The following is a 56,532-nucleotide window of genomic DNA, read 5'->3' as shown; positions in this document are numbered from 1 at the left end:
GTACCAGACGGCCAGGTCGATGTCGTGGACGCCGGACTCCCAGACCGGATGGACGCGCATCCCGAACGCCGGGAACCACGACCGGCTGAAGTCCCGGCGGAAGCGCAGGTTGACCGGGCGGCCCAGCTCCCCGCGGTCCAGGACGTCGCGCAGGTGCTGGTAACCGGCGCCGAAGCGGCTGATCTGGCCGGTGACCACCTGGACGCCGCGTGCGCGGGCGCGGTCCCGGATGCCTTCGGCCTCGGCGGCGTCCATGCACAGCGGCTTCTCGACGAAGACGTGGCAGCCGGCCTCGACGGCCTTCAGCGCCAGCTCGCCGTGGGTGGACTCGTCCGAAACGATGTCGACGAGATCCACGCGCTCCCGTTCCAGAAGCTCGTCGAGCCCGGCGTAGCCCGCCGGGATCCCGAACTCCTCCTGGACGGCCGCGCGCCGTTCGGCGTCCGGCTCGCAGACCGCCGCGACCTCGACGGGCAGCGACCGGAACGCGTGCAGGTGCAGCGCTCCGAACCGTCCGGCGCCCACCAGCGCCACTTTCATCACCATGGTCATCCTTGTGTCGGGTGGTCCGGTTCCTTGGCCCCGTGTTCCTTGGCCCCGTGTTCCTTGACCCCGTGTTCCTTGGCCCCGTGGCCGGTGGCCAGCAGGGCGACCCGGGCGTCCGGCGGGATCGTGCCGGACGCCACCAGGTCCGCGAGGGCGGCGAGGGGGGCGGCGGCCGCGGGTTCCACGAGCAGGCCCTCCAGGCGGGACAGGTCGTGCACGGCGTCCAGGACGGCGTCGTCGGGGACGGAGACGGCCAGCCCGCCCGATTCCCGTATCGCCGCCAGTGTGAGCAGGCCCTCGTCCTCGTAGCCGCGCATCGGGTCGGCGATGGCCCCGGCCACGGTGGGGCGCGGATCGGCCGCGGTCACGGCCCGCGCGCCGCCGCGCCACGCGGCCACCAGGGGCGCGCATGCGTCGGACTGGACGGCGACCATGCGCGGCGGCCGGGCGATCCGGCCCGAGGCGGCGAGCGCGCGGAAGCCGTTGTGGGCTCCGACGAGCAGCGGCCCGGCCCCCACTGGAACGAGCACCCATCCGGGCACGTCACCGCCGGTCTGCTCGCACAGCTCCAGGGCGACGGTCCGGTGGGCCTCGGCGAGGTAGGGGTTGCGGAACGTCGTGGTGAGCGGGAACCAGCCGTCCGCTTCGAGGGCCGCCGCCGCGGCGTGCGCCGAGCTGAAGTCGCCGTCCACGGGCTCCACGTGCGCGCCGTAGGCCGCCGCCGTCCGCGGCTTCGCGGTCCCGGCGGCGCCGGCCGCGCAGTAGAGGCGGCAGGGCAGCCCGGCACGGGCGGCGTACGCGGCGGCCGACACGGCGGTGTTGCCGGTGGACGCGGCCACCACCCCGGGCGCGCCCGCGTCGCGCGCCAGGCTCACGCCGAGGGCCATCGCCCGGTCCTTGAACGACAGCGTCGGGTTGACGGTCTCGTTCTTGACCAGCACCTCCGCCACTCCGGCGCGTGCGGCGAGCCGCTCGCACCGCACGAGTGGCGTACCGCCCTCGCCCAAGGTGATCTCGTCCCGTACCGGGGGAAGCGCGGCGCGGAATCGCCACAGCCCCTCACCCCCTTCCAGTGACGGCGGGGCGGGCGGGGGCGCCAGTTCCTGGACGCCGCCGCACCGAGGGCACCGGGACCAGGTACCCGGATTGCGTTGACCGCAGGACCGGCAGACCGGGATCCACTCCATGGCGCTCACCTCCCGTCTTCCGCGCGGATCGTCCCCAGCAGGTCCGCCAGCCGGCCGGCGGCAGCCTCGAACAACCGCCGTCCCGCCTCCGGCGTGGCCAGGGACGGGGTTCCGACCACGCCCGTGGGATTGATGTCCTCGAACCTCCGGTACACCGCGACGCGGTCGCCGCTGAACAGGTGGGGGTCGGGCCAGCCCGGCGGCGTGCCTCCTTCCGGAATGCGGTCCGTGGCCACCGTTTCCGGCCACAGATGCATGACCAGTGAGGTCTCCAGTGCGCAGGCGTGACCGACATGGCGGTGACCGTCCGGGAACACGTCTTCGACGACGTCGGCCAGCAGCTCGAAGTAGGAGACGGCCCACGCGGTGTGCCCCCGCTCGCCCAGTTCGGCCACCGCCACCTGGAGCGCCCCGCGATTGCCGCCGTGCCCGTTCACGATGACCGGGACGCGTCCGTCCGCCTCCAGCGAGACGCACACGTCGACGACGAGGTCGATGAACGTGCGGGTCCGCAGGGTCACCGTCCCGGGGAAGCCCCGGTGGTGCGGGGAGATCCCGTACGGGACGGCGCCCGCGACGTCCGCGCCCGGTACGCGCTTCGCCGCCTCCAGCGCCACCGCCTCGGCCAGCCACCAGTCCGTGCCGAGGGGGAGGTGCGGCCCGTGCTGTTCGGTGGCGCCGACCGGGAGCAGGGTGATGCCCCGCTCCACGTCCGCGGAGGTCTGCGCGTGGTGCGCGCCGGTCCGGGCCGTCATCCCGGGGCCTCGGTCACCCGCCGGTGCAGCCGCCGCATGGCGACGTCCACCACGAGCGCGGTGATGATGATCAGCCCCTTGAACAGGTCGATCGCCGAGGGGTCCACGCCGAAAACCTGGAGCGCGTTGGTCAGCAGCGCGATGATGACGGCGCCGACCAGGACCCCGCCGACCGTGCCGCGGCCGCCGAAGATGCTGGTGCCGCCGATGACCGCCGCCGCGATCGCGTCCAGCAGCAGCGTGATCCCGCCGAGGTTCGGCTGGACGAGCGGCACCTGCGCGATCACCATCACCGTGGTGAGGAACACGAGCACGGCGGCGACCGCGTACACGCCGAGCAGCTGCGGTGCGCGCCGGACGCCCGCCAGGGTGCTCGCGTGCTCGTCCGACCCGTAGGCGTAGGTGCGGATGCCGAACGTGGTCCTGCGCATCAGGAACCACAGCCCGGCCGCCACGGCGGCGACGACCAGGAGCGGCACGGGGACGCCGAGCACCGAGCCCTGCCCGAGGGCCTCCAGGAACCCGTGCTCGACCAGGACCATGCCCTGCGGGGCCGCCAGGAGCGTCAGTCCCTGGACGATGGTCATCATGCCGAGCGTCGCGATGAACGGCGGCAGCCGCGTCACGCCGACCAGGAAGCCGTTGCCGAGGCCGACGGCGAGCACCGCGCCCAGCCCGAGGAGGCCTGCGGCGGCCAGCCCTCCGCCGCCGCTCAGATGTCCCGCCGTCACCACGCCGCAGAGCCCGACGGCGTACCCGGCGGACAGGTCGATGCCCGCCGTGAGGAGCACGACGTGCGCGCTCAGCGCGAGCAGCGCGATCGGGACGGCCTGCAGCAGGATGTTGCGCAGGTTGAGCGGGGCCGCGATGCGCGGATCGACCACCGCGAACACCGCGAGCAGCAGGATCAGCAGCAGGACGGGCACCAGGGCGACCGCCCAGCCGGCCAGCCGGGGCGGGATCGCCGGGAGCGGCCGGCGAGCGGATGCGGAGGCCGCCATCTCACGACTCCAGCGGGGCGGTGCGGATGACGATCGCCTGCTGCTCGGTCATCTCCTCGACCGACCAGGGGCCGCCGGTGCGGCCGTACCCGCTGCCGGTGCCCGCCGCGCCGCCCGCCGGGATGTTCGGCTCCCAGTAGCTGCTGGCCTCGTTGAGGTTGACGATGCCGCAGGGCAGCTCCTCGGCCAGCGCGAACGCCCGCCCGACGTCCCGGCTGAAGATCGCGCCGGACAGCCCGAACTCGCTGGCGGCGACCAGCGCGTGCAGCTCCTCCACGGTGTCCCAGTGCACGACCGGCGTCACCGGCCCGAACGTCTCGGCGACGTCCAGGTCGCAGCCGTGGGGAACCCCGTCGACCACGGTGGCCTCGACGTAGTGCTCGGTGGGCGCGCCGGCCTGGCGTCCGCCTCCCGCCAGGATCCGCCCGCCGCCGGCGGCCGCCTCGTCGATCTGGGCGCACACCCGCTTGGCGAGGTCGGCGGCGTGCACGGGCCCCATCGTGGTGGTGCCGGAGAAGGGGTCGCCGAGCACGATGTCGCGTGCGTGCGCGGCGACGCGTTCGGCCAGCTCGGTGGCGACGCTCGCGTGCGCCAGCACCCGCTCGGTGGAGGTGCAGATCTGGCCCGCGTTGGAGAACGATCCGCCCGCGATCGCGGCTGCGGCGAGGTCGAGGTCGGCGTCCGGGAGCACGATGCTCGGGCCGTTGCCGCCCAGTTCGAGCTGGACCGGCTTGCGGCCCCCGGCGGCCTCGGCGATCAGGTACCCGGTGGCGGTGCTGCCGGTGAAGCCGACCGCGTTCACCCCGGGGTGCGTGATCGCCGCGTTCCCGACGACCGGTCCCTCGCCGGTGACGAGGTTGAGCACGCCGTCGGGCAGGCCCGCCTCGTGCAGGACGGCGGTGAGTCGCGAGGCGATGCCCGCGACGCTCGGCGCGGGCGTCCACACCAGCGTGTTGCCGGTGGCGATGCCCGGCCCCAGGTAGTAGATGGAGGCGACCCCGATCGGGAAGTTCCACGGGGTGATCACCGAGTAGACGCCGCGCGGGCGGCGCTGGACGAGCACCCGCTTGGCCGGGTCGCGCACGGCGATCGACTCCGAGCGCACGGAGACGACGTGGTCGGCGGCGTCGCGGAAGGCGGTGACGACCGCGTCGATCTCGCCGCGGGCCTCGGTGTGGAAGGGCTTGCCGTGCTCGGCCGTCAGCCGGGCCGCCAGGTCCTCCTTCTCGGCGGCGATGGCGTCGGCGAGCCGGCGGCACAGCTCGGCGCGTTCGAACACCGGCGTGCGGCGGTGCGCGGGCGCGGCGGCGCGTGCGGCGGTGACGGCGCGGTCCACGTCCTCGGCCGTGCCCATCAGGACGTGCCCGACGACGGCGCCGTCACCCGGGCCGCGCACCTCGCGGGTGGGGCGGTCCGGCGTGTACGCCGCGCCGCCGACGTACATGGGGAAGGTCTCTGCGGTCATGTCGTGCTCCCTGTCGTGGATGGCCCGGTGATGCGGAGTGCGCTGCGAGGCGGCGCGCGGAGGCCGTCGATCGCGCGGTCGGCGTCACGGTCGGTGTTGTAGAGGTGGAAGGCGAAGCGGACGGCGCCGGTCCGGGCGGCGGCCCGCACACCGCGGTCCCGCAGCCGCGCCACGGCCCCGGAAGGGTCGGGGTGGGACACGGCCACGATGGGCGAGGGCGACTCGGCCGGGGCGGTCGCGAACCCCAGGTCGCGGACGGCCGCCGCGAACCGCCCGGCCAGGCCCGTGGCGTGCCGTTCCAGATCGGACTGGTCGTAGCGGGACAGGTGGCGCAGCGAGGCCGCGGTGGCGACCCACGCCGGCCATGCCAGCGGCTGGTCGAACCGGCGCGCGTCGTCCCACAGCCTGTACCCCGCGCCGTAGACGACGCCTCCGGCGTAGTCGCGGGACGACTCGGGCCCGGGGGAGACCGGCGCGAACGCGCGCTGGCGCTCCCGACGCACCGCGAGGAACGCGGTGCCACGCGCGCCGAGCAGGAACTTGTACGCGACGGCGCCGATGAAGTCGGCGCCGCAGCGGGCCAGGGCGGTGTCCACCCCGAGGGACTGGCTCGCGTCGACGTACACCAGCGCCCCGCGGCCGTGCGCGTGCTCGACCAGGCGGGGCAGGTCGACGCGCAGCCCGTCGGCGGACTGGACGCTGGACACCGCCACCAGGCCGGCGCCCTCGTCCACGGCCGCGCACAGCCGGTCCGTGGTGGCGGGCGACGGCACGAGGCGCACCCTGTCCGGATCCCGGCCGGCGATCCAGGGCAGCAGGTTGGCGCGGAACTCCGCCTCGGGGACGGCGACGCGGGCGTCCGGCCACGCCCGCGCCACCGTGGACGCGGCCGCGACGTGCGAGGGCAGCAGCGCCACGTCGTGCGGCGCCGCGCCGACCAGGTGGGCCGCGTACGCCCGCGCGTCCTCTGCCGCCTCCTCCCACGCGCCGTGGTCGGCCCAGCCGCCGGCCCACCGCGCCGTCATCTCGCGCAGCGCGCCGACGGCCGGGGAAGGCGCGACCCCCATCGTGGCCGTGTCCAGGTAGGCCAGATCCCCCAGCTCCGCGAACGCGGCGTCCCGCGCCGCCGCCCCGGGACGGTTCATCGCACGGCACCCGCCCCGGCGGCGGCGGACTCGGCCCGGTCGACGACCTCGACGTCCTCCGGGACGCCGCTCTCGACCGAGCGCAGGATCGCGTCGTTGACCGCCACGTTCCGCATGGCCGCGGCCGTCGGCACCGGGAACTCGGCGCCGTCGCGGACGCCCGCGACGAACGCGCGCACCTCGGCCGCCAGGTCGCCGCGGATCCGCGCGTTGACCTCGGGCCAGTGCAGGGCGTCCGGGGTGGCGAGACCGGAGTCGCCGTAGACCCGCAGCCCGTGGTCGCGCACGTCGACCGCGACCGTGCCCTCGGTGCCCACGACCTCCAGGCGGCCGTCGATGGAGACGGGGTCGTCCGAACGGCGGGTCCAGCCGTTGAACAGCTCCCCGATGGTGCCGTCCTCCAGTTCGGCGACGGTGAAGATGGCGTCCTCCGACCGGACGCCGTTCGAGGGCATCAGCTTCGACACGGCCCGTGAGTACACGCGGGTGATGCGCTTGCCGGTGACCCACTGCATCGCGTCCACGTCGTGGACGCCCAGGTAGAACAGCACCGAACTGCTTCCGTCCATGCGCAGGCCGATGTCGCGCGCCGCGATCCGCCCGGCGGTCGCGGGCAGCGGCTCGCCGATGTCCCCCGCCGCGACGGCGGCCGCCGCGCCCGCGTAGCGCGGGTCGAACCGCAGGATCTGCCCCACCGCCACGTGGGTCCCGCCCTCGGCGGCGGCCTTGTCGATGGCCCGCGCCCCCTCCAGCGTGTCGGCCATCGGCTTCTCCACGAGGACGGGCCGTCCCGCGCGCAGGGCGGTGGTCGCCGGGCCGACGTGCGCCCGGTCGGGGACGGCGACGATGAAGGCGTCGACGTCCTCGTTCAGCGCGTCCTCGACCTCCGGAAGGTGCCGGGTGCCGAGCTCGTCCGCGGCGGCGCGACCGGCGGCCGGGTCGCGGTCGACGACCGCCGCCAGCTCGGCCTCGGCGGACTCGGCGACGGTCCGGGCGTGCAGCCGCCCCATGAAGCCGCCTCCGACGACTGCGATCTTGATGCTCATGGTGAATGCCTCCCTGTGGCTGTGCTGGCTCGTGGCTGTGCTGATTCGTTCGCGGGCGGGTGCGGCCCGCCCGCCGGGCGCTATCCGGGGGCGGCCGCCGGGCTGTGGCCGAAGGCCAGCGCCATGACCTCCTCCTCGGTCGCCCCGCGCGGCAGCTCACCGGCGACCGTGCCGCCGCGCATGACATGGATCCGGTCGGCCACGCCCAGCAGCTCGGGCAGCTCGCTGGAGACCATGAGGACGGCGAGCCCGCGCTCCTTCAGGTCCGCGATGAGGGCGTGGATCTCGGCCTTGGACCCCACGTCCACGCCGTTCGTCGGCTCGTCCAGCAGCAGCACCCGCGGCTCGGTGGCCAGCCAGCGGGCCAGGACGACCTTCTGCTGGTTGCCGCCGGACAGGACTCCCGTGGCCCGGTCGGGATGCGGCGGCCTGATGCCCAGCCGTTCGATGGACTCCTCCACGAGTCGGCCGACGCCGCGCGGCACCACCCCGAACCGCGAGTTGCGGCGCAGCCAGGCGAGCACGATGTTGTCGCGTACCGACATGCTCGGCACCACGCCCTCGCGCAACCGGTCCTCCGGCACGTAGACGACGCCGCGCCCGCTGGCCGCCGGAAGGTCGCCGGAGGGCAGCTCGCGGCCGTCCACCAGCACGCGCCCCGCCGCCCGGCGGGACAGGCCCGCCGCGCAGCGCAGCACCTCGCTGCGGCCCGACCCCAGCAGGCCGGCCAGCCCGACGATCTCCCCGGCCCGCACGGTCAGCGACGCCTCGGCCAGCCGCCCGCCGTCGGAGACGCCCTCGATCCGCAGCAGCGGCTCGCCCGGCTCGGTCTCCCGGTGCGCGAACACCGTCCCGATCCGGCGGCCCACCATCATGGAGATCAGCGCGGACTCGTCGACCTCGGACAGGTCGGCCTCGCCGACGAACTCACCGTCGCGCAGGACCACCGCGCGGCCGGCCAGCCGGTAGATCTCCTCCATCCGGTGTGAGATGTACAGGACGGCCACGTCGCGTTCGAGCAGCCGGCCGACCAGCTCGTACAGGCGCTCGCGCTCACGGTTGGACAGTGCGGAGGTGGGCTCGTCCATGATGACGAGCCAGGCGTCGTCCAGCATCGCCTTGGCGACCTCGACCATCTGGCGCTCGCCGACCGGCAGCCCGGCCAGCCCGGCGTCCAGGTCGACGTCGAGTTCCAGTTCCTCCAGCACCCGCCTGGCCCGCGTGCGCATCCAGCGCCGCCGCAGCACCCCGAACCGGGTCGGCTCGCGGCCGAGGAAGAGGTTCTCCAGGACGGTCAGGTCGGGCAGCAGGCTGAAGTGCTGATGGATCACGCTCACGCCCGCCGTGCGGGAGTCCTCGGCCGAGGCCAGCCGCACCGGTTCGCCGTCGATGAGCAGCCGCCCGGTGTCCGGCTCGTGCGCCCCGGCGAGCACCTTCACCAGCGTGGACTTCCCGGCGCCGTTCTCGCCGACCAGGGCGACGACCTCGCCGGAGCCGAGCGTGAACGACACGTCGTGCAGGGCCCGGACGCCCGGGAAGCTCTTGCCGATCCCCGCGAGCTCCATCCGGCGTTCGCGCGTCCCTTCCGCCGCCTCTTGGACACGGGTGGCGGTGCCTCTGCCGGAGAACGCACGGCGCGCTCCGTCCAGCAGTTCCTTCAGCTCCTGGCGCTGCGTGGCCAGCACGGCGACGATGACCAGCGCGCCCGTCACGACGTAGATGGTCTGCTGCGGGACGGCCATGAACGACAGGCCCGAGTTGACGACGCCGATGAAGACGGCGCCGAGCATCGTGCCGCCGACCGACCCCGAGCCGCCCGACAGCTTCGCGCCGCCCACGACGGCCGCGGTGATCGCGGCGAACTCCAGCCCCTGCCCGGCCAGCGGCTGCGCGGAACCGACCCGGCCGATCATGATCACCGCGCCCAGCCCGGCCGACGCGCCCGCCAGCACGAACGTCGACAGCTGCACCGTCCGGGCGGGCACGAGCGAGGCGCGGGCGGCGTCGGCGTTCCCGCCCACCGCGTAGATCCACCGCCCGTACAGGGTGTGGCCGAGCACGAGCATCCAGCCGATCATGAGCACGACGGCGATCACCACGGACGCGGGGACCGGCCCCACGTAGCCGCCGCCGGCCATCAGGACGGCCGTGTCCTCGACCGGGATCGAGGACGCTCCGGACAGTGCCAGCGCGGCGCCGGAGCCGAACGCCATCGTGCCCAGCGTCGCGATCAGCGGGCTCACCCGGAGCACGCCGATGAGCACGCCGTTCAGCGCGCCGATCGCGGCGCCGGTCAGGACGCACGCGGCGATCGCCAGCGGCGCGGGGAGCCCGGACGTCAGCAGTTGCGCGCCGGCCACACCCGACACCGACAGCGTCGAGCCCACCGAGATGTCGATGCCGCGCGCGATGATCACGGCGGTCAGCGCGAACGCCAGGATCGCGGTGACGGCGATCTGCTGCCCGATGTCGAGGAAGCCGTTGACGCTGATGAAGCCGGGCCGCAGCGCGCCGAACACGGCGACGGTGACGACGATGAAGACGAGCAGGGGACTGCGTCTCAAGATCGCGGACATGGCGGTCCTCAGGAGATGTCGGGGGTTGCGGGAGCGGGGGGCGTCGCGGGGCGCCTCATCGGGCGGCCGTCATCTTCGTGCCGGGCAGTGACGGGCCGAACTCCGACCGGTAGGCGCCGCCGATCCGCTCGGCGCGGGCGGGCGTCACGTAGGGGAAGCTCAGCCCGTGCCGCTTCAGGCGCGCCGCGGTGGCGTCGGTGGTGACGAAGTGCGAGGGCATGTACAGGTCCCGTGGCAGCTTCGCCCCCTTGGCGAGCCGGGCGCCGACCGCCACGTTCCAGTAGCCGACCCGTCCGGGCCCCGTCAGGACGTCGATGATCATGGATTGGTTCTCCAGAAGCGGCTGCAGGTCGAGTTCGCCGTCGTGCCCGGCGACCTTCAGGTCCGGTTTGCCGAGCGACGACGCCGTGGCCTTGGCCGACAGGCAGAGCGGACCGCTGATGCAGGCGATCACGTCCAGCCCCGGCTCGGTGGTCATCCAGGTCACCGTGGTGTTGGACGCCTGGCGGGCGTCGAAGGCGGTGGGCTGGACCGACACCAGCCGCACCCCCGGGTACTCGCGGGCGAGCGTGTCCCGGAAGGCCTTCTCCCGGGTGTCGGAGACGTAGTTGCCGCGCGCCCCGGTCAGCAGCGCCACCTCCCCCTTGCCGCCCAGTTGGGCGCCGGTGGCGCGGGCCACCATCGCCATGTTCTCGGCGTCGCGGTAGAGCGTGCTGTGGTTGGCCTCCGCCTCGACCTTGTTACCCATCGTCACGACCGGGATGCCGGCCCGGGTGGCGCGGGAGATGGCCGGACGCAGCGCGTTCTTGTCGAGCGGGTCGATGAGGATCGCGCTGACCCGCTGGTTGACGAAGTTCTGGATCGTGGAGACCTGGCGCTCGACGCTGCCCTCCGCGCTCTGCCAGACCGTGGAGACGCCGTAGTCGCGGGCCGCCTTGTCGCCCGCCTCCCGCATGCCGACGAAGAACGACGAGGTCAGGTCGATCGCCGACACCCCGATCACCGGCTTTCCTCCGCGCTCGGGCGCGACGTCGGCGTCCGTGGTGCGGGCACCGCCCGGCGGTGTCATCGAGCAGGCGGATCCGGCGATCACCACGGCCAGCGGCAGCGCGATCGCCGCGCGCCACCGCCTGCGTGCACGGTGGTGGCGTGCACGGTGGTGGCCTGCACGGTGGTGGCCTGCACGGTGCCGCGGTCTTCCATGTTCCGCACGGCCCACGACGGCTCCTCACGGCTCGGGCCCGCACCGAGGTACTCACCGGCGGGCAAGGGGCAGGTTTTGGAAGGTGATTCCAAACACTAGACAAAAAATGGAAGACTGTGTCAAGACTTGTTCAGCACGATGTTTCCTGGCATCCCCCGAAGAGGAGCGTGGATGGGACCACCACCCGTGCCGGTTCCCCCGGTACTCGAGTTGGCCACCGAACTCGTGGCGATCGACTCGCAGAACCCCGGTGTCGGCGAGGCGCGGATCGCCGCGTTCGCCGCGGCCCACGCCCGGGAGCGGGGGCTGGCCGCCAAGGTCGTCGAGACCGCGCCGGGCCGCTGCAACGTCCTGGTCACCGCGGACGCGGGGACCGGGCCGCACCTGGCGCTGTCCGGGCACCTCGACACCAAGCCCATCGGCGACCTGTCCGCCTGGAGCACGCCGCCGCTGGAGCTGACGCTGGACGGCGACCTCGCCTACGGCCTCGGCTCCTCCGACATGAAGGGCGCGGTCGCCGCGATGCTCCTCGCCGTGGAGTCGTGGGCGCGCACGGCCGAGCGGGGGCGGCTCTCGCTCATCCTCACCGCCGACGAGGAGGCCGGCAGCGACCACGGCGCCAAGGCGCTGTCGCACCAGGGACTCGTCAGCGCCGACGCGATCGTCATCGGCGAACCCTCGGGCATCACCGACCCGTGGGAGGCCATCTACCTGATCTCCCGGGGAATCTGCTGCTTCGAGGTGGCCGTCCGAGGGAGGCAGGGCCACAGCGGCCTGTCCGATCGGCTCCCCACCAGCGCCACCGTCGCCGCCGCCCGCGCGGCCACCGCCATCGCGGGCTTCCGGCCCAGCGTCCCGCGCGCCCCGTCCATCCCCTGCCGGCCCACCGTGAACGCGGCCGTGCGGATGTCGGGCGGGGTCTTCTACGGGGTCCATCCGGGCGAGGCCGTGGTCGCCTCCGACATCCGCCTCGTCCCCGGCATGGACCGCGAGACCCTCGACCGCGAACTGTGCGAGCTTCTCGGAGCGGCCCTGCCGTCCGACGTCGACTGGGAGATCCGCTACGCGGACGGCTCCCTCGGCTGGATGGACTCCGCCGAGATCGCACCGGACCACCCCGTGGTGACCGCCGCGCAGGCCGCCTGCGCCGAGGTGCTCGGCTCCGAGGTGCCGCTCGGCGCCTACCCCGGCGGCACGGACGCCACCCACTTCGCCAACATCGGCCGCACCCCCGCCGTGGCCGCCCTCGGCCCCGGCTGGCTGTCGGTCGCCCACGGCCCCGACGAGCACGTCGGGGTGTCACAGCTCGTCCAGGCCGAGCGCCTGTACGAGCGGCTCGCGCACATCTACCTCGGAAGGAACTGACCATCATGGCCAAGCAGCCGATCACCACCGACCGCGCACCGTCCCCCGCCGGCGGCTACAGCCAGGGCATCGTCGCGGGCGGCATGGTCTACACGGCCGGCCTCGGCCCGCAGGACCCCGCGACCGGCAAGATCCAGGGGGACACCGTCGAGGAGCAGACCGCCCAGGTCCTGCGCAACCTCCAGGCCGTCCTGGCCGAGGCCGGGGCCGGGTTCGAGGACGTGGTCAAGGTGACCGTCCACCTGGAACGGCTCGACCGCGACTTCAAGGGCTTCGACACGGCGTACCGCTCGATGATGCCCGAGCCCCGTCCCGTCCGGACCACGGTCGGCTCCACACTCGCCGGGATCTTGGTCGAAATCGACGTCGTCGCGGTGCTCCCGCAGGCATGATCGCGGCATCGACACAGCCAAGGAACAGGGGGGCCGACACGGTGACCACCGAAGCGGCCAAGCCGGCGCACGCGCGCAACCTCGTCCGCGCGTTCACACTGCTCGACATCCTCGCCGAGGCGACGGAGGGGCTCACGCTGGCCGAGGTCGCCGTCGCGGCCTCCCTTCCGGAGGCCACCGCCCATCGCCTCCTCAACGTGCTGGAGGACCTCAAGGTCGTCCGCGTCGGCGAGGGCAACCGCTGGCGGGTCGGCCGCCACCTGCTGGAACTCGGCGCGGCCTACCTCGACTCGGTCGAGATCCGCTCCGAGGCGCGAGACCTGATGGCGCACCTCACCGAGGCCACCGGAGAGACCTGCGCCCTCGGCGTCCTGGACGAGGACCGCGTCGTGTACATCGAGAAGACCGACAGCCCGCATCCGGTGCGCATGCACTCGGGGATCGGCCGCAGCAACCCCGCGGTGACCAGCTCGCTCGGCCGCGCCATCCTGGCGTTCTCGCCGGACTGGGTGGTCGAGAGCGCCATGGCCGGTGGACTGCCCCGCCGCACCGACCGGACGGTCACCGACGAGCAGGCCCTGCTCGCCGAACTCCACCGCTGCCGTGAGCGCGGCTACAGCGTGGACGACGCCGAGAACGAGCCCGGGATCCGCGCCGTCGGCGCCCCCGTCCTGGACTACCGCGGCCGCCCCGTCGCAGCGCTCTCGGTGGCGGGCCCCGAGCAGCGCATTCCCGCCGCGCATCTCGACGAACTGGGCCGAGCCACCGCCGAAGCGGCCCGGGAGCTTTCCTCCCGCCTCGGCTACTCTCCCCACCGCTCCGACCCGCAACGGTAGATGGCGCGTACGGGCCGGCGCGGACGGCGGGCACGCACTCGGCAGGAGTGGCGTCCCCGCTGGAAGGCGGCTCGTCAGGCGGCCGGTGCCAGCCTGGCGACTCCGGGACCGTCAAGCTCGTCGAGCGCGGCTCGTCGTCCGCAGGTGGCCAGGAGCAGTGAAAGCGCGGTTCCGCTCACTTCCGGACCGTCCCCGATCGACAGGTCGGCGTCCGTCGCCGTCAGCCGGATACCGACCATCAGCTCCTTGGCGCCGCCGAACGCCGCCGGGGTACGCGACTGCAAGCGGAGCGATCTGACAACGGCCTCCTGCGGGTATGAACGGGTGAGCCCCACGGGCCGGCGGATGTCCTCACCGTGGACGACCTCCTCGACGAGCCGGCTGTCGAGGGGCGCCGGAGGGGTCGACCTCCGCGACGCCACCTGGCGGAGCCGCTCCAACGTCTCTCGCGGTGAGGCACCGCGCTCCCGCTCCACACCGCGTGCGTTCTGACGGTCGAAGTCGAACCGCGCCCGGACGAGGCCGGCCACGAAACCGACGCGCGTCGTTCGAGCTGTGTCGACCAGGTGGGCGGCCACGTCGTGCACGGTCCACCCTTCGCAAAGCGACGGCTTCCCCCACTGCTCGTCGTCCAGGTGCACAAGGTCATCGATCAGCGCCGCACGCTCCGCATGCACCATCGGCCAGACAACGTCCTTCACGGCATCCCCCGTCGCTCGACTCCAACGTCCGCCAGATCAGACCGGCGACACGACGAGAACTCATCGCCCGCGGCCCTGGAAGCCCGAACGGACGCCGTCCTCCTCTGGGCGGCGGCAGCGGGCATCGGTTGCGGGCCGACGTTTACCCGGCGGCGGGGCTGCCGGTCAGGGAAGCGAGGCGGGCAGGTTGAAGGGGGCGAAGTGGTCGGGGTCGGCGAATGAGGTGATCTCGGCGATCTTGTTGCCGCGTAGGGTGAGTACGGTGATCGACCAGCCGTGGTGCGGGCCGGCGTCGTCCTGGCCGAGGTAGAACGCCACGGCGGGCTGCCCGTTTGCGCTGGTCGCCAGGTGCCGCCAGCTCGGGCATCTGGTCATGGGGACCTGGACGGCGAAGTCGATGACCGCCTCGATTCCGCGGTACCAGTGCGGCATGGGCGGCATCGACCAGGTGACGTCCTGGGTGAGCAGCGCGACCAGCGCATCGGCGTCGCCGCGTTCCAGTGCCTCGGCGAATCCGGCGACGACCTCGCGCATTCGTGCGTCGCCGACCGCCCGCAGCGTCTGCTGTTGGGTGGCAGAGGGCGTCTTGTCGGCGATCATCCGGCGGGCCCGTGCCAGAGCGGAGTTCACCGATGTGGTCGAGGTGTCCATCATGGTGGCGATGTCGGTTACGGAGTAGCCGAGGACCTCGAACAGCAGCAGCGCGGCCCGCTGGTTTCCCGACAGGTGCTGCAGCGCGGCGACAAAGGCCAGCTCGACGGCTTCGCGCTGCTCGTAGCGTGCGTCCGGGCCGATTGTGCCCGGTGCGAGGCCTGCGTCGGGATAGGGGCCCAGCCAGGCGACATCGGTGAACGGGGCGGTGTCGATCACGGCGCGGTCGCTGGAGGGCCCGAGATCGACCGGCATCGCCCGCCTGCCGCGGGACTTCACGGTGTCCAGGCAGGTGCGGGTGGCCACGGTGTACAGCCAGGTACGCAGCGAGCTGCGGCCCTCGAAGCGCGCCAGCCCGCGCCAGGCTCGCAGCAGAGCGTCCTGCAGGGCGTCGTCGGCGTCGTGGACCGAGCCGAGCATGCGGTAGCAGTGGGCGTGCAGCTCCCGGCGCAGCGGCGCCACCAGGCGAGTGAACGCAGCGCCGTCCCCGTCGCACGCCAACGCCAGGTCGCCGCCCTCTGACGCGGAGCCCGCAGCCTGCCCGGAAACAAATTCGCTCACAAGAGACGATTCTGCCGCACGGCGAAAGTCTCCCCTGGCGATGTCAAGGCCGCACGACGCCCGGCACCCACGACAGGAGAGCATCCGACATGACCGAGACAGCACCGGAAACAGACCCCCGCCGCGGAACCGGCGTCTGGCCGCTGATCCACACCGAGCGGGCGGCCCTGGCGGCCGACCTGGCGAACCTGACCGACGAGCAGTGGGCGACGCCGTCGCTGTGCACCGGGTTGACGGTGCGTCAGGTACTGGCGCACCTCACCGCGGCGGCGAGCCTGACCCCCGTGCGCTGGCTGGCTGGCGTGATCCGCTGCCGGTTCGACTTCGACAAGCAGGTGGCCATGCGACTGACCGAGCAGATGGGCGCCACTCCGGCAGACACACTCGAAAGGTTCCGCCGCGTCGTGACCAGCACCACCAAACCACCCCTCCCGACCACGGCGATGTTCGGCGAGACGATCGTGCACGGCGAGGACATACGGCGGCCACTGGGCATCCGCCGCGCCTACCCGATCGAAACGCTCACCCGAGTGGCCGAGTACTACCAGAGCTCCGACCTCGTCGTCCTCGCCAAGGGCCGCATCCGCGGCCTGCGACTCGTCGCCGCGGACGGACCATTCACCGCGGGCTCCGGGCCACTGGTGTCCGGCACCACCCTCGCCCTGACCATGGCGATGACCGGACGCACGACCTACTGCGACGAACTCGAGGGCGACGGCGTCGCGATCCTACGCGACCGCTGCCGACCAGCGTGACCGCGCCGCAAGTGCCCCGAATGCCGCACTCTGCAAACCGTCGAACCGACATGGCCCGAACACCGACGGCCCACACCGAACGGCGCCCACCAAGTTCCGTGCAGGATCTCAAGTCAGCGACGCGGTCGCGCATGAGCTCCGCCTAGCGTGCAGCGCCTCGTGGCGATTGTGACTCTCTTCGCAGTCTGCTGTGGCCGGCAGGGGGTACCTCTTGGTCGGCCGCCGTGGCGGGACGAACACATGCGGAGGGGTGAAATGGCCGAGGCCACTGCAGGATCGCAACGTACGCAAGCGGCGTCCCTGGGGCGGATGGCCCGCGTCAGGCAGTGGTTCGGCCGGGCGGCTCGGGACGGGCACGAGCGGAACACCCTCGCCCTCATCGCCAAGAGCACTCTCGCGGCCACCGCGTCGTGGGCGGTCGCCCACGACGTCATGGCCGCGCAGTCGCCGGCCTTCGCGCCGTTCTCGGCGATACTGATCATGCAGGTCACCGTTTACCAGTCGGTGACCCAAGCCCTGCGCTACGTCGGCGCGGTCGTCCTGGGGGTGGGGCTCCAGGGCTTTCTGGGCGCTCTCGTCGGCCCGCGCCTGCTCACGTTCGCGCTGGTGGCACTGGCGGCGCTGGCCATCGGACGATGGCGACCACTGGGTTCCCAGGGCTCCCAGGTCGCCACGGCCGCCCTCTTCGCCTTCTCCACCTATGTCGCGGCCACCAGCGTTTCCGAGCGGTGGACCGGGATCGGGGAGATCATCGTGCTCGTGCTCATCGGCTGCGGCATCGGCGTCCTGGTGAACCTGATCTTTCCGCCCATGCGCTACCGCAGCGCTGAGCACGGCATCCATACCCTGGCGGACTCGCTGTACCGGCTGATCGGTGACATCTATCCGGCACTGCGGGAAGGGAAGCTGGAGGAGGAACGCACCCGGCGGTGGTGGCAGCGCGCCTCCCAGCTGAAACCGGTCGCGCAGCAGGCCCAGTCGTCGGTGTACACCGCTTGGGAGAGCATCCTCTACAACCCGCGCCGGCTGCGTCATCGCCACCGGAACCGATCCCCTTTCCAGAACTACCAGGCGCTCGTCGACGCCCTCGAACGCGTCTGCGACCAGGTGGCCTCCATGGCCCGCAGCCTCGACCGGTGGCGCGACGCCGAAGGAAGCCGAGGCCACCTCGACTTCCTCCGCGCCTACGGCGATTTCATGGCCTCCCTCGCCCGTATGGCCGAACTGCTCAGCCGGATCGACGAAGACCGTCTGCAGGACCAGGCTCAGGAACTGTCCGAGGCGACCGCAGAAGCCCAAAGGTGCTATGACCGGCTGCGGGAGGACGCACAGGCCGACTCCGTACCGCTCGGCGACCCCGCCCAGCCGTACGGCATCCTCATGGCCGAAGCGGTCCGGCTGATGGAGGAATTCCAATACACCAGCGACGTCCTCAATTACGGCGTCGACGAAGCCCAATCAGGACCCGGTGGAGTCCACCGCGTCCGGTGAAGTCCGGTCGCGGGTCAGCGGGACGCGTCGGTGATGAGCCGCCAGAGGTCGTCGTCCGCTGCTACGGCCGTTGTCATCAGGCGTTCGTTCCAGTCGTGCGCCGAACCGAACTCCGACCCCCAGGCTGTAAGGGCCAGCGTGAAGGCGTGCAGGGGATGCTCGATGGTCGTGCCGATGGCTCCGTGCACCTGATGGGCATTGCGTACGATCGTCGCCGCCGCGTTGGCCGCGGCGGACTTCGCCACCGCGACGTCGAAGAGCGCGGGACGGCCGCGGACGGCCGCGTCCGCTGCCGCCGTCGCCAGCGCGGCCTCGGCCGCGATGTCGGCGACGAGGTGCTGGACGGCCTGGAAGCGGGCGAGGGGGCGGCCGAACTGCGTGCGCGTCTTCGCGTGGTCGACGCTGAGTCGCAGGGTTCGCTCCATCGCACCGGTCATCTGCAGGGAGCGGGCCAAAGCGCCGCGCAGCATGAAGTCCTCGACCACGTGCGCGCCCACCGGCGTCGCTTGCGCGGAGTCCAGGGAAACGCGGACGTCGTCGCGCGGTTCACCGGCCAGGTTCGTCCCGTGGGCGATGCGCACGGATGAGCTGGGAACGTCCAGCACATGCCAGGCGCCGTCGGCCGGGAGGAGCGCGGTGACACGGTCCGCGGCCCGTGCCCAGGGCACCGCGTGGGCCGTGCCCTCGCCGTCCAGGACGCAGGCGGTGCGGAGGGCGTCGTCCGTGGGGAGATCCGCCTCCTGAAGGAGCCGTCCGGCGAGCAGGTCGTTCTCGGCCAGGGGGAGGGGCACCCCGTGGAACGCGGCGGTCCGCAGCAGTGCGGCGGCCTCGGGCCAGCCGGCTCCGCTGCCCCCGCGTTCGACCGGCGTGGTGAGCCGGTCGAGCCCCACCGAACGCAGCGTGTCCCACAAGGGACGGACGGGGGTCGACGGGCCGTGGCCGGCGAGCACCGACGTCATCATCTCCCGGAGTCCGGGGTCGACCGTCATCAGCGCATTCCCAACCCCCGCGCGATCACGCCGCGCAGGATCTCGTTCGTGCCGCCGCGCAGCGTGAAACCGGCACGGCGCAGCAGGGCCGTGGCGAGCAGCGGAGACGGCGCGCCCAGCCGGTCTGCGAGTTCGACGACCTCGCCCTCCAGGGACGTGCCGAGGACCTTGGTCAGCGCGGCGTCGTGGTCGGCGGGTTCGCCCGCCTGGAGCCGCGCTGCGACACCCCGCGACAGGTGCCGGAGGGCGGCGGTCCGCGCGAGGAGGTGTCCGAGGCCCGGGTGGCTGGGCACGCCGCCTCGCCGGGTGGCCGCGAACACGTCGGCGAGCAGTGGGAAAGTCGACAGATACCGTTCGGGGCCGCTGCGTTCGTATCCCAGTTCGGACGTCACTTGCGGCCAGCCGTCCCCGACGCGGCCCAGCACCCGGTCGTCGGGAACGAAGGTCCCGGTCAGCGCGACCTCGTTGAAGTGGTGCTCGCCGCCCATCGTGACGATCGGCCGTACCGTGATCCCCGGTGCCCGCAGGTCGACGATGAACTGGCCGAGCCCGGCGTGCCGGTCGGACGGGACCCGCGGCGTCGTGCGGGCGAGGACGAGGAACGCGTGGGCGCGGTGCGCCCCGGTCGTCCACACCTTGGTGCCGGTCAGCAGCCACCCGCCGTCCGTCCGCTCGGCGCGGGTGCGGACGCTCGCCAGGTCGGAGCCGGTGTCCGGCTCGCTCATGCCGATGGCGAAGAAGCATTCGCCTCGTGCGATCGCGGGCAGGAACGCGTGCTTCTGCTCCTCGGTGCCGTGCGCCAGCAGGGAGGGGGCGATCTGCCGATCGGCGATCCAGTGGGCGGCGACCGGGGCCCCGGCGGCGAGCAGTTCCTCCGTTACGGTGAAACGTTCCAGAAATGTTCGCTCCGAGCCCCCGTATTGCTTCGGAATGGTCATTCCGACCCAGCCGCGGGAGGCCAGGGCGCGGGTGAATTCCTCGTTCCAGCCGGCATGCCAGGCGTCGACGGCCGGAGTGAAGTCGCGGGATCGCAGGAATGCGCGGACGGACGCGCGCAGGTCGTCCATCAGCGCATCCTCTCCGCGAACGAGGCGACGGCCGCGCGGTGCCCGTCGGTGTGGTGCGCCACGGCCTGCATCGCGGCCGACAGTTCCAGCAGGCTGTCCAAGCCCTGCCGGTCGGACTCGCGGAGCAGCCGTTTCGCCATGCGGGTGGCCTGCGGCGGATGATCGGCGATGCGTCCCGCCAGGGCCCGCGCCTCCGTGAGCAGGTCGGCGGGCGGCGCGATCCGCGACACCAGGCCCCATTCCAGGGCGGTCACCGCGTCGATCCGGTCGCCGGTGAGCACCATCTCGGCGGCCCGCGCCGCGCCGACCGCGCGCGGCAGCAGCCATGCGCCGCCGTCCCCCGGGACGAGGCCGAGCGCGACGAAGCTCGCGGCGAAGACCGCCGTTTCGGAGGCGATCCGCAGGTCGCAGAGCAGTGACAGGTCGCAGCCGGCGCCGATCGCGGGTCCGTTCACCGCCGCGACGAGCGGGACCTCGCAGTTGTAGAGGGCTCGGGTGAGGCGCTGTACGCCGTGCCGGTACCCGTCACGCTGGCGGTGCGGCGGCCCGCCGAAGCAGCCCTCGCCGGCGGCCATGGCGGCGATGTCCCCGCCGCTGGAGAAGGCGGTGCCCGCGCCGGTGAGGACGACCGCGTGTACGCCGTGGTCGGAGTTCACCTCGTCGGTGAGCCGGACGAAGGCGTCCACCATCGCGTCCCCCGAGATCGGGTTGCGTTTCCGGGGGAGGTTCAGCGTCCAGGTCGCGACGGGACCGGAGCGCTCCACCAGGATCGGATCTCCCACAACACCTCCATCGTCGGGTCGTCCCGCCAATTCACCACAAGAGGGCCGTCCCGGGCCAAGACATGTCGCCAATCCATCCGATAGCCGGCTCCTATGCCATAGGAATCGCCTATTCGTTCGTTCACGGAACGGGCTTTGACCGGCGCCGGGCGCCCTCGTTCACTGGTGCGGGAACGAGGAGGAGCCAATGAGGGACGCCGTCATCGTGGATGCGGTGCGCACGCCGATCGGGAAACGCAATGGTGCACTCGCCGGAATCCATCCCGCGGATCTGTCCGCCCATGTACTGACCGCGCTGGCCGAGCGGAACGCGCTCGACCCGGGAACGGTCGACGATGTGATCTGGGGGTGCGTCGGCCAGGTCGGCGACCAGACCGGTGACATCGCGCGGACCGCCGTGCTCGCGGCGGGCTGGCCGGTCTCGGTTCCGGGGACCACGGTCGACCGCCGCTGCGGATCGAGCCAGCAGGCCGTGCACTTCGCCGCCGCCGGGGTGGTGGCCGGCCACTACGACGTGGTGGTCGCCGGTGGCGTCGAGTCCATGAGCCGTGTGCCGATGGGCTCGGCGGCACGGGACGGGCGCCCGCACCCGGACAGCGTCCTGCGCCGTTTCGGCGTCGAGGGGTTCGGCCAGGGCACCGGCGCGGAGTCGATGGCGGAACGCTGGAAGCTGTCCCGGTCGGACCTGGACGAGTACGCCTCCCGTTCACACGCCCGTGCCGCCGAGGCCGTCGACGCCGGAGCGTTCGACGGCCAGCTCGCCCCCATCGGCGGGCTGCGCGCGGACGAGGGCGTCCGCCGCGGCACCACGCCGGAGACGCTGGCGGGCCTGCGGACGGCGTTCCGCCCGGACGGTGTCGTCACCGCCGGCAACGCCTCGCAGATCTCCGACGGCGCGGCCGCCCTGCTGATCACGTCGGGGGAGACCGCCGCGGCGTGCGGGATGAGGCCGCTCGCCCGCGTCCACACCGTCGCGCTCGCCGGCGACGACCCGGTCGTCATGCTCACCGCGCCGATCGCCGCGACCGCGAAGGCGCTGCGCAGGTCCGGACTCGGCATCGACGACCTCGGCGCCTACGAGGTGAACGAGGCGTTCGCGCCGGTCCCGCTGGCGTGGCAGGCCGAGACGGGTGCGCGCGGCGACCGGCTCAACCCGCTGGGCGGCGCCATCGCGACCGGCCATCCCCTGGGCGGGACGGGGGCCGCGCTCATGACGCGCCTCGTGCACCACATGCGGGACCGGGGCGTCCGGTACGGGCTGCAGACCATGTGCGAGGGCGGCGGGATGGCCAACGCGACCGTGCTCGAACTTCTGGAGGGGACCCGATGAGGCGAACGATCTTCACCGCGGAGCACGACGACTTCCGCGCGACCGCCCGCGGCTTTCTCGCCGAGTGCGTCGTTCCGCACTTCCCGGAGTGGGAGGAGGCCGGGCTCGTCCCGAAGGAGGTCTTCCCTCGTATCGGTGAGCTCGGCGTCCTCGGGGTGCAGGTCCCGGAGCGGTTCGGCGGCGGCGGAGACGGCGGCTTCCTGTATCCGGCGATCTGGGCGGAGGAGTCGGCCCGCGCGGGTGTGAACCTGGGCGGGCTCGGCGTCCACCTGAACGTCGTGGTCCCGTACTTCGTGTCGTACTGCACGGAGGAGCAGGGCGAACGGTGGCTGCCGGGGCTCGCCGCCGGCGAGCTGATGGCGTCGATCGCGATGACCGAGCCCGGCACCGGGTCCGACCTCGCCGGAATGTCGACCACGGCCGTGCGGGACGGGGACGACTGGGTGCTGAACGGCGCGAAGACGTTCATCACCGGAGGGATCAACGCCGACCTCGTCATCGTCGTCGCCCGGACGGGACGCGGCGGCGATCGCCGGGACGGCCTGTCGCTGTTCGTCGTCGAGGACGGGACACCCGGATTCACCCGCGGCCGCAACCTGGACAAGCTCGGCCTGCGCACCCAGGACACCGCCGAACTGTTCTTCGCGGACGTGCGCGTCCCCGCAGGGAACCTGCTCGGCGAGGAGGGGAAGGCGTTCGCCTACCTGGCCGGGAACCTGCCGCAGGAGCGGCTCGCGATCGCGGTCGGTGCGCAGGCCGCGGCGGAGGCTGCGGTCGAGGCGACGCTGGAGTACGTCCGGAACCGGCGCGCCTTCGGCACCAGCGTCGCGTCCTTCCAGAACACCAAGTTCGAGCTGGCCGCGTGCGCCACCCGCCTGGAGGCGGGCCGCGCCCTGGTGGACGGGGCGCTCGCCGCGCACGACGCGGGGGAGCTGTCGGCGGCCGACGCCGCCAAGACGAAGATCTTCTGCACCGAGTCGCAGGGGGAGGTCGTGGACCGCTGCCTGCAGTTGCACGGCGGTTACGGCTACATGCGCGAGTACCCGATCGCGCGGCTGTACGCGGACGCGCGCGTCAGCCGCATCTACGGCGGCACCACCGAGGTACTGAAAACGATCATCGCGAAGTCGCTCGGTCTCTGAGCGGCCTGGACGAAGGGCAGCACATGCGTTTGGAAGGCGCCTCCATCGCCGTCTCCGGAGGGGCCCGCGGTCTCGGGCTCGCCACGGCCCGGGAGCTGGCCGCGGCCGGCGGCACGGTGACGATCATCGATCTGCCGGACTCGGGCGGCACGGCCGCGGCCGCGGAGCTGGGCGAGGGGGCCCGGTTCGTCCCCGCCGACGTCACCGACGCCGAGCAGTTCGCGGCGGCGCTCGACGTCGCCGAGGAGCGCGGCGGGCTCCGCGGTCTCGTGCACTGCGCGGGGGCCGGTCGCAAGATCCGGCTGCTCGACCGGGACGGCGAGCCCGGGTCGCTGGAGGACTTCGAATGGACGGTCCGGCTCAATCTGATCGGCTCGTTCAACGCGCTGCGGCTCGGCGCGGCCCGCATCGCGCGCCGGGAGGAGGCGGACGGCGAGCGCGGCGCCATCGTGCTGACCGCGTCGGTGGCCGCCTACGAGGGGCAGATCGGGCAGCTCGGCTACACGGCGGGCAAGGCGGGGGTGGTGGGGATGACGCTCACCGCGGCGCGGGATCTCGCGAGCCGCTCCATCCGGGTCTGCACCATCGCCCCCGGCGTCATGGACACCCGGCTGCTGGCGCGGATGCGCGAGGACGTGCGGGCCGCGCTGCACGCGAGCGTCCCGCAGCCGTCCCGGCTGGGGCACGGCGAGGAGTTCGCGTCGCTGGCGCTGCAGATTCTGGAGAACGGCTACCTCAACGGCGAGACGATCCGGCTGGACGGGGCGCTGCGCATGGCGCCCCGCTGATCACACCGGCCGGTGGCGACCCGGGCGAACCGGCCCGGCTAGCGTTCCGGCATGGACCTGCACCAGATCGACTACTTCCTCGCGGTCGTCGACAACAAGGGAGTGAACGCGGCCGCGGCCGCACTGGGGGTCGCCCAGCCGACGATCTCGCAGGCCCTTGGCAAGCTTGAACGCGAACTCGACGCCGTGCTGTTCCACCGCATCGGCAGGGGGGTCGTGCTCACGTCCGCCGGGCACGCGCTCGTCGGACCGGCTCGCCGCATCCTGCGGGACGTCGTCACCGCGGAAGGCGTGTTCGCGGACGCCACGGGCCGTCCCCGCGGGCGGCTGGACATCGCCGCGACTCCCGTGTTCTCCGCCGACCCGCTGCCCCGGTTCGTCGCGGCATTCCGCCGCGCCTACCCGGGGGTGTCGGTCCGGATCGGGGACCTGCCCGACGAGTCGGCGGTCGCATCGCTGCTGCGCGACGGGCATTGCGAGATCGTCGTCTGCCACCTGCCGCTGCCGGACGCCCCCGGCCTCCTGGGCGCCGACGGGCTGGACGTCCTGGAGTTGGGCGTCCAGGAGTGGTGGCTGGCGTTCCCGCCCGGCTGGCCGGTGCCGCCGGACGACCCGTTGCCGCTGTCCGCGCTGCCCGACCTGCCGATGGTGATCGTGCCGCGCGGAGGGTCGCAGGTGGGGGAGATCGAGCAGGCGATCACGGCGGCCGGGCGGAGCGCACGGGTGGCGGCGGTGGTGCAGAGCCGGGAGGCGCGGCTGCCGTTCGTCCTGGCCGGCGTCGGCGGTACCTTCCTGGAACGCTCCCTGGCGGAGGCGTCCCGGGCGCGCGGGGCGGTGGTGCGCGCGGTGGAGCCCCGGATCAGCCGCCCCTACGGGCTCGTCTACGACGGCGCCGCGCTGTCCCCCGCGGGCAGGGCGTTCGTGGCGCTGGCCGGGGCCTGACGGGCGAGGTCGAGGAAGGCCCGCGCGGCGGGGGAGCGGGGTCCGGCACGATGCAGGAGCCCGATCCGGCGATGCAGCGGAGGGGCCGTGCTGCGGACCACGACGCCGTCGAGGCACTCCTCGGCGAAGGCCCGGGGAAGGAACGCGACGCCCGCGCCGTGCTTGACCAGCTCCCAGACGGCGTGCCGGTGCGCGCACTGCACCGCGACGCGTCCGGCCGGCGGCGTGCCGGACTCCACGACCACCGGCAGGTCCGCGACGACGTGCATCGGCACAGGGTCGGGCAGTTCGGTGGCCAGGTCCGCGGGCAGGACGAGCACGGTCTCCTGCGTCCACAACTCGACGGTGCGGAGGGTCCCGACGTCCACGGGGAGTTCGGTGAGGCCGAGTTCGGCGCTTCCGTTGCGGACCCGCGCCGTGACGTCCGCGGGGCCGTCGCAGTCCAGGACGGTGACCAGCAGGGCCGGGTGCCGCGTGCGCAGTGCGGCGGTCAGCCCCGGGAGCGGATCGACGGCGAGGGCCGCGAGTGCCGCTATCTCCAGGCGTCCCGCGCGGAGGTCGCCGACGTCCCGGACCGCGGCACCGGCGCGGGCCAGATCGGCCAGGACCTGCCGGGCCGGGACGGCGAAGGCCGTGCCGTCAGGGGTCAGGACGAGACCGCGGGGGGTGCGCTCGAACAGGTCGACGCCGAGTTGCCGTTCCAGCGTGCGGATCGCCTGGGAGAGCGACGGCTGCGCGACGTAGAGCGCCTGTGCCGCCCGGGTGATGCCGCCGTGGTCGACGACGGCGACGAAGTACTCGATCAGGCGCAGGTCCACGGTCCTCACCGTAGCGGCCGTGGCCTGCGGCCATAGGTTCCGCCGATCGGTTCGGAGGCGCCCTCACGGGTTCCATTCTTCGCGGAGGGCCGTCTTGAGGACCTTGCCGCTGGGGTTGCGCGGCAGGGCGTCCACGATCCGCAGGTGGCGCGGCCGCTTGTAGGCGGCCAGACGGGTGCGGGCGAAGGCGTCGACGTCGGCCTCGGCGGGCGGGTTCGCCGGATCGGCGGGCACCACCACGGCGAGTGGCGTCTCCCCCCACTTCGGGTGGGGGACGCCGACGACCGCGACCTCGGAGATCCGCGGATGGGCGGCGAGGGCGTTCTCGACCTCGGCGCAGTAGATGTTCTCCCCGCCTGAGATGATCATGTCTTTCTTGCGGTCCACGACGTAGAAGTAGCCGTCCTCGTCCTGGCGGACGAGGTCGCCCGAGTGGAACCAGCCGCCCTGGAACGCCTCGGCCGTCTCGGCGGGCTTGTTCCAGTACTCCTTCATCACCATGGGGCTGCGGTAGACGATCTCGCCGACGTCGCCGCGCGGCACGTCGTTCATCGCGTCGTCCACCACCCGGACCTCCACGTTGAGGATGGGGGTGCCGACCGAGCCGATCTTGCGGAGGGCGTCCTCGCCGCGCAGCAGCGTCGTGACCGGGCTGCATTCCGTCTGGCCGAAAGCGCTGCACACGTCCGCCCCCGGAAACGTGTCGATCATGGTTTGCAGCAGCGTGGTGGACGCCGGCGCCGCGCCCCAGGACAGCCGCCGCAGCCGCGACAGGTCGAACCCGCCCAAGCCGGGGACGGCGCACACCGCCCGCCACTGCGCCGGCACCATGAAGCAGGAGGTGACGCCCTCCTCGGCGAGTGTCCGCACGGTCGCCGCCGGGTCGAACCCCCCGGACGGAGGGATGATCGACTTCCCGCCGGTGATGAGCACGGGTAGCAGCCCCGACAGGCCCGCGATGTGGAACAGCGGCGCGGCCGACATCCACACCCGGTACGGGTCGGCCTCGCCCTGCGTGACGATCGAGCTGAAGGCGTGCAGCAGCAGGTTGCGGTGCGTCAGCACCGCGCCCTTCGGCGCGCCCGTCGTGCCGGACGTGTACATGATGAACGCGGGCGCGGTGTCCGGCACCGCGTGCTCGACGGGACGGGGCGGCGCCGCCGCGAGCACGCTCTCGTAGTCCCCGCCGATCGTGATCACGGAGGTCACCGACGGCGCGGCGCCGCACGCCTCCCGCACCGCGCCGGTGAACGCCTCGCCGGCGATCACGGTCTTCGCGCCGCTGTCGCGCAGCACGTACGCGATCTCGCCGGCCACCAGCCGGAAGTTCACCGGTACCGCGATCGCGCCCGACCGCAGGGTCGCCAGCCATGACTCCACCACCTCGGTGCCGTTCAGCCCGAGCACCGCCACCCGGTCGCCGGGCGACACGCCGCGGGCGGTGAGCGCGGTCGCCAGGCGGTTCACGCGCTCGTCCAGTTCTCGGTAGGTGCGGCGGGACCGGGCGTCGATCAGCGCCTCCGCGTCCGGGCTCGTCCGCGCGTGCCGCGCCACCAGGTCGCTCATCGTCATGCCGTGACCGGGCAGGGTCATCCTCGTTCTCCTCTCGGTGCGTCCAGGACAGCGGCGGCCATCAGCTTCCGGTGGGTCCCGGGGGAGCCGAGGAACGCGCCGCCGGATACGGCACGCCGCAGATGAAGGTGGGCGTCGTGTTCCCATGTGAAGCCGATCCCTCCGTGCACCTGGACGTTCGTCTTCGCCGCCGCGGTGTAGGCGTCGGAGGCGAACGCCTTGCACAGGCTCGCCAGCGCGGGAACCTCGTCCGGCGCGTTGTCCACCGCCCAGGCCGCGTAGGACGCGGCGGCGGAGGCGGACTCGTTGTCCACCAGGACGTCCGCCAGCATGTGCTTGACGGCCTGGAACGAGCCGATCGGCCGGTCGAACTGCTCCCGGACGCGCGCATACCCGGCGGCCATGTCCAGGCACCGGCTCGCGCCGCCCGCCTGCTCGCAGGCGAGCGCGATCGCCGCCGCCCGCAGGGCCCGGTCCAGCACGGCGAGGGCCCCGCCGAGCGGCCCGACCGGTTCGCCCGGCGACCCGCGAAGGACCACGAGGCCGAGCGGGCGTGTGGCGTCAACGGCGTCCTGGGGGACGTGTTCGGTCACGTCCCCCGCACGGACGGCGAAGAGGGTGGGCCCCTCCGGCGCCTGTGCCAGCACGAGGAACAGGTCGGCCGCGGGCGCGTCGGTGACGAAGTGCTTCGCCCCGGCCAGGGACCAGCCGTCGTCCACCCGCCGCGCGGTGGTGGCGAGCGTGGCGAACGACCATTCGCCCGTTCCCTCCACGAGAGCCGCTGTCGCGATGCTCTCGCCGCGCACCATCGCGGGCAGCCATGCCCCGGCGTCACCCGACTCCAGGAGAATCCGGGTGGCCAGCACCGCCGAGGAGAAGAACGGCACGGGCGCGAGGGCCCGCCCGAGTTCCTCCGCGACCACGGCCACGTCGGTGAAGGTGGCGCCCGTCCCGCCGTACTCCTCGGGGACGCCGACGGCCGTCAGTTCCAGTTCGCGCACCATCCTGTCCCAGAGCCGGCGGCCGTCCCCGTGGTCGCCCTCGTAGGCACCGCGCGCCGCGCGTGGGTACTCGCTCAGCAGGCCGCGGACGGCGTCGCGCAGGGCGAGCTGGTCCTCGCCGGGTCCGAACCTCATGCCTTCCCGCCTCCCGGTCGGGGTTCCCGGGGCAACCCGAGAACGCGCTCTCCCAGGGTGGTGCGCTGGATCTGGCTGGAGCCGCCGTAGATCGTCCCGGCGCGGGCGGTGAGGAACGCGTGCTGCCAGGCGGCGGGGCTGTTCGGAGAGCCGAGCGGATCGGCCCCGACGGTCGAGACGCCGGGCGGTCCCGAACGGACCATGGCGTCCGTGCCGAGGACGTCCATCGCCAGTTCGGTCACCCGGGCGTGGTACTCGGCCGAGTAGAGCTTGAGGATGGACGACTCCGGTCCCGGCGCGGCGCCGGAGTCGGCGACGGCGAGGGTCTTCAGGCCGAGGACGCGCAGGATCTCGACCTTCGACCAGCACCAGGCGAACCGCTCCCGGATCTGAGGATCGGCGTCCAGTCCCCGCTCCCGGATCAGCTCGGCGAGCCGCTCCAGTTCGATGCGGTATCCGGCGTAGAGCGCGCCCGACGCCGCGCCGCGCTCGTAGCCCAGCAGGGTCAGCGCCACCTTGGCGCCGCCGCCGCGCGGCCCGACGATATGGGAGGCGTCGGTCCGCGCGCCGGTGAAGAACACCTCGCAGAACTCCGCCTCGCCCGTCATCGTGCGGATGGGACGCACGTCCACGCCCGGCTGGTCGATGGGGACCAGGAGAAGGGAGAGCCCTCGGCTCCTGGAGGCGTCCGGTTCGGTGCGGGCCAGCACGAAGATCCAGTTCGCGGAGTCGCCCGCGGTCTGCCAGACCTTCTGCCCGTTGACGGCCCAGGAGCCGTCCACGAGCGACGCCGAGGTCCGCAGCGCGAACAGGTCGCTGCCCGCGCCGGGTTCGGAGTAGCCCTGGGCCCAGCGGTGCTCACCGGACAGGATCCGGGGGATGAAGTGGCGTTTCTGCTCCTCGGTGCCCCAGCGCAGGATCGTCGGGCCGATCAGCGAGAACCCGAACGGGTCGCTCGCCAGCGGCAGCAGCGGCGCCCCCGCGACGGCGAACTCCTCCTGGAGCGCGTACTGCTCGGTCATCGGCAGGCCGGCGCCGCCGTACTCCTTCGGCCAGGCGATCCCGAGAAAGCCGTGCTCGCGCAGCGTCTCCCGCCAGCGCGGCCGGAACTCGGCGCGCTCGGCCGCGCTGAGAGCGCCGATTCCGCGCCAGCCCGGCGGGAGCCGCTCGGCGAGGAACCGGCGGACGTCCCGCCGGAACGCCTCGGTCCGCGGTGCGCTCGCCAGATCCATCAGGCACCGTCCTTGTCCATCAGGCACCGTCCTTGCGGGCCGGGCGGGGCGGTCCGGCGTCGCGCCAAGCGGGCAGCCCCGCGGCCTCGGTGCCGAGCGGAAGCCCGTCGGGGTTCACCTCGGCCCAGTGCGCGTGGTTGAGGGAGTGGAGGCTGAAGCAGGCGGCGAGCGCGTTGCCGAAGCCCTGCTGGTCGAGGGTCTGGTTCACCGACTCCTTGATCAGCAGCGCGGTGACGGTGGGGACGGCCGCGAGCCGGCGCGCGAACGCCAGCGTGTCGGCCTCCAGGCGGTCGGGCTCGAACACCTTGCTGACCATGCCGGCGCGGTGGGCCTCGTCGGCGTCGATCGAGTCGCCGGTCAGGAGCAGTTCCTTGGTCCTGCGGGCGCCGAGTTCCCAGGGGTGCGCGAAGTACTCCATCCCGCACATGCCGAGCCGCGCCCCGACCACGTCGGCGAACGTGGTGCCGCGCGCCGCGACGATCAGGTCGCAGGCCCACATCAGCATGAGCCCGCCCGAGATCACCGGTCCATGCACCGAGGCGATCGTGATCTTCCGGAGGTCGCGCCAGCGCCTGGTGTTCTGGAAGTAGTAGTGCCACTCCTGGAGCATCCGGCGTTCGGCGGCCGCGCGCGTGCCGCCGTCCTGGTCGTAGGTGGGATGCCGGCCGGGGCCGGGGGCGCGTTCCGCGCGGTCGTCGGCGGACCCGAGATCGTGGCCGGACGAGAACGCCTCGCCCTCTCCGCGGAGCACCACGACCCGGACGGCGTCGTCGGCTTCGGCGCGCCGGAACGCCTCGTCCAGTTCGACCAGCAGCCCCCGGTTCTGCGCGTTGCGCCGGCGCGGACGGTTCAGCGAGATGACGGCGATCCCGCCGTCGTCCTCGGTGGTGTAGGTCAGGAAACGGCTCATCACGTACTCCTCGTTGGCGCCAGGGAGGCGAGGACCTGCGCGGCGGCCCGCTCACCGGACCGGACGGCGCCCTCCATGTAGTTCATCCAGACCGCCGAGGTCTCGGCGCCCGCCCAGTGCACGCGCCCGCAGGGCTCGCGCAGCGCCGCGCCGTACTGCGTCCAGGCGCCGGGAGGAAGGTTCGACCCGTAGCACCCGCGCGTCCACTCCTCGGCGGACCAGTTGACTTCGGTGTACTCGCGGGGTTCGGCGGCCTGCGGCCCGAAGGACGCGGTGAAGCAGTCCAGGACGGCCTGGCGCCGGGCATCCTCGTCGAACTCGCCGAGCCGGCGGGCCTCGTTGCCCTCGACGAACCCGACGAGTATTCCGGGCGTTCCGGACGGCGGCGAGTTGTCGAACGTGACCGAGACCGGCCCGTCGTCGGTGAGCGAGCGTCCGTTCGAACCGTGTTCCCGCCAGAACGGGCGGTCGTAGACGGCGTGCGCCTTGATCGTGGCTCCGGGCGCGACGCGCTGGTGGAGCTGGGCGCGGGGGACGGGCAGCGGCGGGGAGAAGGCGATGCGATCGGTGATCGCGATCGGTACCGCCACGATGACGCACCGCGCCGTCACTCCGCCGCCGATCCCGTTGTGGCCGGTCCGGACGGCGGCGCCGTGCAGGCTCTGGTCGATCGCCAGGACCGGCCGGCCGAGCCGCACCGTCTCGGGGCCGAGTTCCGCGGCGATCCTCTCCGAGACGGTCTGCGCGCCGCCGGCGAACCGCTGCTCCTGGGCGTCCTGGACCAGGGCGGTGAGGGAACCGGCGGAGCGGATGTAGGCCAGCACGTGCAGCAGCGAGAGCTCGTCGGGCTCCACCGTGAAGATCCCGGTGGTCAGCAGCCGGAGAAGCGCCCGCGATGCGGGGTCGGTGACCCGGGACGACAGCCAGCTCTGGAGGGTCTGCGCGTCCCACCCGGCGGCATCGGGGGCGGTCCAGGGCTCCTCGGCGGGCAGCGACGCGGCCAGCCGGTCGAGTTCCTGGAGGGCGGCGTCCGCTTCGGGCATCTCGGTGCGGTCGCGCCCGGCGATGGAGTACCGGGTCTCGCCCTCCGCGTAGGTGGGGAACGTCGCGATGCCGAGGTCCGCGGCGAGTGCGGCGATCCGTTCCTGGCCGGGGCCGATCCACTGGCCACCGAGGTCGAGGAACGCTCCGTGGTCGGGGAAGCCTCCGTCCCCGAGGGGGCGGGTCCAGGTGCGGCCTCCGACGCGGTCGCGCGCCTCGAACACGACCACGCTGCGTCCGGCGGCGCGCAGCTCCCGGGCGGCGGTCAGACCCGCCAGGCCGGCGCCGACGACGGCGACATCGACATCAGGGAACACGGGCCTCTCCCAATTTGGTCATGTGACTTGGACTGTTGACCTATTATTCTCGCCGCGCCTCGCCTGTCAACCGCCCACGGGGGTGCGCCGGGTGCCGGGGTCCGCTGCAAACGCCCACTTCAGGCCCTTGACAGCCCCCATCGCCATCGTGAGACTGGGCACACTTGAACGCATGACCAGGTCTGTTGACCTACTGGTCGGGGGAAGGGAAGGAAGCCTCATGGGACGGCTGGACGGCAAGGTCGCCTTCATCACCGGCGCGGCGCGCGGGCAGGGCCGCGCCCACGCCGCGCGGCTGGCACGGGAGGGCGCCGACATCATCGCCGTGGACGTCGGTGCGTCCGGCGAGATCGGCGACGCGGTCGGCAGCGTGCCCTACTCGCTCGGCACCACCGCCGATCTGGCCGAGACCGCCCGCCTGGTCGAGGCCGCCGGCCGACGCGCCGTGCACGGCGCCGCCGACGTCCGCGACCTCACGGCGCTGGCCGCGGTGGCCGACCGGGGCGTCAAGGAATTCGGCCGGCTCGACATCGTCGTCGCCAACGCCGGGATCTCCAGCCCCGCGCCCACCCTGGACATGAGCGAGCGGGTCTGGCAGGAGATGATCGACGTCAACCTGACCGGGGTCTGGAAGACCCTCAAGGTGACGGTCCCGCACATCATCGGCGGCGGGCGCGGCGGCGCGGTGGTCATCACCAGCTCGTCCGCGACCGACGGGGTGTACGAGGGGCTCGGCCACTACAGCGCCGCCAAGGCCGGGCTCGTGCCGCTGATGCGCGTCCTGGCGAAGGAACTGGCGCCGCACGGCGTCCGCGTCAACACCGTCCACACCGGGACGGTCGTCACCCCGATGATCCTCAACGACGCCACCTACCGCGCCTTCCGCCCCGACCTGGAGAACCCGACCCGCGAGGACTTTGACGAGGCGGTGCGCGCGGCCAGCAAGCTCCCGTTCGGGGCGCTGGAGGCCGACGACATCGCCAACGCCGTCCTCTACCTGGTGTCCGACGACGGCCGGGGCGTGACCGGCGCCAAGCACTTCGTGGACGCCGGCGTCAACCTCTGACAGGACCGCTGCACAAGGAGAACACCATGACCGACCCCTATATGGACGCGACCGGCGCGGCGGAACTGGTCCGCACCGGCCAGGCGACGCCCACCGAGCTGGTCGAGCAGGCGATCGAGCGGATCGAGGCGGTGAACCCCGAGCTCAACGCCGTGATCGTCCCGCTGTACGAGAAGGCGAGGGCGGAGGCCGCGCGAGTGCCCGAGGACGCCCCGTTCGCGGGGGTGCCCTACGTGCTCAAGGACCTCACCGTGCACTCCGAGGGCGACCCGTACGCGGCGGGCTGCGCCGGGGTGAAGGCGGCCGGATACCGGTCCGACCACGACTCCCACTTCGTGACGGCGATGCGCGACGCCGGTTTCGTGCTGATCGGCAAGGCCAGCACGTCCGAAATGGGCATGTACGAGTCGACCGAGCCGCTCGCCTGGGGACCGACCCGCAACCCGTGGAACACCGGGCGCTCGGCGGGCGGGTCGAGCGGCGGATCGGCCGCGGCGGTCGCGGCGGGGATGGTGCCCGTCGCGCACGGCAACGACGGAGGCGGCTCGGTGCGCAGCCCCTCCAGCCAGTGCGGCGTGGTCGGGCTGAAGCCGACCCGCGGCCGGATCTCGTCCGGCCCGATGGTGGTCGAGTCCGACACCGTCTGCGGCATGGCCACCGAGGGCGTGATCAGCCGCTCGGTCCGCGACGCGGCGGGGATGCTCGACGCCGTCAGCGGGCACCGGCCGGGCGACGGCTACTACGCGCCGCCGCCGTCCCGCCCCTTCACCGCCGAGGTGGGCGCCGACCCCGGACGGCTGCGCATCGGCATCCTCGACATCGACCCCACCGGCCAGATCGCGATCGACCCCGAATCGGTCGCCGCCACCCGCGCCGTCGCGGACGCGCTCGCGGGGCTCGGCCACGACGTGTCGGACGGCTACCCCGACACTCTGCGCCAGGGGATGTGGCCCCTGGAGTGGTTCGGCTGCGTCGGCGTCGTGATCGCCCGCGAGTTCGACTGGCTCGGCGAGCAGATCGGCCGGCCGATCACCGAGGCCGATGTCGAGCCCGCCACCTGGGCCTACATCGAGCAGGGCCGCAAGGTCGACGCCATCACCTACGCCGCGGGGGTCGACGCGCTGCGCGTCCAGGCCCGCGAGATCGAGCGCTGGTGGGAGGAGGACGGCTGGGACCTGCTGCTGGCGCCGACGATCCCGGCCGCCACCCCGAAGATCGGGGAACTCGGCGCCACCGCGGACGACCCGTCGGCCTCGGTCGCGATGGCGATCATGCAGAACACGGTCCTGTTCAACGTGTCCGGCCAGCCGGCGATCTCGCTGCCGGTGTACGAGCGGTCCGACGGGATGCCGCAGGGCGTGCAGCTCGCCGCCGCCTACGGCCGCGAGGACGTCCTGCTGCGGGTCGGTGCCCAACTCGAGGCGGCGATGCCGTGGGCGGACCGCCGCCCGCCGCACGGGGTGCGGTGACCCGGCAGTGAGCGCGCCCGGAGCCGCGCGCCGGCCGAGCCGGTCATCGCGCGGCCCCGGGCGTGGTCTCCGGAAGGGCCAGCAGCACCATCGCGTCGGCCAGCAGGTCGATCTGGCGCTGGCAGGCGGCCCGGTCATGGGACGCCGCGTACTCCAGCGTCATCCCGTCGAAGCGATGCAGGACGAACCGGACGATCTCCTCCACCGAGATCGCCGGTTCCCTGCCCTCGGCCTTGACCGCCAGCCGCAGGTTGTCGGTGAGCAGCACCCGTCCGAACGGGTCCCACACCGCATACACCTCGGCCGGGTCACCGCCACGCCGGATGCGGACCATCCCGGCCTCGGTCAGCGCCATCTGGAGCCCGATGTCCTGCTGGTACCAGTCCCACATCGCGGCGATGCTCGCCCGGATCGTTGCCTCGATACCGCGGCTCGGATCGACCTGGGCGAACGCGTCCTGCAACAGCGCCGCGCCGCGCTCCATCACCAGATGGATGAGCTCTTCCTTGTTGCGGAAGCAGTAGTGGATCGCCCCGAGCGGCGCGTCGGCGCGCTCGGCGACCTTCCGCGTGGTCGTGCCCGCGAGGCCGTCCGCCGCCATGATCTCGACGGCCGCGTCCACGATCTGCCGACGGCGCTCGTCCGCCGCGAGGTAAGCCACCGCACCCCCAGGTCCCGACACGTTCTGGTCAGTTGAACAACTTCAGTGTAGATGCCCGCAGAGAGGTGCCACCGTGGAGACTTTCACCAGCCACTACATCGACGGCCGATGGCAGGCCGCGGGAACCGGGCGGATCGCCGTCGGCGACCCGGCCACCGGTGAGGTGACCGGCGAGGTTCCCGCCGGGACGGCCGCCGACGCCGCCGCGGCCGTCGCGGCGGCGGCCCGCGCCTTCCCCGCCTGGTCGGCGACGCCCGCCGCCGATCGCGGGGCGCTGCTGGAACGCCTGACCGGGCTGCTCGCCGCCCGCAAGGACCGCCTCGCGGCGGCGATCGTCGCCGAGGTCGGCTCACCGGCGTCGTTCGCGGCCGCCGTCCAGGTCGGGCTCCCGCTCGCGACCCTCGCCTCCCAGCCGAAGCTGCTCGGCGAGGTCGGCTGGCGGCGCGAGGTGGGACATTCGGCCGTGGTCAGGGAGCCGGCGGGCGTGGTGGTGGCGATCACGCCCTGGAACTACCCGCTCCACCAGATCGCCGCGAAGGTCGCGCCCGCCCTCGCCGTCGGATGCACGGTCGTGCTGAAGCCCAGCGAGGTGGCCCCGCTCAACGCCTTCCTGCTGGCCGAGGCGGTGCACGAGGCCGGATTCCCGCCGGGAGTCTTCAACCTGGTGTGCGGCACGGGTGCCGATGCCGGCGAACATCTGGTCTCGCACCGCGACGTGGACGTCGTCAGCTTCACCGGGTCGACGGCGGCCGGGCGGCGGATCGGCGCGTTGGCCGCCGCGACCGTCAAGCAGGTGCATCTGGAACTGGGCGGCAAGTCGCCCAACGTGATCCTGGACGACGCCGACCTGGAGGCCGCCGTGGCCGACGGCCTGGTCAAGGCGTTCGTCAACTCGGGGCAGACCTGCACCGCGCTGTCCAGGATGATCGTGCCGCGTGCCCGGCTGGCGGAGGCGGAGCAGATCGCCGCGTCGGCCGTCGCCAACCACCCACTGGTCGACCCCGCCACGGAGACCTCCGGTGTCCGGCCGTCGGTGCTCGCGGACAAGCTCGGCCATGTGGGGTTCACGTTCGCGCTGGGGCCGGTGGTCTCGGCCGCGCAGCGTGACCGTGTCACCGGCTACATCCGGTCCGGCGTCGAGGAGGGGGCGCGGCTGGTGGCGGGAGGCCCCGAGCGGCCGGACGGTTTCGATCGGGGCCACTACGTCCGCCCGACCGTCTTCTCCGGCACGTCCCCCGGGATGGCGATCGTCCAGGAGGAGATCTTCGGGCCGGTGCTGTGCCTTCAGGCGTACGACGGCGAGGACGAGGCCGTCGCGCTCGCCAACGGCACCCGGTACGGCCTGTGCGCGGCCGTCTGGTCGGCGGACGCGGACCGGGCCGCCGCCGTCGCCGGGCGGCTCCGCGCCGGCCAGGTCGACATCAACGGCGCCCGCTTCAACCCGTTCGCGCCCTTCGGCGGCTACAAGCAGTCCGGGCACGGCCGGGAGCTGGGACTCTGGGGTCTGGAGGCGTTCCTCCAGACCAAGAGCCTCCAGCTCCCGTAAGGCCAGGCGCTCAGATCAGGCCGGTCAGATCAGCCGGTCACATCAACCGGTCAGATCAGGCGGTGCCGCATCTCGCCGACGCCCGCGACGCCGGTGACGAGCTCGTCACCCGGCGCCAGGTAGCGCGGCGGGGTGCGGCCCAGGCCGACGCCCTCCGGAGTGCCGGTGAAGATCAGGTCACCGGGCAGCAGCGGAAGCGTCGCCGACAGTTCCGCGATCAGCGCCGCCACGGGGAACACCAGATCGCCGGTACGCCCGCTCTGGACCCGCTCCCCGTTGACATAACAGCTCACCTCGATGTCGTCGGCGTCGTCGAACTCGTCGGGCGTCACCAGGCACGGGCCGATCGGGCCGAAGCCCGGATGCGACTTGCCCAGGCTGAACTGCGGCGCCGGCCCGGCGAGCTGGCCGATGCGCTCGGACAGGTCCTGGCCGGCGGTGAGCCCGGCGACGTGGTTCCACGCGTCCTCCGCCTTCACCTCGCGGGCCGTCGCGCCGATCACCACCACGAGTTCCACCTCCCAGTCGGTGTCGCCGCCGGGCGGAAGCGGGATCGAGCCGCGCGGGCCGGTGACGCAGCTCGGGAACTTCGTGAACACCGTCGGCCGGTCGGGTGTCTCGAAACCCGACTCGGCCGCGTGCGCGTGGTAGTTCATCCCGATGGCGAACACCTGGCGCGGCGCCGGAACCGGCGGGCCGAGCCGCGCCGGATCGTACGGTGCGCCACCGGACGCGGTCGCGGCCCAGGAGACGAACTCGGCCCAGCGGGGATAGACGGCCTGCGGGTCGGCGCCGAACAGGCCACCGGAGGCGTCCGCCACGTCGAGGGCCCCCGAGCCGGTGAGCAGGACGAGCCGGCCGTCGAGGTTCGCGATGCGCATCAGCGGAGCTCCATGAGTTCGAGGGTCAGCCCCTGCGGGTCGCGGAAGTAGGCGACCCGGCGTCCCGCGTTCGGGCCGGACGTGATCTCCACCGGGGCGTCGCTGCGCGGGGTCGCCCCCAGCCCGGTGAGCCGGGCGTACTCGGCGTCGAGGTCGTCGGTGTTCAGGCAGAGGTGCGCGGTACCGGGGTTCTTGGTCTCGACGTCCACCGGGACGCCGGTCGGGTTGAGGTACTGGATCAGTTCGAGGAGCCCGTCCGATCCGGGAATCCGGAAGATCGCGATGTCCAGCCGCGCGTCCGGATAGCCCACCTGGAGCGAGGTGTAGGGGGCGTCGTAGACCCGCCGCACGAGCGGCTCCGACTCGAACACCGCCCGGTAGAACGCTGTCGCCTCGGCGATGTCGGCCACCGTGAATCCCACGTGTGAAAAGCCTGTGAGCATCGTGTTGCCGTCCTGTCTCAGAGTCGGGTCGGATCGACGATCGTGCTCTCCCGGGCCGACCGGTACATGGCCGCGACGAACTGCACGGCGCCCAGCCCGATCTCGGCGGGGGAGCCGTTGCGGCCCCGGCCCAGGGCGAGGTCCACGAGGTTGTGGACGGGCGCGTGCTCGGGATTGCGCTCAACGGCGGGCAGCCGTGGCAGCTCGGTGAGGCCCTCGCCGTGGTGGACTGCCGCCGTGCCCGCGTTGACGTCCAGCAGGACGTGCCCGTCACGGCCGAAGATCTCCAGGCGCGCGATCTCCTCGTGGACGGGCAGCACGGCGCCGGTGGAGCTCATCGTCCCGATCGCGCCGCCGTCGAAGCGGATCGCGATGGAGTCGGCCAGGTCCACGTCCAGCTCGAAGTCGGCGCGGAAGGCGGCGATGCCGCGCGGGCGCAGCCCCGTGAGCCACAGCAGCAGCGCAGCCGCGTGGGTGACCTGTGTCTGGCCCTGCCCGCCGCCCGCCAGCGCCGGGTCGCTGTAGGTGCGGGAGTCCGGCGCATTGACGGTGTAGCCGAAGACCTGCCGGTAGGGCTCGGGGTCGCCCCGGTACAGTTCGCGGACCGTGGACGCGTACAGCACCGACACATGCTCGACGGGCCCGATGGTCCCGTTCGCGATCGTGTCGCGCAGCGCCAGCACATGCGGGTTGTAGTGCCACGGGTAGTCGATGAGCAGTTCGGCGCCGCGGTCGCGGGCGAGCGCGACCAGCTCGCGGGCGTGCGCGGGCTCGATGGTCATCGGCTTCTCCAGCAGCACGTGCGCGCCGTGCTCCAGGGCGAGCCGGGCCACCGGGTGGTGGGCGGCGTGCGGGACGGCGATCACGACGCCGTCGGGCTCCACCTCGTCCAGCATGCGGGCCGTGTCGGTGAAGGCCGCGGGCACGCCGAACGCCTTGGCCGCCGCCGCGAGCCGCTCCGGGTCGGTGTCGGCCACCGCGGCGATCTGCGCGTCGGACCGTTCGGCCAGCGCGGGAAGATGGGCGTAGGTGGACCACCAGCCGCAGCCGATCACGGCGATGCGCGCCGTCATGACGCCTCCCCGAGCCGGAAGATCCGTTCGGCGTTGCCGTGGAAAAGCGCGTGCCGCTCGTCCTCGGTGAACTCCGCGATGATCTCCGCGTAGGCGTTCACGATGTCGCCGTAGGAGCTGTAGAGGCGATCGACGGGCCAGTTCGACCCGAAGAACGCACGGCCGGTCCCGAACGCCTCGACGCATTCGAGCACCCAGGGACGCAGGGAGGAGACCGTCCACCGGTGGTCGGCCTGCCCGAGGCCGGAGATCTTCACCACCACGTTCGGGGCCTTGGCCAGGTCGCGCATCGCGGCGCGCCACTCCTCGAAGTAGGCGCGGTCTCGGCGCTGCGGGTATCCGGCATGGTCCACGCACAGGGTCGTTCCGGGGTGCCGTTCCGCCAGCTCCCGGGCCTTCCCCATCTCCTCGACCGCCGGATCGTCGCAGCACACGAGGCCGTACCGCTCCAGGTGCGCGTAGCCCCGGTGCCAGGCCGGATCGGTCAGATAGCCGTCATGGCGCAGGTCGCGGATACCGCGCAGATTGGCGAACTCGGCGTGCCGGGCGAGGGTCTCGGCCGCGTCGGGACGGGTGAGGTCGGCGTGGGCCACGATCCCGTGCGGCGCACCGAGCCGGTCGGCGAACCCCTGGAGCCAGCGGGTCTCCTCCACCGGGTCGTCGCTGCCGATCGCGGCCTGGACGTGCACGACCTTCGCGACGTTGTGGAACCGGGTCTCCGCGAGGAAGTCGTCGGCCCAGTAGCGCTGAGCGCGGATCGCGGCGTCCGGGCCGGTGACCTCGTCCACGGGCGCGTCCGGTTCGAGCCACGCGTATCGCAGGGTCGGATGGTTCAGGTCGTGGAAGTGGACGTGCGTGTCCACCAGCGGGATGCCGGCCATCACCGCACCCCCGGCACGGTGCCGAGATGCGCTCCGCCGTCCACGTCCAGGGTCACGCCGGTCACGAAGCCCGCCTGGTCGGACAGGAGGAACAGCACGGCGTCGGCGACGTCGTCCTCGGTGGCGTTGCGGCCGAGCGGGTTGGTGCTCGCGGCCGCGGCCACGATCGCCTCGGGTGACTCGCCTGCCTGGCGGACCTTCCAGTCCAGTACCTCCTGGCCCATCCCCGTGGTGGGGACCCCGACCGGGCAGACGCAGTTGGCGGTCACCCCGTCGGGCGCCAGTTCGGCCGCGACCGATTCGGTCAGGCCGACCAGGCCGAACTTCGAGGCCACGTAGGGCACTTGGCGGGGGAAGCCGCGCCGCCCGCAATCGGAGCCGATCGTCACGATCCGTCCACGGCCACTGGACCGCAGTGGCGGGGCGGCGGCCTGGACGGCCATGAACGCGCCCTTGAGGTTGACGCCGAGTGTCCGGTCCCAGTCCTGCTCGCTGGTGTCCTCCAGCGAACCGATGTGGAAGACGCCGGCCGAGACGACGAGGGTGTCCAGTCCGCCGAACGCGTCCTCGGTCTCACGGACGGCCTGCGCCATGTCGCCCGCCGAGCGGACGTCGGCGGCCAGCCCCAGCGCCCGGTCGCCGAGTTCCCCGGCGACCTTCCGGACCCTGTCGGCGTCGACGTCCACGACCGTCACCGATGCCCCGGCGGCGTGCAGCCGGTGCGCGATCAGGCGTCCGAGACCCGAGCCGCCACCGGTGATGAGCGCCTTGCGCTGCCCCGCGATCCGCATCCTGCCCCCTTCCTCACATGTTCTTGCTAGATGCTATAGCGTTTTCCTCAGGTTTCGCTATATGCTATTTGCTAGATGCTATAGCGTTCCCCTCGCCGAGACTACGGAAGCACAGCGATGACACTGAACCCACTTCCCGCCGGGAACCTCGCCGACCAGGTGGCCGGCAGTATCCGGGACGCGATCCACGAGGGTCGCTACGCACCCGGGACGCGCCTGGTCGAACGCACGCTGGCCACCGAGCTGGGTGTCAGCCACATCCCGGTCCGCGAGGCGCTGTCGAAGCTCGCCGACGAGGGCCTCATAGAGCGGACACCCCGCCGCGGCTCCCGCGTCGCCACGCTCACCCTCCGGGAACTGGACGAGTTGTGCACGCTGCGCGTCGTGCTGGAGCAGTTCGTCATCAAGCGCGTCCAGGAACGGCTGACCGAGGGCGACGAACGGGAACTGCGCGCGATGGTCGCGGACATGCGGCGGGAAGCGGCCGACGGCAACTTCCGGCAGGTCTTCGACATCGACCAGCACTTCCACGAAAGGCTCTGGGAGCTGGCCGACCACGGACTGGTGAGCGAACTGGTCACCCAGCTGCGCAGCCGCATCGGAGCGTTCCTGCGCGCGGCCACCGCGGCCCTGCGGCCGGGGGAGCTGGAGCAGCACGCCGCCACGCACGACGTGCTGCTCGACGCGATCGTCGACGCCGACCCGGCGGTCGCGCAGGCCGAGATGGCCCGCCACATCGAGACCGCCGCCGAACGGATCCGCACCTCGCTGCCGGAGGCCGGGAATGAGTGACCTCGTCGTCATCACGGACGCGGACCTGCCCGGCACCGAGCGCATCATGGAGATCCTGCGTGCCGGCGGCCTCCGGACCAGGCTCGCGCAGTGCCGTACCGAGGACGACGTCGCCGAGGCCGCCGCGGACGCCACCGCCCTGGTGGTGCAGTGGGCCCCGGTCACCGCGGCGGTCCTGGACCGGCTGGAACGCTGCACGTTCATCGGGCGGCTCGGGATCGGCTACGACATGATCGACGTCGAGGCCGCCAGCGCACGCGGGATCGCGGTCGCCAACACCCCCGACTACTGCGTCGAGGAGGTCGCGGCGCACACGATCGCGCTCGTCATGGCGGCCGGGCGGCGGCTGTTCCCGCTGGACCGCGCGGTCCGGGAGCACCGCTGGTCCGTGGCCGAGGACGCGCCCGCCGCGTTCCGGCCGTCCCGGACCACCCTCGGCGTCGTCGGGTTCGGCCGGATCGGCTCGCGCACCGCCGCGCACGCCGCGGCGCTGGGCTTCCGCGTCGTCGTCCACGACCCGCATGTACCCGGCGACGCCGTGCACGCCGCCGGGCACCGGCCCGCCACCCTGGACCAGACCCTGGCCGCCGCCGACATCGTGAGCCTGCACGTCCCGCTGACCGGCGGCACGCGCCACCTGCTGGACGCCCGGTCGCTCGCCCGCCTCCCGCGCGGCGCACTGGTCGTCAACACCTGCCGCGGCGGCCTCGTCGACGAGGCCGCGCTCGCCGCCGCGATCCGCGACCGGCATCTGTCCGGTGCCGCGCTGGACGTGTTCGAGACCGAGCCGCTGCCCGGCGACAGCCCGCTGCGCGGCCTGCCCGGCGTCATCCTCACCCCCCATGCCGCCTGGTACTCGCCCCAGGCCCGAGCCGACCTGGCCGAGACGACGGCCCGGCAGGTCGTGGACTTCCTGAACCGGCGGCCCGTCCCATCGATCGTCAACCCGGAGTACACACGATGAACCGGCCGGAGAACCGCACCGCCCTGGTGACCGGCGGCAGCGCCGGCATCGGCGCCGAGACCTGCCGGCTGCTCGCCGAACGCGGTCACGACGTCTGGCTGACCTACGCCTCCGACGCCGGCGGGGCCGAGCGCACCGCCGACGCCTGCCGCGAGCGGGGAGTGCGGGCGGTCGTGTCGCCTCTGGACCAGCGCGACACCCATGCCATCGAGCGGCTGACCGACCGGATCGCCGCCGAGTGGGGGCATCTGGACGTCCTCGTCAACAACGCCGGCACCTGCCCGTACACGGACTGGGACGCCATCACAGGGGACGAGTGGGACACCGTCATGGAGACCAACGCCCGCGGCGCCTTCTTCCTGATGCGGCACGCCGTCCCGTTGCTGGGGGCGGCGGGGGGCGGCGCCTCGATCGTCAACGTGGCCTCGCTCGCCGGGCAGATCGGCGGTCTCAGCACCAGCGCGCACTACGCCGCGAGCAAGGCCGCAGTACTCGCCCTCACCCGGTCGTTCGCGCGGCGGCTCGCGCCCGAGGGGATCCGGGTGAACGCCGTGGCGCCCGGCCCGATCGGAACCGGCCTGATCGCACCGCTGGACGCATCGGCGCGGGACGCGCTCGCCGCGTCGGTGCCGCTCGGTCGGCTCGGCAGGGCGCACGACGTCGCGCACACGATCGTGCTCCTGGCCTCCGCCGACGCCGCGTTCACCACGGGCGCCACCTACGACGTCAACGGCGGCCTGCGCATGGACTGAGCGCAGGACCATCCGTTTTCCGCACGCGATCTGGGGAGAGAGACATGACCGAAACCGGGGAACTGCGCGCCGCCGGGCTGCGCTGCCAGCACCTGGTCGACCCGCTCGGACTGGACGTGCCCGCGCCGGTCTTCGGCTGGGCGCCCGCCGGACCGGGCGAAGAGCGTCAACGCGCCTACCAGGTGCTGGTCGCGAGCACCCCGGAACGGCTCCTGCCCGGGACCGCGGACCTGTGGGACTCGGGCCGGGTCGAGAGCGACGACGTGAACGGCGTCGCCTACGCGGGCCGTGCGCTTCGCTCCGGCGAACGCTGCTGGTGGACCGTGAGGCTGTGGGACCGCGACGACCGGCCGGGGCCGTTCACGCCTTCCGCCACCTTCGAGACGGGCTTGATGGAACCGTCCGACTGGGGCGCCGCCACCTGGATCGCCGGCGGCGAGGACGTGTCGTCGCCGCTTCTGCGCACCGGGTTCCACGTTCCGGGAACCGTCGCGCGGGCCCGCGCACACGTCTCCGCCCTCGGCTTCTACGAACTGCGGCTCAACGGCGACCGCGTCGGCGACCGCGTCCTCGACCCCGCGACCACCACCTACGACCACGACCCCGACCTGCGTGACGGGGAAGGGGAGCCCGCGCGCATCCCGAACCCCCGCGTGCTCTCGTCCACCTACGACATCACCGGCCAGGTGAACGCGGGCGAGAACGCCGCCGGGCTGATCCTCGGCCACGGCTGGTACAGCGCGGAGGACGACGTCGGCTCCGGCCCCTTCCCGCGCACGCCGTGGGGCGACCGTCCCGCCGCGCTCCTGCTCATCGAGATCGAGACGACCGACGGTCAGCGGATCACGATCGTCAGCGACGGCACCTGGCGCACGACGGCCGGCCCCATCGTCTACAACGACTACGCGCACGGCGAGCGCTACGACGCGCGCCGGGAGGTCCCCGGCTGGGACCGCGCCGGCTTCACGGCGGACGGGTGGACGGCCGTGACCGCAGCGGCCGCCCCGGCCGGGCGCGTCCGGACGGGCCTGCTCGAACCCGTCCGGGTGATCGAGACGCTGCGGCCTGTCGCGACCCGCACGGCGGACGACGACAAGCTGATCGTGGATTTCGGCCAGAACGTCCCCGGCTGGACGGCGATCCGCGTGACCGGCCCCGCCGGGGCCGCGGTCCAGCTGAGGCACGCCGGCGATATCGACGCCGACGGGAACCTGGACGACGACGCCAACATGCAGTCCTGGCTGGCCGCCCGGCAGACCGACACCTACACGCTCCGCGGCGGCGGCGAGGAGGAGTGGGAACCTCGCTTCACCCTGCACGGGTTCAGGTACGTCGAAGTGACCGCGTCGAGCCCCGCCGTCGAAGTGCGGGACCTGCGCGCCCGCGTCGTCCACTCCGACCTCGAGACCGCGGGCGAGTTCAGCTGCTCCGACGAACTGCTGAACCGCATCCACCGCAACGTGCTGTGGACGTTCCGTGCCAGCTTCCAGGGCTTCCCCCAGGACGCCGCCGACCGCGCCGAGCGGGTCGGCTGGGTGGGGGACCCCGGCTGGTCCGTCGAGGACTACCTCTACACCTTCGAGGCGCGCGGGTTCTGGCTGAAGTGGCTGGACGACCTCGCCGACACCCAGCTCCCCGACGGCCGCTTCCCGACCATCTGCCCCCTGCAGTGGCGCGGCCGGGTCGACATGCAGGAATCCCTGGACAGCCAGGAGTACGGCGACCTGGAGAAGGAACGCGAGGAACTCCCCGACGACTGGTCGTCCGTCGTCTACTGGCCGTACGCGACGCTCCCGGACTTCGCCATGACGTCGTACCCGAGCATCGCCTGGAATCTCTACCGCTTCTACGGCGACCGCTCGATCCTGGAACGGCACTACCCGGGGATGCGGCGGGGCGTGGAGTTCCTGCGGACGCGCGCCAAGGACCTCGTCCTCAGCGAGGGCCTGGGCGACCACATGGAACCCCAGCCGGACGGCACCAGTTCACTCAGCCCGAAACGCACGCCCGTCGAGCTGACGTCCACGGCCTGGTTCTACGCGGTCACCACGATGGTCGCGCGGGCGGCCGCCGCCGTCGGCGAGGACGACGACGCGCACCGCTACCACGAACTGGCCGAGGCGATCCGGACCGCCTTCAACGACCGGTTCCTGGACACCGCCACCGGCCGCTACGCGACCGGCTCGCAGACCGCGCAGGCCATGCCGCTGTGGTTCGGGCTCGTCCCCGACGAGCACCGCGACCGCGCGGGCCAGGTGCTCGTCGACCGCATCGAGGCCGACGGCGGCCACCTGAACACGGGGACGATGGGAACGGCGGCGCTCCAGAACGTGCTGGCCGAGATCGGTGCGGCCGACGCCATGTACGGCATCGCGACGAACACCACGTACCCGAGCTGGGGCCACCAGGTCGCGCGGGGCGCGACGACGATCTGGGAGACCTGGGGCGGCGACCCCACGTTCAGCCGGAACATGAAGCTCATGGCCATGATCGAGAAGTTCCTCTTCAACGACGTGGCCGGGCTCGCACCGGCGGAACCGGGCTGGCGGCGCATCAGGGTGCGCCCCGCGCTCACCCATCGCCTCGACCGCGCGAGCGCCCGCCTGCGCACCGCCCGCGGTGACACCGCCGTCGACTGGCACACGGCGGACGGCGTGCTGGACCTCGTGGTCCAGGTGCCCGCGACCAGCGAGGCCGAGATCTCACTGCCCGCCCCCGGCACCGGGGAGCTGACCAAGAACGGCCGGACGCTCTGGCGTTCCGGAGAAGACCACGCCGCGCGGGACCTGCCCGCCCACGGCGTTCGGGGGATCAGGCGCAGCGGCCGGCACCTCGTCATCGAGGTGGGAGGCGGCACCCACCGCCTCCGGCTGGCGACCGCGCACGACTGAGCCCAGGCCCATGGCCGGAAAGAAGGACCTGATGAGAACACCGCTGAGAATCCTCGGCTGCGTCGCGCTGGCGGCGCCGCTGCTGGCGACCGGATGCGGCGGCGACGCCCGGAGCGACGGCGAGCTCGTCATCTCCGTGTGGGACGACGGGCGCGAGGAGACCTCCATCGACGTCGCCGCCCGCGAGTTCGAGAAGGCGAACGCGGGCGTCACCGTGACGGTGAAGAAGACGCCCTTCGACCAGCACCTCCAGGCGCTCCGGCGGCAGCTCGGCACCGGCCAGGCCCCCGACGTGGCGCTGACCGTGCTCGGCTACGGCGAGTCGGGCACGTCGCGCTCGCTGGCCGACAAGGGACTGCTCACCGACCTGGGCGGCGCGTCCTGGGCGGGTGAGATCCCGAAGGAGTTCGGCTCCGTCGTCGGGGACGGCTCGAAGGTGTACGGCTTCCCGATCGACTCGATGGCGATCGGGGTGTTCGCCAAGAAGGGAACGCCCGAGCCGGAGACGTTCTCCGACGTCCTGACGCGGTGCCGCGACGCCGCGGCGGACGGAAAGGCCGCGTTCGCGATGGCGGGCCACGAGGCGTCCAAGATGCCGCACATCGTCGGATTCGCGCTGGCCGGGTCCGCGGTCTACGCGGACGACCCCGCCTACGACGAGAAGCGGCTGAAGGACCAGGTCACATTCGCCGGTACAGCGGGCTGGGTGAAGGCGGTGGAACGCTACAAGGAGATGGTGGACGCCGACTGCTTCGCCGAGGGCGCGGCCGGGGCGACCCGGGAGGCGGCGGCGCGTGCCCTCGGCGAGGGCGAGGCGGAGATGGTCGTCGCCCCCACGGTGACGCTGCCGCTGTGGCAGGCCGCGGCCCCCGACGAGACGTTCACGATGTTCCCCTTCCCCGGTGCCGACGACCCCGCCCGGGTGCGCGTCCCGGCCGGCCCCAGCAGCGGTCTCGTCGTACCCACCAAGGCGAGCGCCCCCGAGCTCGCCAAGAAGTTCATCGACCACTACGCGGCCGACCGCGTCCGCTACACCAAGCTCGACGGCGCCGTCCCCGCGATCCCCGCGGGCCCGGACGCCGAGCGTGTCCCCGGCTACGCGGCGGCACTGGAGCCCTACATCCAGGACGGGAAGACCAGCCCGATCATGGACCAGCACTGGCCGAACCCGGAGCTGATCACGGCGTTCGACGGCGGACTCGTCAAGATCATGAACGGCGGGTCGGGCCCCGCCGACGTCCTGGAGTCGATGGACGCCGCATGGACCACCAAGGCCCCGTAGGAAGCCGCATCATGAAGACCCCGAGATCGGCCCCATGGGCATTCGTGGTACCCGCCGGCGCTCTGACGCTGCTCCTGCTGCTCGGCCCGTCCCTCCTCGGCGGGCTGTCGGCGTTCACCGACTGGGACGGGCTGACCCGGCCCACCTGGGTCGGGCTCGCCAACTTCAGGGAGTTCTTCGGCGACGGCTCGCACGTCGTGGTCCAGACCCTCATTATCGCCGCCCTGTACGTGGCCGGAGTCAACGCCGCCGGCCTCGGGCTGGCACTGGGGCTGGCGCGCACGCTGCGCACCCGCCACGTCCTGCGGGCATTGTTCCTGGTCCCGGCCGTGGTGAGCCCGCTCGTGGTCGCCTATATCTGGAAGTTCATCCTCGACGTCGACGGTCCGCTGAACGAGCTGCTGGAAGGCACCGGGCTCGGCGCGCTGGCACAGCCGTGGCTCGGCCAGCGGAACACCGCGCTGGCGGCCGTCGTCGTCGTGATGATCTGGCAGTTCTCCGGCTACCACATGCTCATCTACCTCGCCGGCGTGCAGAGCGTTCAGGAGGAGCTGCTGGAGGCGGCCCAGGTGGACGGGGCCGGGCCCTGGCGCCGGTTCCGCGACATCACCCTGCCGCAGCTCCGCCCCGCCCTCGCCATCGGGACCGCGCTGTCCACGATCCTGGCGTTCATGCTGTTCGACCAGGTCATGGCGCTCACCGGAGGCGGGCCGGCCGGCGGCACCGACACGCTCGGCACCTACGTGTACAAGCAGGCGTTCGTCAACGGCCAGTACGGCTACAGCGCGGCGGTCGCCCTGCTGCTCGTCGCCGGGGTGTGCCTGGCGGCACTGGTCCAGGTGCGGGCGCTGCGGGGGAGGGGCGCATGAACCGGTACGGCCGCTGGACGGCCTTCCGCGAGGCGGGCTTCTGGATCGCCGCCCTGCCCATGCTCGCTCCCGTGTACCTCGTGCTCGCCACGACGCTGCGCGATCCCGAGGACACCGGCGGATCGACGCTGGCGCCACCGTCCGCACCGACGCTCGACAACGTCGGGCGCGCCTGGAACGAGGCGGGCGGCGAGGCCGTGTCGTTCTCCCAGGCACTGTTCAACAGCGTCCTGACGACCTGCGCGGTCGTCGTCCTGCTGGTCGTGCTCGCGGCCCCCGCCGGGTACGCGCTGGCGCGGCGCGGTTCGCGGCTGTCCGGGCTGGTGTTCGGGCTCTTCGTACTGGCCCTGATCATGCCGATCCAGCTCGGAATGATCCCCCTGTACGCGTTCATGGTGGAGGCGGGCCTGACCGGCACCCGGGTGGGTCTCATCCTCGTCTACCTCGGGCTCCAGATGCCGCTGGCGGTCTTCCTCTACACGGGCTTCTTCCGGAGCCTGCCGACGGCGTACGAGGAGGCCGCCCGGGTGGACGGCGCCCGGCCGCTGCGGATCTTCGCCCAGATCGTGTTCCCGCTGGTGCGGCCCGTCACCGGCGTCGTGGCCACGCTGACGGGACTGTTCGTCTGGAACGACTTCTTCGTCGCCCTGGTGTTCACCGGAGGCACCGACAAGGTGACGCTTCCGGTCGCCGTCTACTCGTTCGTCGGCCGCTTCACGGCGGAATGGCCGCTGATCTTCGCCGCGGCGCTCATCGCGGCGGTGCCCGTCGTGACGCTGTTCGCGTTCGCGCAGCGCTCGGTCATGAAGGGCTTCACCAGCACCCTGCACGGGTGAGAGAAGGGGAGGGCGCGATGACGTCCATCGAACTCGACCATGTGGTCATGCGGTACGACGGGACGCAGGCGGCGGTCGACGACGTCTCGCTCGAGATCGAGGAGGGGGAGTTCTTCGTCCTCGTCGGCCCGTCCGGCTGCGGCAAGTCCACCCTGCTGCGCCTGCTCGCCGGGCTTGAACGGCCCTCGTCCGGCGCCGTCCGGATGGGCGGCGACGACGTCACCGCGCTGGATCCGCGGCGGCGCGACGTGGCGATGGTCTTCCAGAACTACGCGATCTATCCGCACATGACCGTCCGCGCCAACCTCGGCTACGGGCTGAAGGTGCGCGGGACCGGCAAGGGCGAGATCGACGCCCGCGTCGACGAGGTCGCGGACCTGCTCGGCCTGCGGGAACTCCTCGGGCGCCGTCCCGCCACCCTGTCGGGCGGGCAACTCCAGCGGGTCGCGATGGGCAGGGCCATCGCCCGCCGACCCCGCGCCTACCTGATGGACGAGCCGCTGTCCAACCTCGACGCCAAGCTGCGCGTGTCCATGCGCGCCGAACTCGAACAACTGCACCGCCGGCTCGGCGTCACCACCGTCTACGTCACCCACGACCAGGTCGAGGCGATGACGCTGGGCAGTCGCGTCGCCGTCCTCCGCGGCGGCGAACTCCAGCAGGTCGCCGCGCCGCAGGAACTGTACGCCCGCCCCGCCAACGCGTTCGTGGCCGCGTTCATCGGCTCCCCGGCGATGAACTTCGCGGTCGGGACCGTGCGCGGGGACACGCTGGAGTTCGGCGGCTTCACCCTGACGCCGCCCGCCGGGCACCGTCCCCCCGTGGGCGACGGTGAGCAGGTACTGGTCGGCATACGGCCGGAGGACCTTCGCCCAGAGGCCGCGCCGGATGACTGGATCCTGGGTGTGGAGTGCACCGTGCGGCAGGACCTCGGCGCCGACGTCCTGATCTTCTTCGGCGTCCCGGCCACGCGGGAGGAGACCGCGGAGATCGCGCGGGTCACCTTCACCGAGGAACGCGCCCTGGGGCCGGCCACCACGGACGAGGAGCGGCTGCTCTGCGCGCGCGTCCCACCCGCACACCGGATCGAGCCGGGCGACAAGCTGGACCTGGCGGTCCACCCCGGGTCCCTCCACTACTTCGACCTGGCGGGCGGTGCCCGCCTCGGAACCGGCTGAGGAGATGCCCATGGACGTCGTCGGTTACAGCGACCCGATCTGCGTGAGCCCCGGGGACAAGGTCTCGCTGATGATCAGCAGCGCCGACCCCGAGGTGCAAGTCTCCCTCGTCCGCCTACGCCAGGGGGACGGCCGCCCCGCCGAACCGGTCGCCGGGTCCCTGGACGGGGTCTACCGGGCCGGACCGCAACCGCTGAGACGCGGATCGTACGTGAGGGTGCCCCACGACCCCCGGCTCGACCTCGGTGCGGCCTTCAGCGTCGTGCTCTGGGCACAGCCCACACTCGTGGGCGCCGACGAGCGGGCCCTCATCGGCAAACAGGACGGGTCCGGCATGGGCTGGTCGCTCTCCATGACCGAGGACGGACGCGTCCGCTTCACGGTGACCGGCGAGAACGGCGCCGACCGGGTCGAGACGAGCCGCCGCCTCCGCGAGGGCGACTGGCACTGCCTGATCGCCACCTTCGACGGTCCAGGCGAAGAGATCTCGGTGACGGTCCTGCCCGTCCGCCCCTGGACCGTCGCGTCCCAATCGGTGATCAGCGAGAACGCCGAAACCGCCGCACGAGCCACCGTCACCCGCCCCGCGCCGACCCAGGCGCCCCTGCTGATCGCCGGTGCCCTGGCCCGGGACGACTCGGGCGAACACGTCGGCTCGGCCTTCAACGGCAAACTCGCGGCACCCCGGCTGTTCGGCCGCGCACTCACCCGTGCCGAACGAACAGCCGAACGCGACCGAACCGAACTCTCGGCCCCACCCGTTCCCGCGGCGGCCTGGGACTTCGCAGGCGTCATCGGCACACGCAACGTCCTCGAGACGACCGGGAACGCACCGCATGGCCGCACCGTGCAGCTGCCGACGCGAGGCGTGACGGGCCCCCGCTGGGACGGTCACGGCAATCCAGCCGAGGACCCCGGCCGCTACGACGCGATCCACTTCCACGACGACGACCTCGATGACGCGGGCTGGAACCCGACCGTCGAGTGGACCGTGGACACCGGCCTGCCCAGCGGCGTCTACGCCGCCCACGTCCGCGGAAGCCGCGCGGGCGAGGACTACATCCCGATCGTCGTGCGCCCGCCCCGGGACCGCGCCACCGCCCCGGTCCTGCTGGTGGCGCCACTGTTCAGCTGGCTCGCCTACGGCAACGTCCGCGCGCTGGAACAGTACGGCGGAAAGGGCGACGCCCCGAGCCGGTATGTCCTCGACCACGGCTTGAACAGCACGTACGACACCCACACCGACGGCAGCGGCGTGTGCTACTCGTCCTGGCGCCGCCCCCTGCTGAACCTGCGCCCAGGCTTCCACCTGCCGATCCTCGAGTCGCCCCACCAGCTCAGCGCGGACCTGCTCCTCGTTGACTGGCTGCACCACCACGGCCACGAGGTCGACATCGTCACCGACGCCGACCTCCACCACGAGGGCGCGGCCCTCCTGGACCGCTACCAGGTCGTCCTGTCCGGCACCCATGCCGAGTACTGGTCCGCACAGATGCTCGACGCTCTGGAGACCTACCAGAACTCCGGCGGCCGCTACATGTACCTCTCCGGCAACGGCCTCTACTGGGTCACCGGCCTGGACGAAGAAGAAGGCCACACGATCGAGGTCCGCCGCCAGGGAGCGGCCGTGAGCGCCTGGCACTGCGCGCCCGGCGAAGGGCACCTCAGCACGACCGGAGAACCCGGCGGACTCTGGCGCTGGCGCGGCAGGGCCCCGCAGCACTACGTCGGCGTCGGCTTCTCCGCCTGCTGGTCCACGACCCCCAAGGCCACGGGCGCACCCTACGTACGGGGCCCCGGCAGCCACGACCCCCGGGCAAGCTGGATCTTCGAAGGGGTCTCCACGGACGAACCCATCGGAGACTTCCCCAACCAAGTCCTCTCCTACGGGGCGGCAGGCTACGAGGTAGACCGCGCCGACCCCTCCCTGGGCACACCCCCGCACGCGCTGATCCTCGCAACGGCCACGGAATTCCCCGCCGACCACTGGATGCCCGCAACCGAGGAACTCACCAACCCGAACCTCAGAGCGGACATGGTCTTCTTTGAGACTCCGTCCGGTGGCGCGGTCTTCTCCACCGGATCGATCACCTGGTGCAGCGCCTTGTCCTACGACAACTACGCCAACAACGTCTCGACCATCACCAAGAACGTCCTCAGCCGCTTCCTCTCCCCAGACCCTTTCAACCCACCCCCCACCCCCTGACAACGCTGGCGATTGCTTGCCACTGCCCGGCATGCAGGGCGATCTGTGGACAAGGCCGCGCACAATACCGCTCCCGCCGAACTCGCCGGGCTTCCGCCGCACCGCCGGACAGTTGGAGCAGCGGATCCGCGTGACGCCCCGGTCGACCTGGCGGACGGCGGCAGAGCAAGGCGCATGGTGGCCGACCCGCGGTTCGCGGACACAACCTGGTCGTCGACGGTGGGCTGAGCATCACGTGGCCTCTGGCGCGCCCCGACCATTCGACCGTCTGACGCTGCCGCACATCGACCGGAGCCGAAGCCGTCCAAGCCGAAGGGTACGGGGCGAGGCAGCCCGTCGCCGGGGAGGCGCCGAGCTGCACATCAGGGGATTCGAGCGGGTTCGGCCGCGCGAGACGTCTGGCGACATGACACACCCGGCCCGACTTGCTTAACTATGGACGATCTTGTCGTTACTGTCGTACCCCAGGGTCGGCGAAGCGGTCACCGGAGGTAGCGATGAGGTCCGGACGGTGGATGCTCGTCGCCTGGCTGATCATAGGAGCGCTCGCCGCGGGACAGCGCCACTACTACACCCAATTCGATGGCAGCTGCGCCAGAATCGCCACGATCGGAATCACCTTGGCCACCGGTCCGCTCAACTACATCGGTCTCAACCCCACCGCCAACTGCAAGGTTCCCGAGCCGAGCGAATGACATGCCGGGCTCGACTCTCGTCACCTCCGGCGGCGCTTCTGGCCGCGGTGCTTGGAGGAGGGGCGCTGTTGCGGTGGCTTTTTGCCGGTGGGCTGTTGCCGGGGATTGCGGCCACGGGAGCTGTTGGGGGTGCGTCCTCGGACGATGCCGATCAGTTCCTCCATGAGGTCGGTCGTCTCGGCCGCGAGCCAGGCCAGGCCGATCTGGGACTGAGGAGCGTCGGTCACGGTTCGGTAGGTGAGGTCTTTGCGGTGGTGGAGGCGGGCCAGAGACTGCGGGAGCAGCAGGACGCCGGCTCCCGACGCCACCAACTCGATCGCGGCGGCGGTGCTCTCAGGACGGGTGAAGGCGGGCTGCCCGGGGCGGTCGTCCCAGGTCAAGACCTCGTCGAGTGGCTCGAACACGTCCTCGTCGGCGAGATCGGCGAGCTCCACCTCCTCCGCCGCGGCCACGGCGTGATCCTTCGGCGCCACGACCACGGTCGTCTCCAGGTACAGCGGGATCACATGGAGGGACTCGCGGTCGACGGGCAGGCGTACGAACGCCGCGTCCACGCCACCGTTCCGCAGCAGCGGGACGACCTCGGCCGCCGGCATCTGCAGCAGGCGAAGCGGCACCTCCCGGACCCGCTCGGCCCACACCCCGGCCCACTTCCCGGGCGTCACGCCCGGCACGTAGGCCAGCCGGAACTCACCATCGCTCACTCCGCCACCCTAGCCACGTTCGGAAGGTTCCCTCCCGCTGGCTACCCTTGAGGTCATGGGCACGTCCAAAGCAAAGACCCCGCAGACCATGAAGTCCGCGACCGCGGCCAAGAAGCTGGGGATCCTGCTGTCGGCAGCACCCGCCGATTTCCAGGAAGGTCCCGTCTCACGGGACGAATTGAACGCGCTCCAAGCCGACCCGCCCTCATGGCTGGCGAACCTGCGCCGTGAGGGCCCCCACCCCCGCCAGGTCGTCGCCGCCAAGCTCCGCGTCTCCGTCTCGGGTCTGGCCCGCGCCGGCATCGAGGGCCCCCTCACCACAGCCGAGATCGAGAACCTGAAGGCCGAAAGGCCCGACTGGCTGGAACGGGAGCAAGCCGTCCGCGCCGAAGTCCGCAGGGAGGAACTCCGCCTCAAGGAGCAGCGCGCCAAGGCCTGACTCACGGGACGCCCCGCTGCTGGCGACGTAGGCCGCATCGCTCAAGGTGCCCTGCATGGACGTGGTTCTCAGCAAGCGCGGCGCCCGAGGCCGCGTACACCTCATACAGGTGGTCGCGCTCGGGTCAGGTTCCCGGCTGCGAAGGAGAGGGCGTCCAGCGGTCTGCCAGGAGCCTGAAGCTGGGCACATCGTCGAGCGATATCGAGTATTCGTAGGTCCGTTCGTAGCCGATGCCACTGATGCGCCACCCGCTGTCCGCGCAGCGCCGATACGTCTCCTCGTAGAAGGCGGATCCGCGGATCAACACCCGGAAGGCCTTGGCGATGATGGTGTCCTCCAGGCACCAGGTGCCCTCAGCCCTGTCGCCGTCGACCCGGATCTCGGGTTGGCCCGCGAAGTGCACCGTGGTGATCTCGGGACCGAGGTTGCCGCGCATGTAGTCGACGATGGCGTCGCGGCCTTCCAGGCGAAGCGGCTCGCCGACCGCGCGGGTCCCGTAGGCGCCCAGGGCGTCCTCGGTGAGGGTGTCGGCGAACCCGTCCCAGTCCTTCAGGTCCAGGCAGCGCAGGTAGCGGTACTTCACCTGACGGATCTCTTCCAGGGCATTCAGATCCATGCGACGTAGCTTGCTCTACACCACCGCCATTGACAAGAACGCGTTCTGATTTCCGAGGCGTCCCTTCCGCTCGGCGTTCGGCACATCGGCCCGCCCTCCCAGGCGCTCGGCGGCGCCCACGACGACGTGATGACGTCCAGCAGGGCGAGCAGGCGAAGCTCGCCGGGCACGCCGACGCCGACCAGCTGCCGGAACCGGGCGACAAGGTCCAGTCCGCCAAGCGTGTGGCACCCACCCGCCCGCATCCTTCGGCGCCCAACACGCCACCGCTGAACAGACGCTGACTCCCGGCGCTGGACTTGTCGACCGGGTCCGCGGCCGCGTGAGCGGCCGTGGCGGCGACTGGCCCCGCCAAGGCGTCAGGCGTAAGCCTGTCAACCGCATTCAGGCCGAGGTCGCCGGGGGATGCGGGGCGTAAGAACAGGGGTGCCGGGTACTGCTGAGGGACTCGACCAGGCCGACCGAGTAGGGGGACCGCAGTATGGCCGTCAAGTATCAGAATCTTCTGGAGTCGGTCTCGGAGAAGACCGGGCTGGACTCAGGGGTTGCGCGAGCGGCGGCGGAGGCGACCGTGACCGTGCTGGCCCGCACGCTCGATGAACCCGACCGGGACCGGTTCCTGGACGCGATGCCAGGTCAGCTGAAGGGACGTCTCCCAGTCGAGGGCCAGGTGCGTGAGGGCGACGAGGCGGATTTCGTCCGCGCCGTCTCGCTGCTGGCGCATCGGCCGCCTGACGAGGCGCGCCTCCGGGCGCGGGCGGTGCTCGCCGCGCTCGCGGAGCAGGAACCCGACCTGATCGCGGAGCTGAACGTACCCGACCAGCTCCGGGGGATGTTCGCTCCGCCCGGGGTGGGCGGCGGTGTCACCGGCCCCACCGGACAGGAGGCGCCGCTTACCCCCGAGGAGGTGGATGCGGCACTGGGGGCCCTCCCGGACTGGTCGGGCGATGCCGGTGAACTCCGGCGTACCCTCGTACTCCCACCCGGCAATCTCGACCGGGTGCTGCGCAGGATCGACCTCCTGCGCGACGAGATGGGCCGCGGGCCCGAAGTGCGCCGCGGCGCCGACGGCGTCCAACTGGCCGTCCGCACCGCGTCCGTGGACGCCGTCACGGCTCTGGACGTCGAACTCGCCTCCCGGCTGGACGACGTCATCGACGAGGCGGGCGCCGGAATGAGCTCCTGAGCCGGCGGCGTGGGCCAGGGCACCCGGTCGACAGCGGGCGGGTGGTGGAGCGCCCCGCCCGCCGTGTCCGCTCGACGAAGTCCCAGGCGTCCTCGCCGCGCTCGGGAACCAGGCGGGCGGCCTCTTCGGCGATGGGGGTGAGCAGCCGGACGCCGGGGCGTGGTTCGGCCTAGCGTCCGAGAACACCTCTCAGGACGAGGCGGTCGCGCATCTCATCGGCGCGGAAGGGCCTTGGAGGGTTCGCCGAGCGATGGCGGACCGTCGCGTCGTGGTTAACGGGCGATCAAAACCTTGAGGTTGGGCGGCTGTGAAGGTGCGGTGTGGATCGTGGCGGGTAGAGGCGGCGGGGCGTCATGCCGATCCGCTCTCACAGAAGGGGTGAGCCTGGTGGCGTTCAATCCGCTCGAACACCGCGGTATCCCGCTGGACGACCAGCTGCGCAACTGGAGCCAGCTGGACGTCGCGCCCGTCGATCCCGACACCTCCGATCCCTACACCAAGTGCCGCATCATCGCGATGAACGGCATCGAGGTGGAGGCGATCATGTTCAGTCACCACTTCAACCGGG

At 72.4% G+C, this 56,532-nt stretch carries 53 protein-coding genes and 1 pseudogene (1 of these 54 only partly in view); 25 read left to right on the top strand and 29 right to left on the bottom strand.

The window, feature by feature from the left end:
* From E1285_RS03065 to E1285_RS03020, 10 genes are all read right to left on the bottom strand, one after another.
* Positions 1-546: the 5' portion of a Gfo/Idh/MocA family oxidoreductase gene (locus E1285_RS03065; RefSeq protein ID WP_165966433.1), read on the bottom strand. Its footprint begins 483 nt before the window's first position; only the first 546 of its 1,029 coding nucleotides appear in the window; its start codon is at positions 544-546; its stop codon lies off the left edge, out of view.
* A 2-nt stretch (positions 547-548) separates the two neighbouring features.
* Positions 549-1,733 (bottom strand): pyridoxal-phosphate dependent enzyme, encoded by a 1,185-nt coding sequence (locus E1285_RS03060; RefSeq protein ID WP_132147794.1) that lies wholly within the window; start codon positions 1,731-1,733, stop codon positions 549-551.
* A gap of 5 nt (positions 1,734-1,738) precedes the next feature.
* Positions 1,739-2,488 (bottom strand): creatininase family protein, encoded by a 750-nt coding sequence (locus E1285_RS03055; RefSeq protein ID WP_132147792.1) that lies wholly within the window; start codon positions 2,486-2,488, stop codon positions 1,739-1,741.
* A complete protein-coding gene (locus tag E1285_RS03050; protein WP_132147790.1) occupies positions 2,485-3,489 on the bottom strand; it encodes an ABC transporter permease in 1,005 nt (334 codons plus the stop codon). The genes E1285_RS03055 and E1285_RS03050 overlap by 4 nt, the downstream gene beginning before the upstream one ends.
* A gap of 1 nt (position 3,490) precedes the next feature.
* A complete protein-coding gene (locus E1285_RS03045; RefSeq protein ID WP_132147789.1) occupies positions 3,491-4,954 on the bottom strand; it encodes an aldehyde dehydrogenase family protein in 1,464 nt (487 codons plus the stop codon).
* Positions 4,951-6,099 carry an aminotransferase class V-fold PLP-dependent enzyme gene (locus tag E1285_RS03040; protein WP_132147788.1) on the bottom strand — a complete coding sequence of 383 codons (1,149 nt, stop codon included), beginning with the start codon at positions 6,097-6,099 and terminating at the stop codon, positions 4,951-4,953. The genes E1285_RS03045 and E1285_RS03040 overlap by 4 nt, the downstream gene beginning before the upstream one ends.
* Entirely contained in the window at positions 6,096-7,145 is a 1,050-nt protein-coding gene (locus tag E1285_RS03035; RefSeq protein WP_132147786.1) for a Gfo/Idh/MocA family oxidoreductase, read from the bottom strand. Before E1285_RS03035 ends, E1285_RS03040 begins: the two co-directional genes overlap by 4 nt.
* 80 nt (positions 7,146-7,225) lie before the next feature.
* Positions 7,226-9,709 carry an ATP-binding cassette domain-containing protein gene (locus tag E1285_RS03030; RefSeq protein WP_165966432.1) on the bottom strand — a complete coding sequence of 828 codons (2,484 nt, stop codon included), beginning with the start codon at positions 9,707-9,709 and terminating at the stop codon, positions 7,226-7,228.
* Positions 9,710-9,776: 67 nt separating this feature from the next.
* Positions 9,777-10,814: a sugar ABC transporter substrate-binding protein gene (locus tag E1285_RS03025; RefSeq protein WP_132147782.1), complete on the bottom strand. Its 1,038-nt coding sequence runs from the start codon at positions 10,812-10,814 to the stop codon at positions 9,777-9,779.
* Positions 10,811-10,990 (bottom strand): hypothetical protein, encoded by a 180-nt coding sequence (locus E1285_RS03020; RefSeq protein ID WP_132147780.1) that lies wholly within the window; start codon positions 10,988-10,990, stop codon positions 10,811-10,813. Before E1285_RS03020 ends, E1285_RS03025 begins: the two co-directional genes overlap by 4 nt.
* A 106-nt stretch (positions 10,991-11,096) precedes the next feature.
* Between E1285_RS03020 and E1285_RS03015 the strand changes: the two genes are divergently transcribed.
* Genes E1285_RS03015 through E1285_RS03005 form a run of 3 tightly spaced genes read left to right on the top strand, consistent with a single transcriptional unit; the run spans position 11,097 to position 13,518 of the window.
* Positions 11,097-12,290 carry a M20/M25/M40 family metallo-hydrolase gene (locus E1285_RS03015; RefSeq protein ID WP_165966431.1) on the top strand — a complete coding sequence of 398 codons (1,194 nt, stop codon included), beginning with the start codon at positions 11,097-11,099 and terminating at the stop codon, positions 12,288-12,290.
* A gap of 5 nt (positions 12,291-12,295) precedes the next feature.
* A complete protein-coding gene (locus E1285_RS03010; protein ID WP_132147776.1) occupies positions 12,296-12,682 on the top strand; it encodes a Rid family hydrolase in 387 nt (128 codons plus the stop codon).
* A gap of 41 nt (positions 12,683-12,723) precedes the next feature.
* The gene (locus tag E1285_RS03005; protein WP_165966430.1) at positions 12,724-13,518 is read left to right on the top strand and encodes an IclR family transcriptional regulator; all 795 of its coding nucleotides are present in this window, start codon (positions 12,724-12,726) and stop codon (positions 13,516-13,518) included.
* Between the two features lie 74 nt (positions 13,519-13,592).
* On the opposite strand, the gene E1285_RS03000 is transcribed toward E1285_RS03005, so the two are convergent.
* Together E1285_RS03000 and E1285_RS02995 are read right to left on the bottom strand one after the other, a co-directional pair.
* Entirely contained in the window at positions 13,593-14,219 is a 627-nt protein-coding gene (locus E1285_RS03000) for a maleylpyruvate isomerase family mycothiol-dependent enzyme (RefSeq protein ID WP_207946365.1), read from the bottom strand.
* 165 nt (positions 14,220-14,384) lie between these two features.
* Positions 14,385-15,431 carry a sigma-70 family RNA polymerase sigma factor gene (locus E1285_RS02995; protein ID WP_243722503.1) on the bottom strand — a complete coding sequence of 349 codons (1,047 nt, stop codon included), beginning with the start codon at positions 15,429-15,431 and terminating at the stop codon, positions 14,385-14,387.
* An 89-nt stretch (positions 15,432-15,520) separates the two neighbouring features.
* Here E1285_RS02995 and E1285_RS02990 point away from each other — a divergent pair, with 89 nt between their 5' ends.
* Positions 15,521-16,186: a maleylpyruvate isomerase family mycothiol-dependent enzyme gene (locus E1285_RS02990; protein WP_132147770.1), complete on the top strand. Its 666-nt coding sequence runs from the start codon at positions 15,521-15,523 to the stop codon at positions 16,184-16,186.
* Between the two features lie 309 nt (positions 16,187-16,495).
* Entirely contained in the window at positions 16,496-17,677 is a 1,182-nt protein-coding gene (locus E1285_RS02985) for an aromatic acid exporter family protein (protein WP_132147768.1), read from the top strand.
* 14 nt (positions 17,678-17,691) lie between these two features.
* Here the strand turns inward: E1285_RS02985 and E1285_RS02980 are convergent, their stop codons facing one another.
* The 3 genes from E1285_RS02980 to E1285_RS02970 are packed head-to-tail and all read right to left on the bottom strand — an operon-like array spanning position 17,692 to position 20,515.
* Entirely contained in the window at positions 17,692-18,666 is a 975-nt protein-coding gene (locus E1285_RS02980; RefSeq protein ID WP_132147766.1) for an acyl-CoA dehydrogenase family protein, read from the bottom strand.
* Positions 18,666-19,733 (bottom strand): acyl-CoA dehydrogenase family protein, encoded by a 1,068-nt coding sequence (locus E1285_RS02975; protein ID WP_132147764.1) that lies wholly within the window; start codon positions 19,731-19,733, stop codon positions 18,666-18,668. Before E1285_RS02975 ends, E1285_RS02980 begins: the two co-directional genes overlap by 1 nt.
* The gene (locus E1285_RS02970; RefSeq protein ID WP_132147762.1) at positions 19,733-20,515 is read right to left on the bottom strand and encodes a crotonase/enoyl-CoA hydratase family protein; all 783 of its coding nucleotides are present in this window, start codon (positions 20,513-20,515) and stop codon (positions 19,733-19,735) included. The genes E1285_RS02975 and E1285_RS02970 overlap by 1 nt, the downstream gene beginning before the upstream one ends.
* A 187-nt stretch (positions 20,516-20,702) precedes the next feature.
* Between E1285_RS02970 and E1285_RS02965 the strand changes: the two genes are divergently transcribed.
* The 4 genes from E1285_RS02965 to E1285_RS02950 are packed head-to-tail and all read left to right on the top strand — an operon-like array spanning position 20,703 to position 24,717.
* Complete coding sequence (locus E1285_RS02965) at positions 20,703-21,845, top strand: acetyl-CoA C-acyltransferase (RefSeq protein WP_132147760.1); 1,143 nt, start codon at positions 20,703-20,705, stop codon at positions 21,843-21,845.
* Complete coding sequence (locus E1285_RS02960) at positions 21,842-22,987, top strand: acyl-CoA dehydrogenase family protein (RefSeq protein WP_132147758.1); 1,146 nt, start codon at positions 21,842-21,844, stop codon at positions 22,985-22,987. The genes E1285_RS02965 and E1285_RS02960 overlap by 4 nt, the downstream gene beginning before the upstream one ends.
* Positions 22,988-23,010: 23 nt before the next feature.
* A complete protein-coding gene (locus tag E1285_RS02955; protein WP_132147756.1) occupies positions 23,011-23,775 on the top strand; it encodes an SDR family NAD(P)-dependent oxidoreductase in 765 nt (254 codons plus the stop codon).
* 51 nt (positions 23,776-23,826) lie between these two features.
* Positions 23,827-24,717 (top strand): LysR family transcriptional regulator, encoded by an 891-nt coding sequence (locus E1285_RS02950; protein WP_132147753.1) that lies wholly within the window; start codon positions 23,827-23,829, stop codon positions 24,715-24,717.
* Here E1285_RS02950 and E1285_RS02945 read toward each other — a convergent pair.
* The 6 genes from E1285_RS02945 to E1285_RS02920 all read right to left on the bottom strand — a co-directional run bounded on the left by E1285_RS02945 (position 24,657) and on the right by E1285_RS02920 (position 31,743).
* The gene (locus E1285_RS02945; protein WP_132147751.1) at positions 24,657-25,535 is read right to left on the bottom strand and encodes a LysR family transcriptional regulator; all 879 of its coding nucleotides are present in this window, start codon (positions 25,533-25,535) and stop codon (positions 24,657-24,659) included. The two genes, E1285_RS02950 and E1285_RS02945, sit on opposite strands and share 61 nt — an antisense overlap.
* 63 nt (positions 25,536-25,598) lie before the next feature.
* Complete coding sequence (locus tag E1285_RS02940) at positions 25,599-27,128, bottom strand: long-chain-fatty-acid--CoA ligase (protein WP_132147749.1); 1,530 nt, start codon at positions 27,126-27,128, stop codon at positions 25,599-25,601.
* Positions 27,125-28,243, bottom strand: coding sequence for an acyl-CoA dehydrogenase family protein (locus E1285_RS02935; protein ID WP_132147747.1), 1,119 nt, complete (start codon positions 28,241-28,243; stop codon positions 27,125-27,127). The genes E1285_RS02940 and E1285_RS02935 overlap by 4 nt, the downstream gene beginning before the upstream one ends.
* Positions 28,240-29,475, bottom strand: coding sequence for an acyl-CoA dehydrogenase family protein (locus E1285_RS02930; protein ID WP_132147745.1), 1,236 nt, complete (start codon positions 29,473-29,475; stop codon positions 28,240-28,242). Before E1285_RS02930 ends, E1285_RS02935 begins: the two co-directional genes overlap by 4 nt.
* Before the next feature lie 19 nt (positions 29,476-29,494).
* Positions 29,495-30,385 carry an enoyl-CoA hydratase gene (locus E1285_RS02925; RefSeq protein WP_132147743.1) on the bottom strand — a complete coding sequence of 297 codons (891 nt, stop codon included), beginning with the start codon at positions 30,383-30,385 and terminating at the stop codon, positions 29,495-29,497.
* A complete protein-coding gene (locus tag E1285_RS02920; protein ID WP_132147741.1) occupies positions 30,385-31,743 on the bottom strand; it encodes a flavin monoamine oxidase family protein in 1,359 nt (452 codons plus the stop codon). The genes E1285_RS02925 and E1285_RS02920 overlap by 1 nt, the downstream gene beginning before the upstream one ends.
* Before the next feature lie 172 nt (positions 31,744-31,915).
* Here E1285_RS02920 and E1285_RS02915 point away from each other — a divergent pair, with 172 nt between their 5' ends.
* A complete protein-coding gene (locus E1285_RS02915) occupies positions 31,916-32,809 on the top strand; it encodes a mycofactocin-coupled SDR family oxidoreductase (protein WP_279509464.1) in 894 nt (297 codons plus the stop codon).
* 26 nt (positions 32,810-32,835) lie between these two features.
* Complete coding sequence (locus tag E1285_RS02910) at positions 32,836-34,278, top strand: amidase (RefSeq protein ID WP_132147739.1); 1,443 nt, start codon at positions 32,836-32,838, stop codon at positions 34,276-34,278.
* A 43-nt stretch (positions 34,279-34,321) separates the two neighbouring features.
* On the opposite strand, the gene E1285_RS02905 is transcribed toward E1285_RS02910, so the two are convergent.
* Positions 34,322-34,939 (bottom strand): TetR family transcriptional regulator, encoded by a 618-nt coding sequence (locus tag E1285_RS02905; RefSeq protein WP_132147737.1) that lies wholly within the window; start codon positions 34,937-34,939, stop codon positions 34,322-34,324.
* Between the two features lie 73 nt (positions 34,940-35,012).
* Between E1285_RS02905 and E1285_RS02900 the strand changes: the two genes are divergently transcribed.
* Positions 35,013-36,485, top strand: a complete 1,473-nt coding sequence (locus E1285_RS02900) for an aldehyde dehydrogenase family protein (protein ID WP_132147734.1) — start codon at positions 35,013-35,015, stop codon at positions 36,483-36,485.
* 50 nt (positions 36,486-36,535) lie between these two features.
* On the opposite strand, the gene E1285_RS02895 is transcribed toward E1285_RS02900, so the two are convergent.
* Genes E1285_RS02895 through E1285_RS02875 form a run of 5 tightly spaced genes read right to left on the bottom strand, consistent with a single transcriptional unit; the run spans position 36,536 to position 40,554 of the window.
* Positions 36,536-37,366, bottom strand: coding sequence for a fumarylacetoacetate hydrolase family protein (locus tag E1285_RS02895; RefSeq protein WP_132147731.1), 831 nt, complete (start codon positions 37,364-37,366; stop codon positions 36,536-36,538).
* Complete coding sequence (locus E1285_RS02890) at positions 37,366-37,788, bottom strand: VOC family protein (protein WP_165966429.1); 423 nt, start codon at positions 37,786-37,788, stop codon at positions 37,366-37,368. The genes E1285_RS02895 and E1285_RS02890 overlap by 1 nt, the downstream gene beginning before the upstream one ends.
* Before the next feature lie 38 nt (positions 37,789-37,826).
* Positions 37,827-38,882, bottom strand: coding sequence for a Gfo/Idh/MocA family oxidoreductase (locus E1285_RS02885; RefSeq protein ID WP_132147725.1), 1,056 nt, complete (start codon positions 38,880-38,882; stop codon positions 37,827-37,829).
* A complete protein-coding gene (locus E1285_RS02880; protein WP_207946363.1) occupies positions 38,879-39,763 on the bottom strand; it encodes an amidohydrolase family protein in 885 nt (294 codons plus the stop codon). Before E1285_RS02880 ends, E1285_RS02885 begins: the two co-directional genes overlap by 4 nt.
* Positions 39,763-40,554 (bottom strand): SDR family NAD(P)-dependent oxidoreductase, encoded by a 792-nt coding sequence (locus E1285_RS02875; protein ID WP_132147722.1) that lies wholly within the window; start codon positions 40,552-40,554, stop codon positions 39,763-39,765. Before E1285_RS02875 ends, E1285_RS02880 begins: the two co-directional genes overlap by 1 nt.
* A gap of 117 nt (positions 40,555-40,671) precedes the next feature.
* Here E1285_RS02875 and E1285_RS02870 point away from each other — a divergent pair, with 117 nt between their 5' ends.
* The 10 genes from E1285_RS02870 to E1285_RS02825 all read left to right on the top strand — a co-directional run bounded on the left by E1285_RS02870 (position 40,672) and on the right by E1285_RS02825 (position 53,019).
* The gene (locus tag E1285_RS02870) at positions 40,672-41,346 is read left to right on the top strand and encodes a GntR family transcriptional regulator (protein ID WP_132147719.1); all 675 of its coding nucleotides are present in this window, start codon (positions 40,672-40,674) and stop codon (positions 41,344-41,346) included.
* Positions 41,339-42,310, top strand: coding sequence for a C-terminal binding protein (locus tag E1285_RS02865; RefSeq protein ID WP_132147716.1), 972 nt, complete (start codon positions 41,339-41,341; stop codon positions 42,308-42,310). Before E1285_RS02870 ends, E1285_RS02865 begins: the two co-directional genes overlap by 8 nt.
* Complete coding sequence (locus tag E1285_RS02860; RefSeq protein WP_132147713.1) at positions 42,307-43,062, top strand: SDR family oxidoreductase; 756 nt, start codon at positions 42,307-42,309, stop codon at positions 43,060-43,062. Before E1285_RS02865 ends, E1285_RS02860 begins: the two co-directional genes overlap by 4 nt.
* Before the next feature lie 44 nt (positions 43,063-43,106).
* Positions 43,107-45,953, top strand: a complete 2,847-nt coding sequence (locus tag E1285_RS02855) for an alpha-L-rhamnosidase (protein ID WP_132147710.1) — start codon at positions 43,107-43,109, stop codon at positions 45,951-45,953.
* Between the two features lie 31 nt (positions 45,954-45,984).
* On the top strand, positions 45,985-47,235 hold the full coding sequence (locus tag E1285_RS02850) for an ABC transporter substrate-binding protein (protein WP_165966428.1): 1,251 nt from the start codon (positions 45,985-45,987) through the stop codon (positions 47,233-47,235).
* An 11-nt stretch (positions 47,236-47,246) separates the two neighbouring features.
* Positions 47,247-48,104 (top strand): sugar ABC transporter permease, encoded by an 858-nt coding sequence (locus tag E1285_RS02845; protein ID WP_165966427.1) that lies wholly within the window; start codon positions 47,247-47,249, stop codon positions 48,102-48,104.
* Entirely contained in the window at positions 48,101-48,940 is an 840-nt protein-coding gene (locus E1285_RS02840) for a carbohydrate ABC transporter permease (RefSeq protein ID WP_132147701.1), read from the top strand. Before E1285_RS02845 ends, E1285_RS02840 begins: the two co-directional genes overlap by 4 nt.
* Before the next feature lie 17 nt (positions 48,941-48,957).
* Positions 48,958-50,118, top strand: a complete 1,161-nt coding sequence (locus tag E1285_RS02835) for an ATP-binding cassette domain-containing protein (RefSeq protein ID WP_132147698.1) — start codon at positions 48,958-48,960, stop codon at positions 50,116-50,118.
* 10 nt (positions 50,119-50,128) lie between these two features.
* Entirely contained in the window at positions 50,129-52,324 is a 2,196-nt protein-coding gene (locus E1285_RS02830; protein ID WP_132147695.1) for a N,N-dimethylformamidase beta subunit family domain-containing protein, read from the top strand.
* Between the two features lie 497 nt (positions 52,325-52,821).
* Positions 52,822-53,019 carry a hypothetical protein gene (locus E1285_RS02825; protein ID WP_132147692.1) on the top strand — a complete coding sequence of 66 codons (198 nt, stop codon included), beginning with the start codon at positions 52,822-52,824 and terminating at the stop codon, positions 53,017-53,019.
* Between the two features lie 20 nt (positions 53,020-53,039).
* Here E1285_RS02825 and E1285_RS02820 read toward each other — a convergent pair whose 3' ends face one another.
* Positions 53,040-53,723, bottom strand: a complete 684-nt coding sequence (locus E1285_RS02820) for a LysR family transcriptional regulator substrate-binding protein (RefSeq protein WP_243722502.1) — start codon at positions 53,721-53,723, stop codon at positions 53,040-53,042.
* Between the two features lie 55 nt (positions 53,724-53,778).
* On the opposite strand from E1285_RS02820, the gene E1285_RS02815 reads away from it, so the two are divergent.
* On the top strand, positions 53,779-54,162 hold the full coding sequence (locus E1285_RS02815; RefSeq protein ID WP_132147689.1) for a DUF5997 family protein: 384 nt from the start codon (positions 53,779-53,781) through the stop codon (positions 54,160-54,162).
* A gap of 124 nt (positions 54,163-54,286) precedes the next feature.
* On the opposite strand, the gene E1285_RS02810 is transcribed toward E1285_RS02815, so the two are convergent.
* Entirely contained in the window at positions 54,287-54,778 is a 492-nt protein-coding gene (locus E1285_RS02810; protein WP_132147686.1) for a nuclear transport factor 2 family protein, read from the bottom strand.
* A gap of 481 nt (positions 54,779-55,259) precedes the next feature.
* On the opposite strand from E1285_RS02810, the gene E1285_RS02800 reads away from it, so the two are divergent.
* Together E1285_RS02800 and E1285_RS02795 are read left to right on the top strand one after the other, a co-directional pair.
* Positions 55,260-55,964, top strand: coding sequence for a DUF2267 domain-containing protein (locus E1285_RS02800; protein WP_132147683.1), 705 nt, complete (start codon positions 55,260-55,262; stop codon positions 55,962-55,964).
* A 387-nt stretch (positions 55,965-56,351) separates the two neighbouring features.
* Positions 56,352-56,532: pseudogene (locus E1285_RS02795) on the top strand (hypothetical protein); the annotation flags it as partial.

It is taken from the genome of Actinomadura sp. 7K507, from assembly GCF_004348425.1.
In the GTDB taxonomy this organism is placed as follows: domain Bacteria; phylum Actinomycetota; class Actinomycetes; order Streptosporangiales; family Streptosporangiaceae; genus Spirillospora.
This window is presented reverse-complemented; position numbering and strand designations above follow the sequence as displayed.

Bases quoted from the DNA above. Each gene is read 5' to 3' on its own strand.
- E1285_RS02980 (WP_132147766.1), bottom strand. From the start codon at position 18,666: ATGACGGTCGACCCCGGACTCCGGGAGATGATGACGTCGGTGCTCGCC.
- E1285_RS02975 (WP_132147764.1), bottom strand. From the start codon at position 19,733: ATGGACGACCTGCGCGCGTCCGTCCGCGCATTCCTGCGATCCCGCGAC.
- E1285_RS02895 (WP_132147731.1), bottom strand. From the start codon at position 37,366: ATGCGCATCGCGAACCTCGACGGCCGGCTCGTCCTGCTCACCGGCTCG.
- E1285_RS02870 (WP_132147719.1), top strand. From the start codon at position 40,672: ATGACACTGAACCCACTTCCCGCCGGGAACCTCGCCGACCAGGTGGCC.
- E1285_RS03055 (WP_132147792.1), bottom strand. From the start codon at position 2,488: ATGACGGCCCGGACCGGCGCGCACCACGCGCAGACCTCCGCGGACGTG.
- E1285_RS02885 (WP_132147725.1), bottom strand. From the start codon at position 38,882: ATGACGGCGCGCATCGCCGTGATCGGCTGCGGCTGGTGGTCCACCTAC.
- E1285_RS02880 (WP_207946363.1), bottom strand. From the start codon at position 39,763: ATGGCCGGCATCCCGCTGGTGGACACGCACGTCCACTTCCACGACCTG.
- E1285_RS03060 (WP_132147794.1), bottom strand. From the start codon at position 1,733: ATGGAGTGGATCCCGGTCTGCCGGTCCTGCGGTCAACGCAATCCGGGT.
- E1285_RS03035 (WP_132147786.1), bottom strand. From the start codon at position 7,145: ATGAGCATCAAGATCGCAGTCGTCGGAGGCGGCTTCATGGGGCGGCTG.
- E1285_RS02935 (WP_132147747.1), bottom strand. From the start codon at position 28,243: ATGAGGTTCGGACCCGGCGAGGACCAGCTCGCCCTGCGCGACGCCGTC.
- E1285_RS02860 (WP_132147713.1), top strand. From the start codon at position 42,307: ATGAACCGGCCGGAGAACCGCACCGCCCTGGTGACCGGCGGCAGCGCC.
- E1285_RS03050 (WP_132147790.1), bottom strand. From the start codon at position 3,489: ATGGCGGCCTCCGCATCCGCTCGCCGGCCGCTCCCGGCGATCCCGCCC.
- E1285_RS02800 (WP_132147683.1), top strand. From the start codon at position 55,260: ATGGCCGTCAAGTATCAGAATCTTCTGGAGTCGGTCTCGGAGAAGACC.
- E1285_RS03010 (WP_132147776.1), top strand. From the start codon at position 12,296: ATGGCCAAGCAGCCGATCACCACCGACCGCGCACCGTCCCCCGCCGGC.
- E1285_RS02825 (WP_132147692.1), top strand. From the start codon at position 52,822: ATGAGGTCCGGACGGTGGATGCTCGTCGCCTGGCTGATCATAGGAGCG.
- E1285_RS02855 (WP_132147710.1), top strand. From the start codon at position 43,107: ATGACCGAAACCGGGGAACTGCGCGCCGCCGGGCTGCGCTGCCAGCAC.
- E1285_RS02810 (WP_132147686.1), bottom strand. From the start codon at position 54,778: ATGGATCTGAATGCCCTGGAAGAGATCCGTCAGGTGAAGTACCGCTAC.
- E1285_RS02845 (WP_165966427.1), top strand. From the start codon at position 47,247: ATGAAGACCCCGAGATCGGCCCCATGGGCATTCGTGGTACCCGCCGGC.
- E1285_RS02965 (WP_132147760.1), top strand. From the start codon at position 20,703: ATGAGGGACGCCGTCATCGTGGATGCGGTGCGCACGCCGATCGGGAAA.
- E1285_RS02815 (WP_132147689.1), top strand. From the start codon at position 53,779: ATGGGCACGTCCAAAGCAAAGACCCCGCAGACCATGAAGTCCGCGACC.
- E1285_RS02835 (WP_132147698.1), top strand. From the start codon at position 48,958: ATGACGTCCATCGAACTCGACCATGTGGTCATGCGGTACGACGGGACG.
- E1285_RS03040 (WP_132147788.1), bottom strand. From the start codon at position 6,099: ATGAACCGTCCCGGGGCGGCGGCGCGGGACGCCGCGTTCGCGGAGCTG.
- E1285_RS02925 (WP_132147743.1), bottom strand. From the start codon at position 30,385: ATGAGCCGTTTCCTGACCTACACCACCGAGGACGACGGCGGGATCGCC.
- E1285_RS03045 (WP_132147789.1), bottom strand. From the start codon at position 4,954: ATGACCGCAGAGACCTTCCCCATGTACGTCGGCGGCGCGGCGTACACG.
- E1285_RS02840 (WP_132147701.1), top strand. From the start codon at position 48,101: ATGAACCGGTACGGCCGCTGGACGGCCTTCCGCGAGGCGGGCTTCTGG.
- E1285_RS02915 (WP_279509464.1), top strand. From the start codon at position 31,916: ATGACCAGGTCTGTTGACCTACTGGTCGGGGGAAGGGAAGGAAGCCTC.
- E1285_RS02875 (WP_132147722.1), bottom strand. From the start codon at position 40,554: ATGCGGATCGCGGGGCAGCGCAAGGCGCTCATCACCGGTGGCGGCTCG.
- E1285_RS02940 (WP_132147749.1), bottom strand. From the start codon at position 27,128: ATGACCCTGCCCGGTCACGGCATGACGATGAGCGACCTGGTGGCGCGG.
- E1285_RS02910 (WP_132147739.1), top strand. From the start codon at position 32,836: ATGACCGACCCCTATATGGACGCGACCGGCGCGGCGGAACTGGTCCGC.
- E1285_RS02850 (WP_165966428.1), top strand. From the start codon at position 45,985: ATGAGAACACCGCTGAGAATCCTCGGCTGCGTCGCGCTGGCGGCGCCG.
- E1285_RS02990 (WP_132147770.1), top strand. From the start codon at position 15,521: ATGACCGAGACAGCACCGGAAACAGACCCCCGCCGCGGAACCGGCGTC.
- E1285_RS02955 (WP_132147756.1), top strand. From the start codon at position 23,011: ATGCGTTTGGAAGGCGCCTCCATCGCCGTCTCCGGAGGGGCCCGCGGT.
- E1285_RS02985 (WP_132147768.1), top strand. From the start codon at position 16,496: ATGGCCCGCGTCAGGCAGTGGTTCGGCCGGGCGGCTCGGGACGGGCAC.
- E1285_RS03015 (WP_165966431.1), top strand. From the start codon at position 11,097: ATGGGACCACCACCCGTGCCGGTTCCCCCGGTACTCGAGTTGGCCACC.
- E1285_RS02930 (WP_132147745.1), bottom strand. From the start codon at position 29,475: ATGGATCTGGCGAGCGCACCGCGGACCGAGGCGTTCCGGCGGGACGTC.
- E1285_RS02830 (WP_132147695.1), top strand. From the start codon at position 50,129: ATGGACGTCGTCGGTTACAGCGACCCGATCTGCGTGAGCCCCGGGGAC.
- E1285_RS02865 (WP_132147716.1), top strand. From the start codon at position 41,339: ATGAGTGACCTCGTCGTCATCACGGACGCGGACCTGCCCGGCACCGAG.
- E1285_RS02960 (WP_132147758.1), top strand. From the start codon at position 21,842: ATGAGGCGAACGATCTTCACCGCGGAGCACGACGACTTCCGCGCGACC.
- E1285_RS02950 (WP_132147753.1), top strand. From the start codon at position 23,827: ATGGACCTGCACCAGATCGACTACTTCCTCGCGGTCGTCGACAACAAG.